30 protein-coding genes are annotated in these 40,817 nt (G+C 60.6%); 14 read left to right on the top strand and 16 right to left on the bottom strand.

The genetic code is table 11. The features are described 5' to 3' along the window. The coding region (locus tag A6A03_RS20635) for a hypothetical protein (protein WP_066789218.1) at positions 1-591 on the top strand (591 nt) is incomplete at its 5' end. Here the strand turns inward: A6A03_RS20635 and A6A03_RS13290 are convergent. Beyond that, entirely contained in the window at positions 557-1,495 is a 939-nt protein-coding gene (locus A6A03_RS13290) for a metallophosphoesterase (protein ID WP_066789223.1), read from the bottom strand. The two genes, A6A03_RS20635 and A6A03_RS13290, sit on opposite strands and share 35 nt — an antisense overlap. A 920-nt stretch (positions 1,496-2,415) precedes the next feature. On the opposite strand from A6A03_RS13290, the gene uvrC reads away from it, so the two are divergent. From uvrC to A6A03_RS20015, 4 genes are read left to right on the top strand one after another with little or no spacing between them, the layout of a single operon-like run. Continuing rightward, entirely contained in the window at positions 2,416-4,380 is a 1,965-nt protein-coding gene (gene uvrC, locus A6A03_RS13285; protein WP_066789216.1) for an excinuclease ABC subunit UvrC, read from the top strand. A gap of 15 nt (positions 4,381-4,395) precedes the next feature. Next, positions 4,396-6,003, top strand: coding sequence for a carboxyl transferase domain-containing protein (locus A6A03_RS13280; protein WP_066789213.1), 1,608 nt, complete (start codon positions 4,396-4,398; stop codon positions 6,001-6,003). A gap of 7 nt (positions 6,004-6,010) precedes the next feature. After that, the gene (locus A6A03_RS13275) at positions 6,011-7,117 is read left to right on the top strand and encodes a DUF58 domain-containing protein (protein WP_082908970.1); all 1,107 of its coding nucleotides are present in this window, start codon (positions 6,011-6,013) and stop codon (positions 7,115-7,117) included. Beyond that, a complete protein-coding gene (locus A6A03_RS20015) occupies positions 7,065-7,658 on the top strand; it encodes a DUF4276 family protein (RefSeq protein WP_076798257.1) in 594 nt (197 codons plus the stop codon). Before A6A03_RS13275 ends, A6A03_RS20015 begins: the two co-directional genes overlap by 53 nt. An 8-nt stretch (positions 7,659-7,666) precedes the next feature. Here A6A03_RS20015 and A6A03_RS13270 read toward each other — a convergent pair whose 3' ends face one another. The 4 genes from A6A03_RS13270 to A6A03_RS20630 form a co-directional block, all read right to left on the bottom strand. Continuing rightward, the gene (locus tag A6A03_RS13270; RefSeq protein ID WP_245668982.1) at positions 7,667-8,893 is read right to left on the bottom strand and encodes a S41 family peptidase; all 1,227 of its coding nucleotides are present in this window, start codon (positions 8,891-8,893) and stop codon (positions 7,667-7,669) included. Between the two features lie 394 nt (positions 8,894-9,287). Beyond that, a complete protein-coding gene (locus A6A03_RS13265; protein WP_066789211.1) occupies positions 9,288-11,009 on the bottom strand; it encodes a peptidoglycan D,D-transpeptidase FtsI family protein in 1,722 nt (573 codons plus the stop codon). A gap of 70 nt (positions 11,010-11,079) precedes the next feature. Further along, positions 11,080-12,147, bottom strand: coding sequence for a sensor histidine kinase (locus tag A6A03_RS13260; RefSeq protein WP_245668983.1), 1,068 nt, complete (start codon positions 12,145-12,147; stop codon positions 11,080-11,082). A gap of 269 nt (positions 12,148-12,416) precedes the next feature. After that, on the bottom strand, positions 12,417-13,259 hold the full coding sequence (locus A6A03_RS20630) for a DUF5656 family protein (RefSeq protein ID WP_066789205.1): 843 nt from the start codon (positions 13,257-13,259) through the stop codon (positions 12,417-12,419). A 194-nt stretch (positions 13,260-13,453) separates the two neighbouring features. Between A6A03_RS20630 and A6A03_RS13250 the strand changes: the two genes are divergently transcribed. Then, positions 13,454-13,957 (top strand): MarR family winged helix-turn-helix transcriptional regulator, encoded by a 504-nt coding sequence (locus A6A03_RS13250; RefSeq protein WP_066789202.1) that lies wholly within the window; start codon positions 13,454-13,456, stop codon positions 13,955-13,957. Between the two features lie 9 nt (positions 13,958-13,966). On the opposite strand, the gene A6A03_RS13245 is transcribed toward A6A03_RS13250, so the two are convergent. The 3 genes from A6A03_RS13245 to A6A03_RS13235 all read right to left on the bottom strand — a co-directional run bounded on the left by A6A03_RS13245 (position 13,967) and on the right by A6A03_RS13235 (position 18,583). Next, positions 13,967-14,980, bottom strand: coding sequence for a glycosyltransferase family 2 protein (locus A6A03_RS13245; protein WP_066789199.1), 1,014 nt, complete (start codon positions 14,978-14,980; stop codon positions 13,967-13,969). 288 nt (positions 14,981-15,268) lie between these two features. Continuing rightward, positions 15,269-17,419, bottom strand: a complete 2,151-nt coding sequence (locus A6A03_RS13240) for a heterodisulfide reductase-related iron-sulfur binding cluster (RefSeq protein WP_066789196.1) — start codon at positions 17,417-17,419, stop codon at positions 15,269-15,271. A gap of 129 nt (positions 17,420-17,548) precedes the next feature. Further along, complete coding sequence (locus A6A03_RS13235; RefSeq protein ID WP_066789194.1) at positions 17,549-18,583, bottom strand: ABC transporter ATP-binding protein; 1,035 nt, start codon at positions 18,581-18,583, stop codon at positions 17,549-17,551. A 216-nt stretch (positions 18,584-18,799) separates the two neighbouring features. On the opposite strand from A6A03_RS13235, the gene A6A03_RS13230 reads away from it, so the two are divergent. Next, the gene (locus A6A03_RS13230) at positions 18,800-19,447 is read left to right on the top strand and encodes a CBS domain-containing protein (protein WP_066789193.1); all 648 of its coding nucleotides are present in this window, start codon (positions 18,800-18,802) and stop codon (positions 19,445-19,447) included. 99 nt (positions 19,448-19,546) lie between these two features. On the opposite strand, the gene A6A03_RS13225 is transcribed toward A6A03_RS13230, so the two are convergent. Beyond that, the gene (locus tag A6A03_RS13225; protein ID WP_066789190.1) at positions 19,547-22,399 is read right to left on the bottom strand and encodes an N-acetylmuramoyl-L-alanine amidase; all 2,853 of its coding nucleotides are present in this window, start codon (positions 22,397-22,399) and stop codon (positions 19,547-19,549) included. 223 nt (positions 22,400-22,622) lie between these two features. Here A6A03_RS13225 and A6A03_RS13220 point away from each other — a divergent pair, with 223 nt between their 5' ends. Beyond that, positions 22,623-25,250: an ATP-binding protein gene (locus tag A6A03_RS13220; RefSeq protein ID WP_066789187.1), complete on the top strand. Its 2,628-nt coding sequence runs from the start codon at positions 22,623-22,625 to the stop codon at positions 25,248-25,250. Beyond that, entirely contained in the window at positions 25,247-26,434 is a 1,188-nt protein-coding gene (locus A6A03_RS13215; RefSeq protein ID WP_066789183.1) for a hybrid sensor histidine kinase/response regulator, read from the top strand. Before A6A03_RS13220 ends, A6A03_RS13215 begins: the two co-directional genes overlap by 4 nt. A gap of 81 nt (positions 26,435-26,515) precedes the next feature. Here A6A03_RS13215 and A6A03_RS13210 read toward each other — a convergent pair whose 3' ends face one another. Both A6A03_RS13210 and A6A03_RS13205 read right to left on the bottom strand, forming a co-directional pair. Beyond that, entirely contained in the window at positions 26,516-28,300 is a 1,785-nt protein-coding gene (locus tag A6A03_RS13210) for an ABC transporter ATP-binding protein (protein ID WP_066789179.1), read from the bottom strand. A gap of 62 nt (positions 28,301-28,362) precedes the next feature. Further along, the gene (locus tag A6A03_RS13205) at positions 28,363-30,111 is read right to left on the bottom strand and encodes an ABC transporter ATP-binding protein (RefSeq protein WP_066789176.1); all 1,749 of its coding nucleotides are present in this window, start codon (positions 30,109-30,111) and stop codon (positions 28,363-28,365) included. 304 nt (positions 30,112-30,415) lie between these two features. Here A6A03_RS13205 and pufB point away from each other — a divergent pair, with 304 nt between their 5' ends. The 5 genes from pufB (at position 30,416) to A6A03_RS13180 (ending at position 34,674) form a co-directional block, all read left to right on the top strand. After that, positions 30,416-30,577 (top strand): light-harvesting antenna LH1, beta subunit, encoded by a 162-nt coding sequence (gene pufB, locus A6A03_RS13200; RefSeq protein ID WP_066789172.1) that lies wholly within the window; start codon positions 30,416-30,418, stop codon positions 30,575-30,577. A 33-nt stretch (positions 30,578-30,610) separates the two neighbouring features. Further along, entirely contained in the window at positions 30,611-30,781 is a 171-nt protein-coding gene (gene pufA, locus A6A03_RS13195) for a light-harvesting protein (protein WP_015941356.1), read from the top strand. A 249-nt stretch (positions 30,782-31,030) separates the two neighbouring features. Continuing rightward, entirely contained in the window at positions 31,031-32,275 is a 1,245-nt protein-coding gene (puf2C, locus tag A6A03_RS13190; protein ID WP_066789170.1) for a cytochrome c-554 Puf2C, read from the top strand. Between the two features lie 185 nt (positions 32,276-32,460). Continuing rightward, positions 32,461-33,384, top strand: a complete 924-nt coding sequence (chlG, locus tag A6A03_RS13185; protein WP_245668981.1) for a chlorophyll synthase ChlG — start codon at positions 32,461-32,463, stop codon at positions 33,382-33,384. Positions 33,385-33,414: 30 nt separating this feature from the next. Beyond that, positions 33,415-34,674, top strand: a complete 1,260-nt coding sequence (locus tag A6A03_RS13180; protein WP_066789163.1) for a geranylgeranyl diphosphate reductase — start codon at positions 33,415-33,417, stop codon at positions 34,672-34,674. Here the strand turns inward: A6A03_RS13180 and A6A03_RS13175 are convergent. The 5 genes from A6A03_RS13175 to A6A03_RS13155 all read right to left on the bottom strand — a co-directional run bounded on the left by A6A03_RS13175 (position 34,671) and on the right by A6A03_RS13155 (position 40,025). After that, positions 34,671-36,056 (bottom strand): dipeptidase, encoded by a 1,386-nt coding sequence (locus tag A6A03_RS13175; protein ID WP_245668980.1) that lies wholly within the window; start codon positions 36,054-36,056, stop codon positions 34,671-34,673. The genes A6A03_RS13180 and A6A03_RS13175 overlap by 4 nt on opposite strands. A 53-nt stretch (positions 36,057-36,109) precedes the next feature. Further along, positions 36,110-37,534, bottom strand: coding sequence for a pyridoxal phosphate-dependent decarboxylase family protein (locus A6A03_RS13170; protein ID WP_066789157.1), 1,425 nt, complete (start codon positions 37,532-37,534; stop codon positions 36,110-36,112). Further along, on the bottom strand, positions 37,531-38,868 hold the full coding sequence (locus tag A6A03_RS13165; RefSeq protein WP_066789154.1) for an MFS transporter: 1,338 nt from the start codon (positions 38,866-38,868) through the stop codon (positions 37,531-37,533). Before A6A03_RS13165 ends, A6A03_RS13170 begins: the two co-directional genes overlap by 4 nt. Beyond that, positions 38,865-39,320: a TetR family transcriptional regulator gene (locus tag A6A03_RS13160; RefSeq protein ID WP_245668979.1), complete on the bottom strand. Its 456-nt coding sequence runs from the start codon at positions 39,318-39,320 to the stop codon at positions 38,865-38,867. The genes A6A03_RS13165 and A6A03_RS13160 overlap by 4 nt, the downstream gene beginning before the upstream one ends. Before the next feature lie 297 nt (positions 39,321-39,617). Next, positions 39,618-40,025: a cupredoxin domain-containing protein gene (locus A6A03_RS13155; RefSeq protein ID WP_066789152.1), complete on the bottom strand. Its 408-nt coding sequence runs from the start codon at positions 40,023-40,025 to the stop codon at positions 39,618-39,620. Between the last annotated feature and the right edge of the window lie 792 nt (positions 40,026-40,817).

Here is a 40,817-nt window from a genome sequence, read left to right as displayed (position 1 = left end):
GATCGGTCGGCGATCCATCTCCCCGCCGCGCCGACCGATCTGGCCGAACTGCCGCCGCCACTAGCCGGCCTACCCACATTAGCAGCGTTGGCCGCCCAAGCGGCCCAAACCGGCCTCACCCTCGCGTGGCAGGCCCAACGCTACGACTTTGCCCCACCCCCCAACTTGCTTGAACTGACTCCACCGCCGCCAGCGCCGTATCGCAACGAACTCGTCTTCGAGCAACCCACCGGCTTACGCCGCTGGATCGCCATTGTGCTAGCGGTATCCGGCGTGATGATATTGATCGTGCCGCTGATCTTCGGCCACATTCCCGAACACCCAGCTAGTTGGCCGCTGGCCTTGCTCACATTGGCCTTGATGATCGGCATTAAGGCCGGCCCGCTCGGCTACCTTGGCGCATTCTGCATCTGGCTGGTCGCCAATTTACCCTCATTGCGCTTTGGTACACTCCCAATCAGCCTCTGGCCAGACATCCCGCTCGTCGCGCTGGGGTTGCTGCTCTTGTGGCGTGATCGCCGGGTGCGCGCGATGTGGCAGTTCGTCCGCCGCCAATTCAATCGCCGGCACGACGTAAGCGGTGCAAACTAACTTCGGGCGGGCAGCCAAAGCGCAGCGGTAGCCCGCCTACCCCGCGCGTAACAAACAGGTGCATCGCACCGACACGGAAGTGGCCCATGTCGTAACGCCAGCCGTGGCGCGGCAGGCAAAGCGGGCCGAGACCGGGGATACGCACATGCCCGCCATGGGTGTGCCCAGAAAGTTGCAGGTGGAAACCGGCTGCCGCCGCTTCATCGGCAATATCAGGGCAGTGCGCTAGCAAGAGGCGAAAGTCGTGATCTGGCGCGCCACCCAACGCTAACTCCAAACTAGGCTGCCCATCCCAGTGATCATCAACCCCGGCCAGCAACAGCCGCGCACCGTTGCGTTCGATCAGCCGGTGGCGATTGATCAACAGATGCACCCCATGCTCGCGCAACAGCTCAGCAATGTGCGGCATCCCCTCCCAATAATCGTGATTGCCGGGCACGGCATACACCCCAAGCGGCGCGCGCAGCCGGCCCAATACCTCCGGCAGCCGCACAATCGCCGCCCGCGTCTGCACCAGATCGCCGGTCAACACGATCAGCTCCGGCTGCGCCGCCAGCAAATGATCGATCGCGCGTTGGGCATTGGCAAAGCTGTAGCGATGGCCAAGGTGCAAATCGCTCAACTGGCCGATCGTCAACCCATCCAGACCGGCAGGCAAATCGGCAAACGGTAGTTCGTGCTCAACCAACTGCAACCGCTGCGGCTCGATCGCCAACGCATACCCGGCCCCCACTGCACTTGCCCCGGCCAGCGCCGCCGCTACCACCGGCCCGCCGTAGACAGTGGCCACCCCGGCCAGCATCCCACCCGCCAGCCCGGCCCCGATCCAGCGTGGTGAATAGCGTAACCGCGGTTGCGGTTTTGATTTCGTCGTGGGTTGTGATGATGAAACAATCGATGCCATATCAACACCTACCATCCGGTGACCGCCTTTTACCCTGCACCACCGCGCCCCCGCCACAAACGGCGCGCAGGATAGGCCCGCCTCATCGTGCAGCCCATCCTGCGCCATCACGCCCCCTCGCCATTGACAATATACCATGAAGATGAATAATACCTGAATATGAGGGGGAAAACGTGACATCGTGACTGGATCATCATCGCTGGCTGTATCGTTCCTCTCTGAACTTGAGGGGCGAACAGAACGTCTAATCTAGAACAAACATTGACTGCGATGCAGGGAATCCGACTTTAAAGGGGCGAACTACGCTGATGACACCCGGCCCTTGAGGGCCGGGCGCTGCTGAAGAGCATGCAATCGCCACAAAACCCACAAAACATCCAAAAATATGTTGTTTTTGTGTGTTTTTGCGGCTATCCAACACACATCCCTCTCCCGCCGTCAGGTGGGCAAGGGGGCCGGGGGGTGCGGGCCAACAGCCCGCGTAGCGGGCTTCGTAACCCTAGCCCGGCCCTTCAGGGCCGGGCGCTGCCGGCGAGCGCGTAAGCGCCACACAAAGCTACAAAACCAAAAATATGTTGTTTTTATGGGTTTTTGCGGCTATTCCACACATCCCCCTCTCCCGCGCCAGTAGGAGAGGGGGCCGGGGGGTGAGGGCCAACTCTAAAGCCGCCAAGCGAGCAAAGCCGCAGAGGTTTCACACGCAAAGGCGCAGCGAGCGCAAAGATGCTTGGGGATGGTTCATCTGCTGCGACCTCAGCGCCCTCTGCGGTAAAAAACATCCCCCCTCTCCTCGTTCACGGGGAGAGGGGCCGGGGGTGAGGGGTCAACACTGCTATTCACGAGAAGCAAGATAGATAGCAGGACAAATCCCTCGCTACATTCGCCGAACACCCACTCGTTTTGGATTATACTTACCGCGTATGGATCTCTCTCACACTGCTGTGCGCGATCACGCCGCGTTTCTTGAGCGGCTCCGCTTAGTGCCCGACCAGCCCGGCGTCTACCTCTGGAAAGACGCCACCGGTCGCTTGCTCTACGTTGGAAAGAGCAAGCGGCTGCGCGACCGTATGCGCTCGTATTTCGGCTCGCCGCGCAGTCTCAACGGCAAAACGCGCCGGCTGGTCAGCCATATCGCCGATTTTGAGATTATCGTCACCCAGAGCGAGTTAGAGGCGCTGCTGCTTGAGATGAATTTGATTAAACAGCATCGCCCGCCGTATAACATTTTACTTAAGGACGATAAAACCTACCCGTATATCAAAGTGACCGTCAACGAAGAATGGCCACGTGTCTTCGCCACCCGGCAGGTGCTCAACGACGGCGCGCGCTATTTTGGCCCCTACGCCAGCGCCGGCTCGGTCTACCATGCCCTCGATATTCTGAATCGCCTGTTCGCCTTCCGCCCGCCCTACGAATGCAAAGATGATAAGTTCAACCGCCACCGCAAGCTCGGCAAGCCATGCCTCTACCACCAGATGCGCCGTTGTTTAGGGCCGTGCGTGCCGGGGTTGGTGACAAAAGAAGCCTACCGGCAGGCGATCGACTCGGTGTGCCGCTTCCTTGAGGGCAAGAGTGACCAAATCGTGCGCGAGTTGCGCGCGCAAATGGAAGAGGCCGCCGAGCGGCTTGAGTTCGAGCGCGCCGCCTACCTGCGCGATCGCATTCAAGCCATCGCGAAGATTTCCGAGCGCCAGCAGGTGCTGCGCACGGTTGATACCGACCAAGATGTGATTGCGTTTGCCCGCGAAGATGGCAGCGCCGTGGTGCAGGTGCTCTTTATTCGCGGCGGCAAGCTGATTAACGCCGAGCCGTTCACCTTGCAGGGGGCCGAAGACGAGAGCGACGAGGCGTTGCTGACGTCGTTCCTCACCCAGTTTTACCAGAACGCTCCCACCATCCCGCCGAGCCTGTTGCTGGCCGATCATGTCGAAGAGCCGCTGATTATCGCGTCGTGGCTGCAACAGAAGAGCGGCCATCGGGTCGAGATTACCGTGCCGCGCCGTGGCGAGAAGAAACAATTGGTTGAGATGGCTGCCGCCAATGCCCGCCAGAAGTTGCGCGAGATCCGCGAGCAGTGGCTCAATTCCGAGCAACGGGCAGTGGCGGCTTTGAGCGAGTTGCGCGATCTGCTGGAATTGCCCGCCCTGCCGCGCCGGATCGAGTGCTACGATGTCTCGAATACCCAAGGCCAGCAGTCGGTGGCGAGTATGGTCGTCTTCGAGCACGGCGAGCCGCGCCCTGCCCACTACCGCCGCTTCAAGATCAAGACGGTCAGCGGCGCCAATGATGTCGCTTCGCTGCGCGAGGTGATCAGCCGCCGCTTTCGCCGCGCTGCCGAGGCTCTCGGCGAAGCGCAGCAGGCCGCTGCCGCCGTCGAGATCGAAGGCGACAGCGAGCCATCGACTACTGAGACGAGCGACACCGATCGGCAGGCGCTCGAACGCTGGGCCGATCTGCCCGATCTGCTGCTGGTTGACGGCGGGCCAGCGCAGGTGGCGGCGGCGCAGGCCGCCTTGCACGAATTAGGTTTCACCCAGATTCCAGTGGTTGGTGTGGCCAAAGGCCCCGATCGCAACCGGTTTGATCTGGTGCGCGCCGGCAGCGAGCCGCTCGTGCTGGCCCGCGATAGCAAGGCGCTGGCCCTTGTGCAGCGGATCGACGAAGAGGCCCACCGCTTCGCTATCGCCTACCATCGCAAACTGCGCAACAAGGCCGCCCTCCGCTCGCCGCTCGAAGAGATTCCGGGGATTGGCCCCAAACGCAAACGCGCCTTGCTCAAGGCATTCGGTTCCCTTGACGGTATTCGCCGGGCGAGCGTTGACGAGATCGCCGCTGTGCCCGGCATGACCCGCAAAGCCGCTGAAGAGTTGAAGAGTTTGCTCTAGCCGCCGGAGGCAGCGATGTCGATCATTCATTCGCACGTGCAAACCAACAGTCCCGATTTTCAAGCCAATTTCGCCCACCACCAAGCCTTGGCTGCCGACCTGCGCGAACGGTTGGCCAACATCCGGCAGGGGGGCGGCCCTGAGCAGCGCCGCCGCCACGAAGAGCGCGGCAAGCTCTTTGTCCGTGACCGGATCGATACCTTGATCGATCCCGATAGCGCCTTTCTCGAAATTGGCGCGCTGGCCGCCTACAATGTCTACGATGAAGAGGTGCCCGCCGCCGGGATTGTCTGCGGCATTGGCCGTGTCGCCGGTCGTCCGGTGATGATCGTCGCCAATGATGCCACCGTCAAGGGTGGCACCTACTTCCCGCTCACCGTCAAGAAGCACTTGCGCGCCCAAGAAATTGCGCGCGAAAATCGCTTGCCCTGCATCTATTTAGTCGATAGCGGCGGCGCTTATCTGCCCTTGCAAAGCGAAGTCTTCCCCGACCGCGACCACTTTGGCCGCATCTTCTACAATCAGGCCCAAATGTCCGCCGAAGGCATTCCCCAGATCGCCTGCGTGATGGGCAGTTGCACCGCCGGCGGAGCCTATGTGCCGGCCATGAGCGATGAAGTGGTGATTGTCAAGGGTAACGGCACCATCTTCCTCGGCGGGCCGCCGCTGGTCAAGGCCGCCACTGGCGAAGAGGTCACCGCCGAAGAGCTTGGCGGAGCCGATGTCCATACCCGCATCTCCGGCGTCGCCGACTACTTCGCCAACGACGACCGCGAGGCGCTGGCGATTGTGCGCGATATTGTCGCCAATCTGGGGCCGCGCCAGCGCGCCCAGTGGGAGATGCGCGATCCCGAACCGCCGCGTTACGATCCGCGCGAAATCTACGGCATCCTGCCGCGCGATTTCCGCCAGAGCTACGACGTGCGCGAGGTGATTGCCCGCATCGTCGATGGCAGCCGTTTCCACGAGTTCAAAGCGCGCTACGGCACCACGCTGGTCTGCGGCTTCGCCCACATCGAAGGCTTCCCGGTCGGCATTCTCGCCAACAACGGCATTCTGTTCAGCGAAAGCTCGCTCAAGGGCGCCCACTTCATCGAGCTGTGCAGCGCGCGCAATATTCCGCTCGTCTTTTTGCAGAACATTACCGGCTTTATGGTCGGCAAGCAGTACGAAAACGGCGGCATCGCCAAAGACGGCGCCAAGCTGGTGACGGCGGTAAGCTGCGCCAATGTGCCGAAGTTTACCGTCATCATCGGCGGCAGCTTCGGCGCCGGCAACTACGGTATGTGCGGCAGAGCCTACCAGCCGCGCCAGCTCTGGATGTGGCCCAACGCCCGCATTAGCGTGATGGGTGGAGCGCAGGCCGCAAACGTGCTCCTCACGGTGCGCCGCGATAACCTGCGCGCCCGCGGCCAAGACATGACCCCCGAAGAGCAAGAGCGGTTTATGGCGCCGATTCTAGCCAAATACGAACAGGAGGGCCACCCCTACTACGCTAGCGCCCGTTTGTGGGACGACGGCGTAATCGATCCGGTCGAGACGCGCCGGGTCTTGGCGCTCGGTCTTGCCGCTGCCGCCGAAGCGCCGGTGCAACCGACTCGCTTCGGCGTCTTCCGCATGTAGGCGCACGATGACCTTCCTTCGCGCCATCACCATTGTTCTGCTGATCTGGCTGATCTTCGATCCTAACCCGCTGATCAGCCTGACCGTGTACGTCTTAATCGGCGTACAGTTGATCGCATGGCTCTGGCCGCGGATCGCGGGCCAGCAGATCGAATGGCGGCGGCAAGCGCCCCTCGTGTTATCACCCAACGAGCCGGGTGACATCACGATCACAATCACCTATCGGGGCCGCTTGCCGTTGCCATACCTCGTCATCACTGAAGACATCCCGCCCGCCCTCAGCGCTGCCGCGCGCAAGCGGTGGGTGATCAGCCTTGCCCCCGGCCAACAACGGGTGCTGCGTTATACCGTCCAAAGCCGCCAGCGCGGCCTCTACTGGCTGGGGCCGTTGCGGATGTCGATCGGCGCCGTGCTCGACCTGAACGAAGCGCGACTGGCCGAAGAGCAACAAACCCCGTTGACGGTCATCCCGACGGTGATGCCCTTACCGCTGCTCGCACTGCCGGCTGGTTTGCCCTTCAGCCAAGAACGGCAGCGGCTCAGCCTATTTGATGATCCGGCGCAAAAGATTGGCGTACGCCCCTACCGCCCCGGTGACTCGCCGCGCCGGATCGATTGGAAAACCAGCGCCCGGCTCGGCGAGTTGCAGGTGCGTGAATTGGCGCCGGTGATTGCCCGCGAGACTCTGATCGCGCTTGAGTTTAGCGAAACCGCCTACCGTGGCCGTTTCGCCCGTGACGATCGCGAGCGAGCGGTGATCGCCGCCGCATCGCTGGCGACCGCGCTGATCAACCGCCGCCAAGCGGTGGGGTTGTGCAGCAACGGCTACGATCCGCTGACCGATGCGCCCATCGCCCCGTTGCCGCCAGCGGCTGACCTCGCACATCTCCGCGAGATCTTAGCCCGGCTCGGCCGGATTGAGCCGGCTACCAACAGCACGTTTCTCGATCAGATCATTGCCGCCGACCGGCGCTTGAGTTGGGGTGGTACACTAATAATCATCACCGCTGCGATCGATGAACGCTGTGGTGGCAAGGCCTTTTTACTGAAGTCGAACGGGTATGAAACAGTTAGTGTTTTTGCTAGAAGAGCTTTCCGCCAAAGAACTGCTTGAGCATTTGTTGCCACGGCTATTCCCCGGCTTACAATTTCGTTGTATTGCCCACGAAGGGAAAAATGATTTAAGGCGAAGCATTCCTCGTAAACTACGTGCATGGCCCCATCCCGAACATCGTTTTGTTGTATTAATCGACCAAGATCGAGCAGATTGCCGTGCACTCAAAGAAGAATTACGCAACCTCTGCCGGCAAGCAGGACGTCCTGATACCATTATCCGGATTGCTTGCACCGAACTTGAAGCGTGGTATTTTGGTGATACGGCTGCATTGGCGTGCGCATTTCATGATGAACGATTGCAACAGCTTGGCCAAAGGAGAAAATACCGCGACACTGATCGCATTGATAAACCGGGTAATAAGTTAGAGAAGCTGATTCCCGAGTTTCGCAAAATCGATGCTGCGCGACGGATGGGCCAACAATTAACGCAAGAAACCAATCGCTCACATAGTTTTAGGGTGTTTATTCATGCCATCAGCCAAATCGCGGCAGAATTTGGCGCGATAAGTGACCATGCAGATGATTGTAGTGCCCATTGACTCCGTCTTCACCGCATCCGCTCTAACGCTAACCCAATCCACGGATCAGCCTCCAGCCGGAAGCGCGTCCAGTCGCTGGTTGGCTGCACGTCGGGTTGCACCCCGCGACCCTCTAAATCAGAACCGTCATTGAGCTGGAAACCCTCTTGCGCGACCCACAACCGCGCCCCGCCGGTGATTTCGTAAGCGTAGATCGTCTCGGTGTTGCCGGCTGAGGGCATCCCAATCACGATCGCCCCCGCTTCGCGCTGCAAAATTGCCGCCAGCAGCTCGGCATACGATGCCGTGCCGCGATCGATTAATACTGCGACCGGCAAGCTGCTGAGATCGGGATCGCGCGCTGCCACCACCAACGGGATCTCCCCCTTCCGGCTGACAAATGCGCCAACCTCGCCGGTGACAAAATGGCCGAGCAACCCGCTCAAGACATCGCGCCAGCCCCCCGGATTGCTGCGCAGATCGAGGATGACGCCGCGCAACGGGCGTTCGGCGACGAGTTGTTGTAATGCCGCCGCCACCTGCTCGTGCATGTCGCGCACCCACAGCGTGCTGATGGCAATATATGCAATATCGTTGCTCAACCGCAGCACCAGTGGCTCGATCCGGCCTTCGACCCGCTCGCGTACCAGCTCAAACTCGCGTGAGCCACCCTCGGGTTGGGCAACCAGCAGGCGCACACGGCTCCCCAATGGCCCTTCAATCGAACCAAGATTGAAGGTAAGCCCGTCAATCGCTACGATCCGGTCACGCGGACGCAAGCCGGCCTGCGCTGCCGGACTCTCTGGAAAGACGTGCTGGATCAGCAAGCCGTCACTGAGCCGCAGGGTCGTGACCCCAATTCCAACCTGCTCTTCCCTCCCGCTCGTCAGCCGATCCTCGGCCACCACCGCCTGCGGCGGCACAAAGCGCGAGTGGTCATCGCGCAGCAGCGCAACCATGGCGCTGATCACGGTGAAGAAGGTGGCGTCATCTTCGGCTGCCAACGCTCGCGGGCCATATTCGGCCCGCACTGCCGCCCAATCCACGCCGTTGAAGGTCGGATCGAGGTAGTGCTCGTTGATGGTTGTCCACACTTCGGTAAAAATTTGCTGGCGCAGGGTGGCATCGAGCGGCGGACGCGGCGTCGGCGTGACGGCACTGGCCACCGTGGCGGTTGGCGCCGGCAGTGCGGTCGCTGTCGGTTCCGGTTGGGCCGGGGTTTGCGGCCCGCAGGCGATCAGGCCTCCGGCTACCAACCAGAGGATCGCCCAGTGGAGAAAGCTAACTGTGACGGATCGGATGCCGCGCCCACCATCTGAACCCTCCCCCCGGCGGGTTGAGGAGCGTACAGAACCTTTGGTTGCGCACAACCATTGACCGCTGTGCAATGCCTCAACATGCGGGTCTGCGCTCACCGCTTTCGGGTTACGGGAGCAGAGCAGGGGGTGAGGCCGCACAGCCCGCGCAGCGGGCTTCGTAACCCTAGCCGGGCCCTTGAGGGCCGGGTTCCGGACCGATGTTCTGTCCGCCTTTGAAGCCCGGCGGGGGGAGGCACGGGGTAAGGTATGCCAACGGTGAGTTTGGCTACGAACCCGGCCTCGCACCCTACGAACCTTGCCAGTATGTATCATGCCCATCACCGGCGCGCCATCATTCCACCGCAAAGGCCGCCGCCAACACCTCGCCGGCCAAGCGGGCAGCCGCGCCGCTCCCTTCACCGCCCTGCTCGATAATCACCGCCACAGCATAGCGCGGCGTATCAATCGGGCCAATCGCGATAAACCACGCATGGGGCGGCGCGCCGGGCACGTGCTCGGCAGTGCCCGATTTACCACCCACCGGTTGCGGTACAAACTGCGAGATGATGCTGCCGAAGCCATATTGCGCTACTGCCGCCATATAGTCACGCATCCGGCGCGCATTCCCGCTCGACATCACCCGGCGAATCCCATTCGGCGATGCCCGCCAGACTTCACTGCCATCAGGGCGAGTGACCCGCTGCACCAAATAGGGCTGCATCATCACGCCATCATTGGCGATCGCCGCCGCCACCAACGCCATCTGCAACGGCGTCACTAGTAATTGCCCTTGCCCGTAGCCGGTATCGGCCAATGCCCGCGGCTGATCGAGAAAATCAGGCCGCACCGCCAGTAAGCTCGGCTCAGAGGGCACATCTCGCAGCGGGCGAAAGCCGGCGGGCACCCGATCGGGGAGAAAGATATTGAAGCGCTGCGCCACCTCGGCAAACCGGTCAGCCCCTAGCCGCACGGCGTATTGGGCAAAGGCGGTATTGCACGAGAAGGCATACACCCGCTCGAGCGTGGCCGGTTCACCGATCCGCGCGCCGAGGTTATCAACCGCATTGACGATCGGCGGCGCATCAGGCTGCGGGAAATATTCATTCGGGCAAGTGATCTGGTTCGGTTGCCCTTGCAGCGGGTGTTCCAACACCGCCACTGCCGTCACCGTCTTGAAGGTTGAACCCGGTGGATAGCGCCCCTGCGTGGCCCGGTTGAGCAATGGCTGGCCCGAGTCATCACGGTTCAACTGGGCCCAATAGTCGCTCACCCGGCGTCGCTCGGCGGCCAGATCAGGCGCTGCCGGATCAACCACCAACTGGCCCGGATCGAAGCCGGGCCGGCTGACGAGGGCCAAAATCGCGCCACTACGCGGATCAAGCACGACCACCGCGCCGCGCCGATCGCCGAGCAACGCTGCGACCCGCGCTTGCAACTCGGCATCGAGCGTTAGGGTCAGCGAGTTGCCCCGCTGCCCTTCCCCCGTCCATTCGCTGAGCAACATCTGCCATTCGTTGCCGCGCTCACCCGATAGATAGGCATTGTACGTGGCTTCAAGACCGCTTTGCCCGTAGCGAGGGCTAAAAAACCCTAGCACCTGCCCAAAGGCGGTCATGTCGTATTGGGAAGCGAGCGGATAGGTGCGGCGGGCAATGCCGTTAACCATCACGCTCTCGGCGAGCGTGCGTCCGCGCCGGTCGAGAATCGCGCCCCGCAACACGCGCTGCGTCGCTAAGACGGGGCGAACATTGCTGGTGGTGCTGCCATCGGCGCTCGTGACGACATAGTTACTGATCACGCCGGCCTGCACAAACTGTTGGCGGAGCAGTTGCAGGCTGAGCATCAGAAAACCGACAATCACCACTGCCCCCACCCGCGCAACCGTGCGGGCAAGATCACTTTCTGGCGGGGTGTCACTCAACCGGCTGATCAACACGAAGCCGGCCAACGGCCCGCCAATCCAGAGCAAAAGCAACCAACGGGATTCTTGCTCAACCGGCAGTGAGATGCCGTACCCTAATAACGCCAGCGCCAAGACGAGCACCGGCGCATGCCAAAAACGGCGCGGTCTCATGCGTTTAGAACTCCTCGCCAATTCCTCCACTGCCGGCGCAGCGAGTGCCTATCGGCATGATACCGCAACTTCATGGTTCGAGGGGAAGCGTGACACGCACGGTCAGACCACCTTGTTCGCCTTCAAAGACCGCAAGCTGGCCGTCGAATTCAGCGACGCGGTAGCGCAGCGCGCGCAGCGCATGCACATGCGGACGCTCGTAGGTGCCATCGAGCAAACCAACGCCATCATCTTCGACTTGCAACGTCGCCGCCTGATCGTCAATGTGGAGCCAAACTTTACACGATGAGGCATGAGCATGGCGGCGGACATTCGCCAATGCTTCTTGAGCGGCACGCAACAAGACCCCTTGTTGGGCCGCCGTCAGCTTCTGCACCGCGCCGTCAATTTGGCACGCCACTTGCAAGCCGCCGCGCTGCCGTTCACCATCAACCAACTGGGTGATGGCAAGGCGGAGGTCTGGCCGTAACGAAACTGCGGGAGCCAATTCGGCCCCGCGCCGGCTGCCAGATCCGGACATTGCTGACGGATACCATTCAGGCGCTGACCCAATCTGCTCGCTGCCCGGCAACGTTGGGCGACGCAACGCCGCTGACGGCACTGAAGCATCGAGGTGCGGCAACGTCCGCCCTTGCGATCGATCCGGCGGCATGCGCCGCCACGCCGCAAACGCAGCCCAACCCAACGCGAAGAGCAGCGGCACGCCGGCCTGCATCCCTGCCGGATCGGCGACACCGAGGATGGAGCCGCTGATCAAGTGCAACAGACCAGCCCCGATCCCGCTGATCAGCGCGCCTTGCCAACTAAACAGCAACGCCGGCGCAATCAGGCTGCCCAAGGCATACGGCCCGAACGGCAGAAAGCCGCCGCCACTCAAGACGACCACCAGCCAGCCTAACAGCACATCAAGGATGAGCAGCACTGGCCGGCGTTGCATCAGGCGCAGATAACTCCCTGCTTGGCGAGTGACCACCAGCGTGACCAGCAATACCACCAGCAAGAGACTAGCGTGTTGGGGGAGACTCTCAACGGCGTAGCCGGGTAAGGTCAACGCAAGCCCGGCAATAAGCCATGCCAGCCAGCGATAACCGGCAAAGAGAAAGACGGGGTTGAGGCGCTGTCGCCACCTGTCAATCATGTGTCGCACGCGCTTTCTCCCGGCGGCGGCCGGAAGGATGAGGTCGCCGCGATGAAGCTGGGGTACGATCAATAAAGCATGAGTAAGTGTAGCAGAAAGCCTGCAACGCGGCAAGACCGATCTTCACGACGTTTGTTGGGAAGATTGATGACGCCGAGAGCTAGTCCAAACAGACGGCGCTTCAGCAATCACAACCAAGAACCCAACATCGCGCTGGGAGTCTTGGTTGCAGCCATCATCAATCTCAGCCATAGCCCGGCGTAGCCGTCCTACCGTAACGACATATACGCTACCCCGCCTACCAATGCTATCCCCACAAGGCTGTACTCAAGCAGTAGCCGCCGATTCAATTGGCCGATGCAGGCATAGCCCAACAATCCGACGACCACATACAATACCGTCACCAACACCACCCCCGCCAACAGAAAGGTGGTCTGCCAGTAGTTGAGCGCCCACATCAGCTCGGCGATCCCGATGCCGGCAATCAGCGCCACCCCAACTGAAATCGGCCTGCGTTGCATATTGAGCAGCGCATAGATGAGGAACGCGGATACCAACGCTACCATTGTCGCTGAATAGAGCGTGCGATAGCGCGTGTAGTAAATCGCGCTAAAGCTGCCAAACGCGATCAGGTAGCCGATGATGTGCAACACGATCTGCGCCGGTGTATGGATCTCGGCCTGCCGGTCGAGACTGAAATATTGCGCCGCGAGTGTCACGATTAACATCCCGGCAGTGACAATCAACGCTAGCAAGAAGGCCGTCCCGCCTAACACTGGATTGAAGAGTTGCCAGAAGGCGTAGGCCGCCACCACGCTCAGCCCCGGCAAGAACCAGAATGCTGGGGTTACACTGCGTAACGGCCCGAACGAACGGAGAATCCAGTTCATCGGGTGCGGATGCGAGCGTGCAATCCAGTCAGCTCCCATCGCCGCCAACAATGCGAGTGAGCCGATTAATAGCCACGATAAGCTGACTTCTGGCAGATCACCGCCGAAGGCAAACCGTGGATTGACCGTACTACTGTCGATGAGAAAGACGATCGCCAGCCCGATTGTGACGATAAACGCAATCGTGACAATCTGCTCGTAACGTGGTTGTGGTGATTGCACGCCCGGATCTCCTTAAATAAGTTGAAACTGTTTCATTTGAAACAATATTGACATGCCGGTCATAGTCATGCTATAGTTGCATGTAGCAGGAATTATACGGCAGACAACCATACACTCCTGTTTGCCTAGCAGCACTATTTTATTTGATTTGACTCCTACCCCTGCGCCTCCAGCGCACTAGTGAGGAGACAGCGATGAGCCTCTCCACCGAGCCTACCGGACGGCAGCAGAGTAGTGAGACGACGCCTGAGCTTGAGGCTTACACCTTGCTGCGTCAGGTTCACTCGATGCTCGAGACGTACAATCGCTACGATCTGCGCGGTGAGGATTTGACCGTTCCACAATTTATGATCCTGAATTATGCGTCGCGTAACGGGGTGCCGCTCAGCGAGATTAGCGCGCGCATGATGTGCGATAATTCCAACCTGACCGGTATTGTCGATCGCCTGATTGCGAAAGGTTATGTCGAGCGCCGTCCCGATCCGAACGATCGCCGGGTAAGCCTCATTTGTCTCACCGAAGCCGGTGCTGAGAAGTTGCGCAATCTGCGCCCGCGCCATCACGAACGCTTGCGCAAGCGGATGCGTTCGCTCTCTGAGCACGAGGTGCAGCAATTGCGCGAATTGCTCCGCTCATTGTACAGCGGATTGCTGGCGCCGGTCGAAGATGATCGTAAGGGGCAAGAGACGGACGGCTAAGTCCTACCTTCATCCCACACCGAGATAGTCCCGGCCCGGTTGATACCCCATTGCCGCCAGCCAGCCATCGATCAGGTCACGCGCGCCGTGGTTGGTGACGTACACCAGCACGAATGGCCGTGGCCAGCGATCGAGCCATTGCGGTGCATACACCGGCGCTCCCCAAATGGTTTGGCCGATCTTGGCTGGATCAATGTCGATCCACGCTGCCGGCGGAAAGCCACGTTCGATCAGCCGCCGCGCCCGCTGGCGGGTGACCCGGCCTGCTCCCCAGTAGACCAGCGGCCTCCCGCTCTGCAAGCGCGGGTCGGCGGCCAAGAAGCGAGCTCGCAATTCGTCGAATGCTGTGCGCTCATAGCGCGGATCGGTGCGCGTCGCCCGATCGGGTCGCTCGCGCCATGCTAACAGGTTGCGCGGCAGTTTGGCCATCAGCAACCCTGCGGCATGCATCCGCAGCCATAATTCGTAGTCTTCTGGCCACGGTTCGCTGGTGTAGCCGCCCAATCCCTGTACGATGTCACGCCGGAACATGACCGTGGGGTGGGCAAACGGCGCCTCGACGTAGATCTCGGCGGCCACCTGTTCCGGTGTGAGCACCCGATTCTGCCAGCGCATGTATTCGCGCAAACCGGCCCGCACGTCCCGCGCCGGAAAGGCCACTGCCCGGCTGGCAATCAGGGCAAGCTGAGGCTGCGCCCTCAACGCTTGATATTGCAGCGCCAGCCGATCGGGGTGCATCACGTCGTCGGCGTCCATCCGGGCAATGATCGGCGCGCGCGCTAACGCGAGCCCGAGATTGAGCGCCGCCGGCAACCCGATCCGCCCCGCCTCGACCGGCACGATCCGCGCGTCACGCGCCGCTGCCGCGGCGATGATGGCCGGCGATTCGTCGTCAGAACCATCGTCAATCGCCAGCACTTCGTAATCGGGGAAGGTTTGCCGGGCCAACGAGCGCAAACAGGCCGGCAAGGTTGCCGCGGCGTTGCGGATGGGTAAGATGATTGAAACCAGTGGTGCGGTCATGAATTAGGTAACGCCAGTGCGTGTGCCCCCACCCCCGGCCCCTCCCCCGCTGGGGGAGGGGTGTTCATCGTACCAACGCTGTGCGTCCTTAGCGTTTCACCCTCTGCGTCGTGGGGAGACGGACAGCCGTCCGTCTCTACTGGCTCCCTCTGCGTCGTGGGGAGACGGACAGCCGTCCGTCTCTACTGGCTCCCTCTGCGTCGTGGGGAGACGGACAGCCGTCCGTCTCTACTGGCTCCCTCTGCGTCGTGGGGAGACGGACAGCCGTCCGTCTCTACTGGCTGAACGTTAATCGCCGGACGCGGCGCCGTTGACGCTCTCTAACAAAATTTCGGCCACATCGCGCCGCTGCAACGTCTCGGCCCGACCGGTGTTCTTGGCCGCATCTTCAAACATCACCATGCAGAACGGGCAGGCGACCGCCAGCGTCTGCGGTTGCGGCGCCACGAGCTGCTCAAGCCGGATCACGTTCACATTGCGCTCACCCCAGCGTTCCAGCCAGACGTTGCCGCCGCCGCCGCCGCAACACATCGCCCGCTCGCGGTTGCGTTCCGGCGCTTCGACCAGCTCAAGGCCGGGGATGCTGCTCAGCAAGCTGCGCGGATCGTCGTAGATGTCGTTGTAGCGCCCGATGTAGCAGGGGTCGTGGTAGACTACGCGCTCGCTCACCGCGTTGGCCGGCTTGAGTTTGCCCTCGCGCACCAAGCGGGCCAAAAACTCGGTGTGGTGGACAACCTCGTAATCGATGCCGGCCCGCCCGCCAAACTGCGGGTATTCGTTCTTGATGCTGTTGAAGCAGTGGGCGCAAGTGGTGACGACTGTGCGGAACTTGTACTGGTGCATGGTCTCAATCGCCTGTTGGGCTTGGGCTTGGAAGAGCATCTCTTCGCCCATGCGGCGGGCCGGGTCGCCGGTGCAGCACTCCTCTTCGCCGAGGATAGCGAAGTCAACCCCGGCTTTTTGCAGCAGTTGCACCATCGCCCGCGCCACCTTGCGCGATCGTTCGTCGTAGCTCGGTGCGCAGCCAACCCAATAGAGCACCTCAACCTGCTCTTTCTCGGCCAGCACCGGCACGTCGAGCCCTTCCGTCCACGCGGTGCGCTCGCGGGCCGGCAACCGCCACGGGTTGCTCTGCCGCTCGATCCCTTCGAGCACCCGCTTGACGCCTTGCGGCACCTCGCTGGCGATCATGGTCAAGTGGCGGCGCATATCAACGATATCATCAACGTGCTCGATCATCGCCGGGCATTCATGGACGCAGGCGTTGCAGGTGGTGCAAGCCCATAGCTCTTCGGACTCGATCACCGTGCCGATCAGCGGCAGCGTCTCGGCAGTTGCGCCGTTGCCGTTTAATTCGGCCAGCGTGCGCACTGTGCCATCTTTGAAATGGATCGGATCGCCGCGCTGCAAGTCGGCCAGCTTGGTAATAATGTACTTCGGCGAGAGCAACGCGCCGCTGGCGTGGGCCGGGCAAACGCTCTGGCAGCGCCCGCAGCGCATACAGGCGTCGAGATCCATCCGCCGCTTCCACGTCAGATCGGCCAGCGCCGTCACGCCAAGACGCGGTTCGTCTTTCTCGATCTCAGCCTCAAGGTTGGGGATCGGATCAAGCGCGCCTTTCGGTTGCAAATCGCGGAAGAGGGTATTCAGCGGCGTGTAGACAATATGGCGGAACTTACTGAACGGCAGCGAGGCCATAAACAGGCCGGTCGCGGCAGCGTGGGTATACCAGAGCACCGGATGGATGGCGAGCGCGACCGGACTGCCGTCGCCGAGGCCAATCGCGCGGAAGATGGTGGCCAGCGCAAAGCCAACATAGGCCAGCTTGGCCCACTCTTGCTCGTAGACCGGCACGCCGCCGATGGTCTGATTCGCGATCCGCAATCCCTCGATGAGAAAGCCGCCAATCCCCAAAAACAGCAGCACCCCTAACACCCAGCCATCGGTGCGCCGGTTATCGAGCCGGTCAGGCTTGGTGCGGTAGCGCCGCCACGTCGCCCACAGCAAGCCGGCGACAAAGGCCAAGCCCAGCGTATCGAGAATGAACTCGTAGCTCTTGTAAAAATCGCCGACCAAAATCTTGCCGGCCTGCTCACCCATCAGCGGAATGGTGAAATCTTCTTCGACCGCGATAATATCGGTGCCGATAAACAGGGTGAGAAAGCCAAAGAAGATCAGGGCATGCATCACGCCGGCCCGGCGGTCGCGCAGCACCTTCTTTTGGCCGAGACTCTGGCGGGTAAACTCAAGCAAGCGGGTGATCGGATTGCCGATCCGGTTGGCGGGCCGCCCGCGCCGCCAGCGGGCAATGTCGCGCAGAATGCCCCATGCCATCACCGCAGTGGTAATCAGAACCGTCAAGTAGAGGAACGTTGCGCCAATCTTAGGATCGATGTTCCAGTAGATCTCGCGGATCGCGATAATCTGCTCTTGCTCCATTGCCTTTCTCCGCACAAATGCCGGCGCCCGGAACTGGGCCGATCATAGCATTCGGGCCGCAAAGCGTCAATGCGACAAGGATGGCATACAAAATGATGCTGGAACGACACCGGTACCGGCACTTATGCATTACTCGGCAAAGGCTACCAATGCTCCCCGTACCACAATATTGACGCGCGCGCCAACCGGCACATCGTGCCACGGGGCAAGGCGTGCAGTAAGCATCGTACCGTCGCTCAGGCGCACTTCGTACCGCACATCGGCGCCGAAATAGTTCCGCTCGACGATCTGGTGCGGCGATTCATCATCGGCCTCCAATTCGACCGCTTCGGGCCGGATCATCACGCTGACCGGCCCGTGGTGCGGGGCCAGCAACGGCAAGCGCCCGATCACACTCTGCGCAACCAGACCGTGCGCTTCCGCCGGAACGAAATTGGCAGTGCCGACAAAGGCGGCCACAGCGCGGGTGGCCGGACGTTCGTACAATTCGCGCGGCGGCGCGACCTGCACAATCCGCCCGTTGATCATCACCCCGACCAGATCGGCAATGCTCAGCGCCTCTTCCTGATCGTGGGTGACGAAGAGGGCCGTCGCGCCTTCGCGGCGCAAAATCTGGCGTACTTCGTTGCGCACCGCCATGCGCAAGCCGGCATCAAGGTTCGAGAAGGGTTCATCGAGCAAAATCAGAGCTGGACGGGGAGCCAAGGCGCGGGCCAGCGCGACCCGTTGCTGCTGCCCGCCCGACAATTCGTGCGGCATGCGCCGGCCAGCATCGGCCAACCCCACCAATGACAACAGCTCTTGCACCCGCGGCTCGCGTTCGGAACTGCGCGGCAAGCCGTAAGCGACGTTTTGCGCTACACTGAGGTGGGGGAAGAGAGCGTAATCTTGAAACACCATCCCGACCCGGCGCTGTTCAGGCGGGATGCCAGCGCCGCATGGCCCCACCACCGTGCGCCCGCCGATCATAATCACCCCGCTATCGGGCTGCTCGAAACCGGCAATCAGGCGCAGCAGCGTGGTTTTGCCGCAGCCCGACGGGCCAAGCAAGGCCATAAATTTGCCGGCAGCCAGATCGAGGCTGACTTCATTGACCGCCGTGAGCGATCCGTACCGGCGGCTCAGGTGTTGGATAGAGAGCGCGGTTGTTTCGATAGAGATCATGGTATTCGTCAAGGGCAGAGCGGCGTGCTGCCCGTACAATACGGAATAGCGTCGAAGGCAGAGCAACGCTCTGCCCGTACCGATCTTTGATTCGGATTGTAACATACCCGTGAAAGTTGTTACCCATTTACTTCGCAAAATGCAGGCGCATGGTATAGTTGAAGATAGAGAGCAGCGAAGGCGCTGCTCGTGACGAGGCGTCAGGGAGGTAGCTTTATGTTTGTTGGCGAGCGGATGTCGCATCCCCCGATTACGGTAACTCCGGAAACATCGATCCACGATGCAATGCACCTGATGCGCACCGAACATATCCGGCGCGCACCGGTGGTTTCCCACGGTCATCTGGTCGGTATTGTCTCGCTCAAAGACCTGATCAACGCCTCGCCCTCGCCGGCAACGACGCTGAGCGTATGGGAATTGAATTACCTGTTGAGCAAGCTGACGGTTGACCGCGTGATGACCCGCGATGTCTATACGGTTTCGGTTGACACCCCAATCGAAGAAGCGGCGCGGATCATGGCCGACCGGCGGGTCGGCGGGTTGCCGGTGATGCGCGGGAATGAGTTGGTCGGGATCATTACCGAGACCGATCTGTTCAAGATCTTCCTTGAGCTGATGGGTGCGCGCAACCCCGGCATCCGGGTGACGGTGAGCATGGCCGATGAGCCGGGATCGCTCGCCAAACTCACGGCGGCGATTGCCAATAGCGGCGGCAATATCATTGCGCTCGGCACCTTCGCCGGTGAAACGGCGGCTATGTCGGAAGTGACGTTCAAGGTGAGCGGGATGACGATGGATCAGGTGCGCGAAGTGATTACGCCGGTGGTGGCGAAGGTCATTGATGTGCGCGAGAGCCATCCGTAGCAGCAGCACAGCGCTGCGAGGGGCACAGCAGCGCTGTGCCCGTACTTATCTTGCTAGAAGTTGCTATGCTGCGAGGGGCACAGCAGCGCTGTGCCCATACTATCTTGTGATAAGCGGCAACATTGTGTGATAAATCATCATCGCGCTATCGACCTGCAATGGCAACGAGAGGATTTCGCTCTCGTTGCCGTTGCTGTCAATGGCCTGATAGCGCAAGCGGTATTCGCCATCGGCCAACGCACCGATCTCGATCACATTATCGGTCGTGGTGATCCACGTCTCGCCATCCCACGAGTAGCGCAGCCGCGCGCTGCCGCCGCCCAAATCCGATGCGCTCAGCCGCAAACCGGTCAGCGTGCGGAAATGCGATCCAACCCCATCGCCCTGCACCAAGCCATCGCGCACCAGCTCGAAATCGTCAGTCCCCGGTGCTTTGACCCGGTAGCCAACCGCTGCGCCGCCTTCCAGCTCAAAATATTTGATCGCAAGCGTATGCAAGCCGGCAGTGAGCGAGATCGTGCCGGTCACGGTTGTAAAGGGGTGGATACCGGCGTTCGCAACCACTAGTTGCTCGTTCACCCACAGCCATGCCCCGTCGTCGCTGCTTAGCTCGAAGGTGTATTCGCCACTGACTGGCGCGATAAAGGTGCGGGTCTGTTCGATCAGGAAATGGTTGCTCAGGCCGGGCAACGGCCCGCCGCCACCCCAATCGCGCAGTTCGCCGTGCCAGACAAAGCTGCCGAGCAGGGCGCCGCGCCGGATGCTGAGCGGGTTTTGGGTGCGGGCAAGCAGCCGTTCAGGGGTATTGGCGAGTTCGTAAACCATGGCCAGCGGTTGCAAGCCCTCGTTGTAGCGGGCCGGTTGCGGCGGTTGCCGTTCCGGCGTGATCGTGATCTGCTGTTCGGCCTGCGCAGTGGCCACATAGGCCACATACTCGTGGATCGCGCCGGCCCGCAGCGTCACCGTTCCCGGCGTCCGGAACCGCACATAGCCGACGATCGTCTGGGTTTGGCCGGGGTCGAGCCTTCCGCTGATTCCCCACCGCCACGGGTAGCCGCCGGTAGCGCCGGCGCAGCTTACTTCGCGATCCGCCGGCCCCAACATCACCCGGAAGCGTCCCGCTTCTTTAGGAAAGGTCGGGTAACTCTGATTAACGGCGCCAAGGAAACACTCGCCTTCATCGTAGACGTACCCTTCGCGCTCGAACGGGCCGGCGCTAAGATCAAAGACGCTGCCTCCCGGCGGGTCTTGGCCGTAGATCGGCGCAGTGCCGGCATTGCGCACCGTGAAGCGCACCGGCAATACCTCACCGGCGGCAATGGTGGTCGCGCCATACTCCACCGATACCAGTTCGAGACGTTGGTTAGCCGTATCAACCGGTTGCCATTGCACGGCGTCAAACAGCACGGCCCGCCATGTATTCAACGGTTCGCCGGTCAGATCGGCAAGAGATACGCTCGCAGTGCTAGCGGCAAAGTTGTATGATCCAAGATCAACCCAACCTTGTTGGGTCGTCTGATCAACCACCCGTTCGACCACCCCGCTGGCGGTGGTAATCCGGTAGCGCGCTTGCCGGCTGGGGTTGAGATTGGTGCAATTGGCCGGGATATGCACCAGCACCCGATAGACGCCGTCGGCCGGCAGATTGGGCCGCCATGTCGCCCAGTTGGTGCTTTCGACCTGTCGATCGGTGGCGTAGGTATAGAGCGCGCTGCCACCGTAGCCGCAGGCGCTCGGATACCACGTAGCATTGCTGCGGGTAAAGCCGCTCTCTTGCTCTTCGATCACCAGATCGCCGTTGTCGGGTTGGCTTTCGCCGGCAAGACGGGCCTGCACTCGCTGGCGAACCAGCGGCAACAGGTTAAATAACCGGTCGCCGGGGCAGGTGGTGTAGCCGTTGGGAGTGACCTGCCGGTGGCCGCTGATGTGATCAATCACGGCGCCGGGATTGAAAGGAGCGCAGTAGCGCGAAATCGAGCAACCGTAGTAGAAGCTGCGCCCCATCGGATCGATCCGCTTCTGGTCGGCTTTCCACGCCAACAGCGCCACGAGCGAGTCAAGCGCAGCCGCGGTCGGCTCCACCGTGCTATAGGTACCGATCAGTGAAACTCCCATCGAACCGTAATTGGCCGTATCGTGAAAGCCGACCACATCGTCGCCGCCGGCCCGCCCTTCGTAGATCACGCCGTTGGGGTCGATCAGATAGTTATAGCCGATGTCGCCCCAGCCGCGGGTGTAGGTGTGAAACGACCAGATCGAACGCACCACATCGGCCCATGTCTGGCCTTCGGCCAAGGTATTTGAGCCGGCGGTATGGTGAACCACCAAATGGCGCACCGGGTAATAGGCCGGCGGCGCTTGCGGGCTGGTCTGGCCTTGCGGATTCCCCCACGCCGTGCGGCTCACCACCGGCGGACGCGCAATGGCAGCGACTCCCGCGGCTGGCGTTGCCACCGGAACAGCCGGGCCAAACCGGCTATCAACGGTGTTGACCGTAACCGAGCGGAACGCGGCCGGATCACTGGTTTCAATCCGCACCTGATACCAGTTCCGGTCTTCACCAGCGTAGACAATCTCGCTCCAATGCCGATCAGCGCCATCACCGGCCTGCCAGAGTTCCTCGTCCTCGGTCACGATGGCCCAATCGCTCCACGTCACACCATCGCCGCTCACCCGCACCGCCACGACCGGCGCCGTAGCCGGATCAGCCGTCCATTGCAGCAACACATGGGTAAAGGGGCGCGGCGCGCGAGTTGGAGCGGTTTGATAACCGGCAGCGGCAGCCAACAGCGGCAGCGCGTCTGCCGGTGCGGTGGTCATATCAACGGCAAAGAGCTGGGTATCGGGCCGGCCATCGGCAGTGGCAGCCGGAGCTGCCGGCGCCGGTGTCAACGGCAGAAGCAGCGCCCAGAGGAGGCCGATGGAGAGGAGAAGACGAATGCGCGTAATCATCGCACACCTCGGCGACTATGATCGGTACCTGCCCTGATTCTAACGATAGGGCGTCGTACAGTCGATAGGCGGGGGTGACGAATCGATGACAGCCACCCTGTAAGCCATCCGTCATCTGCGCCCAATTGCTGATTGGGGCAACTTCTGTTACCATACATAAAGGTTTAATTAACCAGTCAACCAAACCGTGCTCTGAGCTTCGTCGCCATACTTGCCAGCGTTTATGAACGCCATTCGCTCAAGCATCCAACTCAAAATCCTGCTGTTGCTGCTCGGTCTTGCCCTACCCCCGCTGATTATCGTCGGCTGGCTCGGACTGAGCAGTTTGAATATTGCCCGCGAAACGGCAGTGGTCGAAGGCACGAACGGTCTCCGCCAACAAGCCACCGCCAACTTGCGCCAGCGCGCCGCTGACAAAGCACAGTTGTACGATACGGCATTGATGAGCGTGCAGCAGCAAGTCGAAACAGTGGCGGGATACGCGCTCGATCGCTACAACATGCCGGTTACGGTCTTCAGCAGCGACCGGGTGTGGGTCGCGCCGCGCCCTACCGATGACCTGCTGCGCCAATACGCCAATCAAGCGGCCTACGTGCGCCAGATGATCCCTATCTTGCGCGAAATGGTCGCGAAGAATCCGCTCGTCAACATTGGATACATCGCGCTGGAAGAGGGCGGCATTCTCGCGTTTGACAACGAAGCAGTCATTGACCAACTACTGACGCTCGAAGCGTTCGATCCACGAGTGCGCCCGTGGTATCTCAAAGCGCGCGACGCCGGCGCAACAGTGTGGACGGAACCATACGTTGATGCCAATACCGGGTTGCTCGCCACGACCTGCGCCAGCCCGCTCTACGACCGGCAGGGCCGGTTTATCGGGGTCGTCGCGTTTGATCTCTTGCTCAAGACCATCCAGCAAGACCTGCTCACCGTTGATGTTGGTTCGAGCGGGTATGCACTGCTGATCAACACCAATGGCGATGTGATTGTGCGCCCGGATATGCAAGCTGATGTGCGGTGGGATCAACCGTACCGCACCGAGAACTTGCTCGATTCGACCAATGCCGATCTGCGCGCTGTGGCGGAAATGATGGTTGGCCGCCAATCAGGGGTGCAGTTGATCCAAGAGCAGGATCAGGCGAGCTACGTTGCCTTTGCGCCGATTACCACTGCCGGCTGGAGTGTGGCTCTGATCGTTCCGGCAAATGAAATCGACGCCCCTGCGCTTGCCACCGGCCAGCGCCTCAGCGAGAGCCAGAGCCGGCTGTGGAACCAATTGGTGGCGGTGCTGCTAATGATTATCGTTACCATCAGTATGCTTGGCCTCTTGCTCTCGCTCTCGTTCACCAACCGGATCAGCGTCTTGCGCGAGGGTGTGCAAGCGGTCGCTGGCGGCGATCTGTCTCAACGCCTGCCTGCTGCCGGCAGCGACGAGATTGGGCAGTTGGTTGATGCCTTTAACCGCATGACCGACACCTTGCAGAGCAAGATTGCCGAACTCGAAGAAAACGCGCGCCAATTGGCCACCCTCAATGCCGTCTCGAACGAACTGAAAGGCATTCTCTCGTGGCCAGTCTTGCTCGAAACGATTCCCAAGGCCGTATGCGAACGATTTGGCTTCGATCGAGCCGTGCTCTATCTGGTTGATGGCGATGTCTTGCGCGCGGTCAGCGCTTCATTCGGCCCCGGCAACGAGTCGCAAGCGCAGCAGTTTCTCGCGGTGGCAAACACGAAACCGCTACGGCTTGATGGCAGCAGCGTCGAAGCGGATGTGGTGCGCAGCCGGAAGGCGATCATCATCGATAACCCGTGGAATAATCCACGGGTTGATAAGACCAAGCAGGCCGCTTCGGCCAGCCGGTCGTATGTGCAAGCCCCTATCTTTGGGCGCAACGATGCGGTGATCGGGATTATTTCCGCCGATTACAAACTGAGCCAGCGCCCGGTGCAGGCTCGTGACGCCGCCCAATTGCTGACCTTTGCCAGCATGGTTGGTCTGACAATTGAGAACGTGCAACTGTACAACGACCTCGAACAACAAGTAGCGCAACGCACCGAAGAGCTGCGCGCTGCGCTCGAACGGGCGCAACTCGCCGACCGGCGCAAGAGCGATTTCCTCGCCAGCATCAGCCATGAATTGCGCACGCCGCTGAACGCGATCATCGGCTTTTCGACCGTCTTGCTCGACGATACCGACCAGCCGTTGACGCCGACCCAGCGCGAAGATGTGCAGAGCATCAATCGCAACGGGCGCTTCTTGCTCCACTTGATCAATGAATTGCTCGATCTGGCCCGGATTGAGGCCGGTCACCTGAATCTTGAGATTAGTACGGTTGATCTGCAACAGGTGGCTGGCGAAGTGTGCGACACGGTGCAGACGCTGTTGCGCAACCGTCCGGTTATACTGCGCAACGCCTTGCCGGCGACGCTGCCCATGGTAGCGGCTGACAGCGACCGATTGCGCCAGATTCTGTTTAATTTGCTCTCGAATGCGATCAAATTTACCGAACGTGGTACTATTACAGTAAGCGCGCAACTGTACGATGAAGTCAACGGCGATGGTAAAATTGAGCGGTACGTGGCGGTGAGCGTCTCTGACACCGGGATCGGCATTCCGCTCGAACGGCAACAAGATATCTTTGGCGAGTTCGTGCAGATCCATGGCCGGCGTTCACGCCTCGGCGGCACAGGGCTTGGGTTGGCAATCACCCGCAAGCTGGTGCTGGCGCAAGGCGGCCGGATCTGGGTTGACAGCACACCGGGCATTGGGTCAACATTCACCTTCACCTTACCCGTCGCCCAATCAGCGTTGCTTGCTGCGCCGGTTGGGGCCAATGTCGTAATGCCATGAGCCAGCCAGCACAGATTCTGTACATCGAAGACAACCCGGATAACCAGCGGCTAGTGCAGCGCGTGCTCAGCGCCCGCGGCTATCAGGTGGTGATTGCCGAAGACGGGCCAAACGGGTTGGCGCTGGCCCGCACGAGCCATCCGGCGCTCGTGTTGGTCGATCTTGGTATTCCCGGCCTCGATGGCTACGAAACGACGACGCGCCTACGCTCGCTGCCGCATATGCACGGCGTGCCAATTATTGCCTTAACCGCCGACGCATCGCCGGGTTCGCGTGAGCGGGCCTTGGTGGCAGGGTGTGACGGGTATTTGAGCAAACCGATCGACGCCCGCGCGCTGCCGGCCCAAATCGCCGAATTTATCGATGGCAGGCGTGAGCGGTTGCCGGAAACGATGGAGACCGAGCTGCTGCGGTCGTATAACCAAAAACTAGTTGAGCGGCTAGAAGCGCGGGTACGGGAATTGACGCTCGCCAATGCCCAACTGCAAGACCTCGACCGGCTCAAAGATCAGTTCCTCGCCACCCTCTCGCACGAATTGCGCACCCCGCTCACCTCGCTGCTTGGCTATCTCGAACTCTTTGATCGCGGCATGCTCGGCCCGCTCAATCCGCAACAAGAAGAAGCAGTGCGCGTGATGCGGCGCAGCGGCGAGATTTTGGCGCGCCAGCTCAACAATTTGCTCTACTTTCAAGAGATCCGCAGCCGCTCGCTCAACTTTGTGGCCTTGCAGCCGCTTGACGTGTTGCGGCCACTGATTGCAATGTTCCGCGAGCGTGCCGCGCAAGCGCAGTTGCAGTTCGATGTAGTGCTGCCGGACATCCAACCGATTGAGGTTGATCGATCAGCATTTGAGCATTTAGTGCGCAACTTGCTCGATAATGCCTTCCAGTACACCAAGCCGGGCGGGAAGGTGCGCTTCATTGTGCGCGATGAGCCAACTCGCTTAATTATCCGGGTGGAGGATACCGGTATCGGGATCGCGCCCGCCGAACACGAAAAGATCTTTCTCCCCTTCTATCAGGTTGACCATTCGCTGGCCCGCGGCCATCCCGGCAGCGGGCTTGGGTTAGCGATCGTGCGCCATATCGTCGAGGCGCACGGCGGCCAAATCGCGTTGCGCAGCGCGCCGGGCGAGGGCAGCGCGTTTACCGTCGCCATCCCGCGCCGGTCGGTCGGGGCATAGCAGCCGTACCCAAACTTCATACGGACGGAGATGGCCATACCGGGTCGCCATCCCGCGCCGGTCGGTCGAGGCATAGCAGTGTTATGCCCCGACGTCGGCAAATTGCAGTTGGTAGAGCCGGTAGTAGTAGCCGCGCCGGGCCAATAGCTCGTCGTGAGTGCCGTCTTCGACCACCCGGCCTTTGTGCAGCACGATGATCCGATCGACGTGGCGGATGGTGCTGAGGCGATGGGCAATGATGATGCTGGTGCGGTTGCGCATCAAGCGGGCCAAGGCCTCTTGGATCAACGCCTCGGTTTCGGTATCGACACTGCTCGTCGCTTCATCGAGAATCAGCAACACCTCAGGGTTAAAAGCAATTGCTCGCGCAAAGGCCAGCAATTGGCGCTGGCCGATCGAGAGATTCGCGCCGCGTTCGCGCACTTCGTGCTCGTACCCGCCGGGCAGCCGCTCGATGAAACGGTGTGCGCCGACCAGTTCGGCAGCAGCACGCACCTGCTCGTCGCTAATCGCGCTGTTGTGCAGGCGAATATTGCTGGCAATCGTCCCGCTGAAACAGATGGGGTCTTGCGGCACAGCGGCAATATGGCGGCGCAACTCGGCTTGCGCGAGCTCGCGGATGTCGATGCCGTCGAGCGTAATGCTCCCTGATTGCACATCGTAGAAACGCGCCAACAGGCCGACCAACGAACTCTTGCCGGCGCCGGTCGCACCGACGATGGCGACCGATTGGCCGGCAGGAATATGTAAGGAAATCCCGCGCAGCACCGGTTCCGCCGGATCGTAGCCGAACACCACATTGCGCAGCTCGATTTCGCCGCGCACCGGCGTAGGCAGTGCGCGGGGATGGGCTGGATCACGCACCTCGGCTTGGGTGTCGAGCACGGCAAAGATTCGCTCGGCGGAAGCCATCGCCGATTGCAGCACGGTATACCGCTCGGCGAGGTTGCGAATCGGCTGAAACGCGCGCTCAAGGTACTGGATAAAGGCCGCCAGCATCCCAAGCGAAGCCCAACCGGCCAGCACCCCGTTGCCGCCGCCCCACAGCAACGCTGCGGTACCGATTGCCGCCAAGAGGTTGACCGACGGGATAAAGATGGCAAAGATCAAGACCGAGCGAATGTTGGCCTGCATATAATCGTCGCTCAGGCGGGCAAAGGCGGCGCGGCTGCGGCCTTCGCCGTTAAAGAGCTGCGTCACCAAAATGCCGCTGATCTGCTCGCTCAGGAAGGCGTTGATGCGGGCCAGCCGCTGCCGCACCAGCCGGTACGCCGAGCGCATGAACCGCTGGTAGATTGTAACGATCACCGCTAGCACCGGCAAGGTGGCGATGCTGATCAAGGCCAACCGCCAGTTGAGCGCAAACATCACCACGATAATCCCGATCAGGGTGAGCAGATCGGCCACGATCATCACCACGCCTTGGGTGAGAAACTCGTTGAGCGCATCGACATCGTTGGTGATGCGGGTAATCAAGCGACCCACCGGGTTGCGGTTAAAGAACGACAGGCTCATGTGCTGAATGTGGCGAAAGATCGCCACTCGCAAGTCTTTCATCACCTGCTGGCCAACGCTGTTGATGAAATAGGAATGGCTGTACCGAAAAGCGAAGTTAGCCACCAGCGCGCCGAGAAACGCGACGAAATAGGGCCAGACGCCATCAACCGCACCGGTGCTGATCGGGCCGTCGATCGCCTGCTGGATGAGCAACGGCGGCAGCAGATCGGTCAAAATGGCACCGATCAACAACACGATGGCAACGCTCAACCGGCCCCAGTACGGGATCACGTAGCCAGCCAACCGGCGCACCAGCCGGCCATCGTAGGCTTTGCCAAGAATGGTATCGTCATCAAACCCGTGTGACATCAGCAACTCCGATATATTTCGTATTCGTAGGGATACAGCGGCGCTGTATCCCTACTGTATCCCTACTCCTCGCGTTCGAGTTCGGCGGCGAGCAACTCACGGCGATACATCGCGGCGTAGCGACCATTCAGCGCCAACAGCGCCTGATGCGACCCTTGTTCGACGATCCGGCCCTCATCGAGCACGATTATCTGATCAGTGTCGCGCACGGTGGCGATCCGTTGGGCAATGATAATTGTGGTGCGTCCGGCCATTTCGGCGCGCAACCCGGCCAGAATCTGGGCCGCGGTATGGGTGTCAACACTGCTCAGCGCATCGTCGAGAATGAGAATGCGCGGATCGCGCATCAGCGCGCGGGCAATCGCCACCCGCTGCTTCTGGCCGCCCGACAGGGTCACGCCGCGCTCGCCCACCATCGTCGCCAACCCGCCGGGAAACTGGTCAAGATCGTTCACAAGGCGCGACACGGCAATCACGTGTTCCAGCCGGGCAGGATCGATCGTCTCGACGCCGAAGCTAACATTATCGCGCAGCGGGATGCTAAACAGAAAACTCTCTTGCGGCACATAGCCAATCATGCGGCGCAACGCGGCCAGATCCAACTCCCGCACATCAACCCCGTCAACCACCACCTGCCCCACATCAGGGTCACGCACCCGGCCCAGCAGATGCACCAGCGTCGTCTTACCGGCGCCGGTAGCGCCGACAATCGCCAGTGTTTTGCCGGCAGGCAAAGTAAACGACAGATCGCGCAGCAACCAGTGATCGGCGGAATGATCAGCGCGGATGCCTACATTGCGAAACTCGATCGCGCCGTGGCCAGCGGGCTGGCGCGGCACGGGAGGCGACGCAATCGCCGGCTGGCGGCGCAACACCTCACCAAGCCGTTCGAGCGAAGCGATTGCCTGCTGCGACAGATTGACCATCCACCCCAGCATGATCATCGGGAAGGCTAGCAGCGCCAAGTAGGCATTAAACTGCACCAACTCACCGACCGTCAGCGTCCCGGCAGCCACCATCCGCCCACCCACCAGCAAGATCAGCGCGGCAATCAGACCGAGACAGAGGGTCATAGCCGGCCACAACAGGCCAGAGAGCAGCACATAGCGCAGATTCAGATCACGGTAGCGTTCGTTATCGGCGGTAAAGACAGCCACTTCGGCCTCTTCTTGAGCAAAGGCTTTAATCGTGCGAATACCGGCAAAATTTTCTTGGGCACGGGTTGACAGCACCCCAAACTGATCTTGCACGCGGTGAAAAATCTGGCGCATCCGGCTGCCAATCACGACGAAGAGAACCGTTGCGAGCGGCAACAACAAGATCACAATCAGCGCCAGCAACGGTTGGACGAGCAGCATCAGCACTGCCGCGGCCAGAAAGGTCAGCAAGGCGGTCGCCGCGCCATTGAGACCGGGGCCGAGAAACTGGCGCACCGCGCTGAGATCGTTGGTCATGCGGGCCATCAAATCGCCGGTGTAGTGCTGATGGTAAAACGCCTGATCAAGACTGAGCAAGCGGTCAAACAGATCGGCGCGCAAATCGTTCTCGATATAGTACGAAGTGACGGCAATCAACATCCGTTGGGCAAATTTCATCACGCCGTCGATAACAGCCAAGCCAATCAAGGCGCCGCCAAACCAGAGCAACTGCGGCGGGGAGATATGGCCGTTGGCAACGCTATCCACCGCCATGCGCAAGACGAGCGGGGCAAGGGCGCTGACCGCTGCGCCAAGCGCGGCGACCAGCACGCCGAGCAGTAGCCGGCGGCGGTAACGGCGCAGATAAGGAACCAGCAGGCGCAGGTGAGGCATAGCAACTCCTGACAAAGCAAATATCGTCTTTTCAGTATAAAAGATTGCCAACCGGGTGTCGTCAGTCGCAAGGTGGAAGCGAGTTGCGCTACGCCACGCAAATCGCAACCTACAATTGTCTTTTTTCTTAAAAGCAACGGATTGACATTTTTCGTTGACTTCTATATAATTTAGGCAACACACCACTGATGCATGGTCTTCACCAAACGCCGCTGAAGGGCGCAGAGGAGAGCGGAAGCTTTGTGGAAGACTAGCCGGGTGTCAAAGGAAGTCGTGTTGGTAGCAGAAGAGTGGAGGTTCGCCCATGCGCGACGATGACGATCTGGTTCCACCGAAATGGCGTTCTCTGTTCAACAATCAGGACTGGCTGCTGCATGACATCGTGGTGAAGTCGTTCTACGGCTTCGGCGCCATCGCGGTGATCGCGCACTTGCTGGTCTATCTGTGGAAGCCGTGGCTCCCCTAAGCAATGGCCGTATAGTGTGAGGAGGGACAATTCATGCAGCCTCGCAGCCCGGTGCGGACGAATATCGTCATTTTTACCATTCTCGGTTTCGTGGTGGCGTTGCTCATTCACTTCATCGTACTGAGCAGCCCCGAGTACAACTGGCTGTCGGATTCGGGCGGCGCTCTGTTGCTGAGCACAGCGCGCGCGCTGTTCGGGATCTGATCGATGGCGGGCCGGCCACGGCTCGCGTGAGACGGCAACCGCCAGCAGCGTCTCTGCTGGCGGTTGTTGTTCGCAAGCGGCAGGGAATCTACGCTTTTTGCACATAGATAAAAAATTGACCTTCTAAACCAATTCGTGTATACTAAAGGTCAGGATTGAAGTGACGGGCGGCGTAGCCCTTCCGCCGCGATCTCACGTTTGCATCGGCGCCGGCCTCGTCGGGCAGCCGATCTGGAGCAGGAGAGACCCATGCAATCGTCACGACCAAGTGATCGGCAATTGGCGATCGTTGTCTCGGTGGCGGTGGGAATTATTGTCGCAGTCATTACCACGGCCACCTTCTGGTGGGTCTACGATCTGACATTGGGCCGCGCACAGCGGGCGGCAGCGCAGACGGCTGGCGCGCGCTGGAGCCCCAGCGATGGCATCAAGGTTATCACCGAATCGCAACCGGTTACCCCCACCGATGGCCGGCAGAATTGGTTGGGCCTGCAAGCATGGAACGAAGGCGTGCAAGCCGGCCAAGCGTGGATCCAACAGTTCCCCAACACCGTGAATGTGCAGGTACTGGTCGGCATGAATTCGGCGCAAGTTTGGACGTACATGCAGCAGTATGTATCGGGCGCGCTGGGTGTTGGCTGCCAGTACTGCCACAACATCAACAACTTCGCCAGCGATGAGTATCCGCAGAAGATTGCCGCCCGCAACATGCTGCGACTCGTCCGTGACGTGAATGCGCAGTTCATCGTCAACTTGCCCAACTGGAAGGGCAATTACGTTCAGTGCGCCACCTGCCACAATAACGCTCCCGTCAATATGGAGTCGTTCGGCGCCCAGTTTATCAATTCGATTCCACCGATTAAGGTGACCGTTGATCCGCTTGATGCCAATGGCCAAGCCATCCTTGATCCAGCCCTCAAGCCGGAAGCGATCCGTGATCAGGTGCTGCTGAAGGACGCGGTGCTCTATTACGTCTACAATTATCAGGTCTGGAAGCCATTTGATCCGGCCGATCCGGAAAGCGGGCGCGGTTCGCTGGCGTTAACCTATGATGGCGGGCGCACTCAGGATCAAGTGACCATTAACCAGAATGTGATGAACTACAATGCATGGTCACTGGGGGTTGGTTGCACCTTCTGCCACAACTCGCGCAATTTTGTCGCTTATGAGCTGAATCCGGCTGGCGACAATGTGCTCAATCCGGAGTATGCCTACAATAAGCTGAAGGCGCAGCGCATGCTGTTGCTGACTACGTGGCTGGCCGAGAATTGGACGAAGTACGGCGCGATCGGCAAGCCAGAAGTGCCGACTGGGCGCGATGCCGCGAGCCGCTATTCGTACCAGCGGCTCGGTGACGGGCAGGTCTACAATGTGCCCGGCTGTTATACCTGCCACCGCGGCAACAGTATTCCGCTGGCCTCGATTAATCAAGCCAACATCCCCAACAACGATGCTGGCGTGGTGATTTTGCCGCCACAGATCCGCGGACGTTGACAGTAGTGGCCGGGGGCGCACTGACGCCCCCGGCTGTCCCTACCTTCGCAATGGGTTGGCGCGAAGACGCAATGGCGCATACGTTTCGCATACTGATTGGCTGCCAACGGTATGCAGGCTGCGGTGTTGGTGATGAACATCGTTCGCCGCCGCTTCTGAACTAGAGAGCACTCGTTATGAGCGACATGAGCGACCACACCGGATTGACTCCTCCACCGTCGCTGCCACTAACTGACCAGCCCCAACCGCGCTATGCGTGGTTCACCCGTTCTATCCAATTGATGAAGCCGGTCACGTGGTTTGCGCCGACATGGGCATTTATGTGCGGCGCGATCGCGAGCGGCGCGCTCGGATGGAATGAGTCGATCGGACGCTTGCTGCTCGGTATGTTTATGGCTGGGCCGGTGTTGTGCGGCTTGTCGCAGGTCGTGAATGATTACGCCGACCGCGAGGTTGATGCGATTAACGAGCCGCACCGGCTGATTCCTTCGGGCAAAGTCTCGCTGCGCCACGTCTATATTCTGACCGCCATCTTGACGTGGATCGGGGCGAGCATCGCGCTCTTCCTTGGCCGGAACGTCGCGTTCTTTGTCGCTCTCGGCTTGGTCTTCGCGCTGGCCTATAGCCTGCGTCCGGTACGCGGCAAACGCAATGGCTGGATCGGGAATGCGCTGGTGGCGATTTCGTACGAAGGATTGGCGTGGATGGCCGGGCATGCCGCGTTTGCCCCGCTGACCGGCGAGAGCGTGACGATTGCGCTGCTCTATTCGCTCGGCGCGCACGGGATTATGACGGTCAATGATTTCAAGAGCATCAAGGGCGATACCCTGATGGGCATCCGCTCGATCCCGGTGCAGTACGGCAAGGTGATGGCGGCGCGCATGGTGGTGACGACCATGGGAGTAGCTCAAATCGCAGTGATTGGGTTGCTCTACTATTGGGGGCACCCGGTTGCAGCCACCGTGGTCTTGATCTTGCTGGCGGCGCAGAGCATTCCCAATGCGCGCTTCATCCGCGACCCAGAAAACAACGAGGTCTTCTTCAACGCGACCGCCATTATGCTCTACGTCTGGGGCATGCTAGCGGCGGCGATCGGTCTGGCGGCGTGATGGGCATAAGCCCCTAGAAGTGTGATGTGAATGGCACCACGAGTTCTCGTCGTTGGCGCATCGGTGGGCGGGGCGACCGCGGCAATTACGCTGCGGTCGTTTGGCATTGAGACCATCATGATCGAGAAAGAGCTGGTGAAGGCCAAACCATGCGGTGGTGCGGTGCCGCCGGCGGCCTTCCGCGAATTTGATTTGCCAACCAGCTTGATCGACCGCAAGGTGCGCCAGTGTCTGATCGTATCCCCCTCCGGCCAAGAGACCCACGTCCCGGTGGCGGGGACGGTTCCGAGCGATGATGATTATGTGGCGATGGTGCGGCGCGAGGTGTTCGATAGCTTTTTGCGCCAGCGCGCTCAAGAACGCGGCGCTGAGCTGATCCACGCCCAATTGACCGGCCTGCGGGTTGACCGGCGCGGGGTGGTGGCGACGTACCGAACCCCGACCGGCCACGAGGGTTCGGTGTGGGCCGATGTGGTGATCGGGGCCGACGGCGCCTATTCGCCAACGGCCAAATTCCTCGGCCTGCCCAACTTGCCGCGGGCAGTGGCGCTGCAAGAGCGAATCAAGTTGCCGCCCGCCAAGATGGCGCGCTGGGAAGAGACGGCTGACCTGTACCTTGGCCGTGAAGTCAGCCCCGACCTGTACGCATGGGCCTTCCCCAAACGCGACCATATCGCGGTCGGGATTGGCGCTGGCCCCGGCCATGGCTCGGCAGCCAAGCAGTTGCTAGCCAATCTCAAACGGCGGCTTGGCCCGGCCCTCGATGGCGGGCAGGTGATTCTGCGCGAAGCTCACGCCCTGCCGATGGAACCGCGCCCGCACATGGCGTTTGACCGGGCCATGCTGATCGGCGATGCGGCTGGACTGGTGGTGCATACGTCGGGTGAAGGCATCTATTGGGCGATGAAGAGCGGCCAGATGGCGGCGCAAACGCTGGCCGAGTACCTCGACGCGCCGAGCGCAGCCAATTTGCGCCACTACGAACGGCGCTGGTGGAAGCAGTACGGCACTATGTACCGCTTCCTGCGCTTCTTGCAGATCTGGGGCTATGGCAACGAGCGGCAGATGGAGGTCTTTACCGAAATGTGCCGCAACTACGATGTGCAGCGGCTGACCTTCGACAGCTACATGCACAAAAAGATGGCCCCGGCGCCGTGGCTGGCCCAGTTGCGCATGACCGCCGAGATTATTGCCAGCGAGGTGCGCAATTACGCCCGCCCGCGCACGCCGGTGCGCGAACAGCTCGGTTTGACGGTGGTTGAAAAGGAACGGGTCATGGCGGCTGATTAGGTGCTAGCAGCTAATTCAGCCAGATAGTGCGCGACCATCTCGCTACCGCCGAACAGGCACGGTAGCGAGATTTTTTCATTGGGGGCGTGCAGGTTGTCATCGGGTAGGCCAAACCCAGTGATAATCAATGGCGCGTGTAAGCAAGTCTGAAACGTCGCCGCAATCGGCAACGTGCCGCCGCCGATCGAGAAGGCTGCTGGGTTGCCAAAGGCAGCGGCGAAGGCTGCCGAAGCGGCTTGTACGGCTGGTTGGCGATAATCAACCAGCACCGGATGCGAGGCGCTTAGCACCGCAACCGTGAGCGTGACACTCGGCGGCGCGAGCCGCTGCAAAAACGTCTGCACGAGTTCAGCAATCTCATGCGGGTCTTGATTGGGCACCAATCGCATCGAGAGCTTGGCGGTCGCTTGCGCTGGGATCACCGTTTTCTTCCCCGGCCCGGTAAAGCCGCCGCCGATGCCGTGAATGTCGAAGGTCGGGCGGATGCTGGCCCGTTCGAGTGCGGTAAACCCGCTCTCGCCGGCCAACGCCGGCGCGCCGGTCAACGCCAGCCACGCCTGCTCGCTCACCGGCAGTTGGTTAATCAATGCGCGCTCAGCATCATCAACCTCGCGCACCTTGTGGTAGAAGCCGGGCACTAACACGCGCCGGCTGTCGCCGTCTTGCAAGGCAGCCAGCAGGCGCACCAGCACATTGAAAGGATTGTCTACCACCCCGCCAAAGGTGCCCGAATGGAGGTCGGTCGCCGGGCCGCGCACCGTCACTTCGAGGTAGCAGTTGCCGCGCGTGCCGTAGAGGATGAGCGGCTGTTGCGGACTGAGCATCATCGAGTCGACTAACAGCACGGCATCGCAGCGCAGCCGCTCGGCAGCCGTGGCGACAAAGCGGTGGAGCGCAGTGCTAGAGACCTCCTCTTCGCCTTCGATCAGCAATTTGACGTTGACCGGCAGCCGGCCACTCGTTTGCAACCACGCGGCGAGGGCGGCAATCACGGCCATCACCTGCCCTTTATCGTCAGAAGCGCCGCGCGCGTAGAGGTTGTCACCGATAATCGTTGGGGTAAAGGGCGGTGTGCGCCATTCGGCGAGCGGATCGGCCGGCTGAACGTCGTAATGGCCGTAGATAAGCAGGGTAGGCGCTGCCGCAGCGCCGAGCCATTCGCTGTAGACAATGGGTAGACCGCCCTCGGTGATGATTTCGATGTGGCGCATGCCGATCTGGCGGAGATAGGCGGCTAGCCATTCAGCGGCGTGATTCATATCAGCGCGATGAGCCGGATCCATGCTCACGCTGGGAATGCTAAGGAATTCGCACAGGTCATCAAGATGGCGAGCACGGTGCTCGGCAAGATAGGCAAGAGCGGTCTTGGCTGAGGTCATCATGCTGCTCCTCTCAGGTGCTCGACAATAGGCGACGCTTTGCGGTTGGTTGCACCCTAAAACAAGGTATTGAACACATCGATCACGAGCTCGTTGGCGACAGCATCGGGCAGCGCATCGAGCACCTCGTTGATCAGGGCCATCTCGGCGGGCAGCTCGCCGGCGCGCAATCCAATCGCTTGCCAAAGCTGCTGCAACGCCGCCGGTGAACGGTCGCGTAAGAGGATGGCAACCGCCATCTCGACCAACTCGCGATTGACAGGCGGCCACTGGGGCGCTTCGGCAACGCAGGCGGCCAGATCGGCCAGCAGCGCCTCAACCTGCCCGGCCACGCCATACGAAACTGAAAGATGAATATTGCGCGGCGAATGCGGCGTAGACAGTTGCGGCTGCACATACCACCCCCGCCGGCGTAGCGCATCGGCCAGTTGGAAGACATTGATCGTAGGCGAAGCCACCGCGAGCATACTCATCACCGGCTGGCCAAGCACTTCCAAGCCGGGAATAGCAGCAATACCGGCGATCAGACGTTCAGTTGCGGCCTGCACCGTCGCCACCATCTGGCGATAACCGGCTGCGCCAAGATAATGCACCAAGGCCCACGCCGCCGCCAGCGGACCGGCCGAACGCGAACTGAGCGCAGTGGGATTAATCAGGGTATAAGCGGTGGTGTCGGTCGAAGCGAACAACTGGCAGCGGCGCAGCGCGCGATTGCGGTAGAGAATGACCGACGCGCCTTTGGCAGCGTAACCGTATTTGTGGAGATCAACCGAAAGCGACGTTACCCCCGGCACACTCAGATCGAACGGCGTGATCGGACGACCAAGCTGGCGCAAAAAGGGCAGATACATCCCGCCGACACAAGCGTCAACGTGGCAGAGCAAGCCGTATTCTTGGGCCAGCGCCGCAATAGCGGGCACCGGATCGAGCGCGCCTTGGGCATACGACGGAGCCGACGCTACCAACAAGATGGTGCGATCGGTTATTGCCGATCGCATCGCCTGCACATCAGCCGTGAAGGTCGCGGGGTCGAAATCCACGATCACCGGCTTCACCCCCAAATAATGGGCCGCTTTGTGGAATGCGGCATGAGCCGTGCGCGACAACACCATCTCGGGCTGATCGAGTGTAGGCCGGTGCAACCGCGCCCAATCGCGGGCCGTCTTCACCGCCAGCAGAATGCTCTCGGTACCGCCTGATGTCACATTGCCGCACACCTGCTCATCGCCACCAAGCAGATCGGCCACCATCCGCACCACCTCTTGCTCAAGGCGAGCCGTGCTAGGGAAGGTGGTCGGATCGAGACAATTCTCGCTCAAATAGAGCAGATAGGCTTGTTCGATCAACGTAGTGGCCGCTTCATCAGGCTGATAGATATATGCCCACACCCGGCCCCGCTGCCAATCGAGATCGGTGGTCTTGAAGCTGCGCAACGCAGCCAGAATCTCGGCAGGAGGCAACCCTTCGGCAGGAAAACTCACGGCACAATCCTTTCCGGCGCCAATTCAACCTTCGCTGCACGTTGCAACGGATACTTCCACATACAAACGACGATCACCAACGCAGCAATGATCGTCGTGCCGCCGATCAGAAACCGGATCCCCCAAATGGCGCTCTCGGTTTGGAAGTCACTGCCGGCGACATAGCCGGCCAGCGAGAGCACAGTGGCGAAGAGCACGCCTTGGGCCGAAAACGCCAACTTAGTGATACCGCCATTCATACCGAAAAAGATCCCTTCGCGGCGAGCGCCGTGACGGGCAGCATCGTCATCGATCACCTCGGCGATCAGCGGGAACGGCATCAACATCGAGCCAGCCAATCCCGGCACGGCCAGCAGCGTACCGATCAAGCCGGTGAGAAAATCGGTCGCCAGCATCATGGTGATAAAACCGGGAATAAAGCAGAGGCTGGTAATGATCCATGACCGGCGCGGGCCGATGCGGGCCACCATTGGCCGCCACACCAACAGCATCGGAATGGTCAACACAATCGGAATGCCAAGCAAGAGCGCCTCGGCATCGCCACCGCTGAGCCGAATGCCAGCCACCTCGACCGGCCCTTGAATGCCGAGGGCATATTTGCGCCAAAAAGGCAACATCGCCGCCAGCGCCAGCCAGATATACTCTTTAGCGATATTAGCGCCGATAAACCAGCGAAAGGGCCGGCTGGCAAGCGTGATGCGCAGCGCCGCCAACAAATTGACCTGATCATTCCCGATCTTGCTTGGATCCTCGCGCACGCCGATCATCGCAATCAGATAACCGGCGCCAACCAATCCGCCCATGATCGCACCCATCCAAACGTAACCCACCTGTTCGGCGAGGATGGGGGCCAGAATAAACGACAGCAGCAACGCAATCGTCGCCAAAATTTCGCGGGTCGCCGACAGATCGATCCGCGCGCGCAAATTGGGCGCGACTTCGGGAAAGAGCGCATTGTAGGCAATAATGGTCAAACTATAGAGCGTATCGAAAATAAAGAGAATGACCAGAAAATAGGCAGCCAGCAGCCACGGCGACTGGCCCGGCGGCGTCCAGAGAAAGAAAAACGCCAGACCCAGCGGCACAGCGCCAAACACCACATACGGCACCCGGCGCCCCATCGGCGTGCGAGTGCGGTCAGACAACTGGCCCATCAACGGATCGTTGATCGCATTCCACAGGCCATAGATCGTCCAGATAATCCCGGCCACCGCTGCATTCAAGCCAAGAATATCGACATAGTAAAACTGGATGCGATTGCCAAAGACCTGATAGGCAATGGTGTTCGCGAAATTGCCCATCGAATAGGTGATATAGCGCAGCAGCCGGTTCATGCCTCCGTCCTCTCTCGATCAGGCGCGATCGCTCTCATCAGCAGCCGGCGGATCGGGCAGACCGAGCAGCCGGGCAGGTGCAAAAACTGCTTCAAGGCAGCCACGCGGGCCGGATCAGCGGGATCGCGCCGGGTTCCGGCTGGATCGAGCGGGCCACCGGCAACGTAGCCGTAGCGGATCCACGGAAAGCTGGGGAGGATGAGGCGCAGATCGGGCACAGCCGGCGCGATGGCACCGGCAGTCTGCGCTCGTTGCAACAGATCGAGCGCCAGCGTCTCGCGGTAGCGATCGAGCGTATTGCCAAAATGGTAATGGATCGTAGCAACATTGAGACCAGTGACAGCAGCCAACACCCGCATCGACAGACCGTGATAGCCATAGCCGGCAAACAGCGCCGTTGCCGCAGCCAACATGCGTCCGGCGCTCGGCATCGTGTCAGCGGGTTGTTCCATAACGCTAGATTTCCAACATAGAATGGCGTTTACACACGCAGCGCCAAGTGGAGGAATGTAGATCCCCAAGCACAACACCATGCTGTCACAGGCTCCTTGCCTATGGCACAGCATCGGGTGCGCTCAAGTTGGCTGCTGACCGGAATGTAGCGCATCATTGCGTCATCGCATGTCATCAATCGTTTCATGGAATATGGCTAGTATAGGAGGATAGGCAACGCATGTCAAGAGCTATGGCGCCAGTAGCAGCGCTGCGCCGCTGTACCCTAGTGACACAGCGGCGCGGTACCCCTCTGACTACGGCTGCACGACTTGCAATTTACCCGCCATGCCGGCGGTGTAGTGACCTAAGATGCCACACACAAATTGGTACTGGCCGGGTTGCTCAGGGGCAGTAAAGGTGACGCTCACCGTCTCGCCCGATTTCACTTCGATCTCCCAATAAATATTATCTTCATCTTCACTACCAAAACTTTCACCGATCGTCGTACCATATTTCATGATCACAAATTCATGTTCGACAGCGCCTTTATTGGTAATATTGAGCGTTATTTCTTGACCCGGCGGGATCAGGATTTCTTTTGGTTCGTATTGATAATCGGTCATCACCACATCGATCACGGTCGCCAGCGTTTGGCGACGGCTACAGGCAGTGAGCGGAAACAACGCGAGCGACAGCACGATCAGCAGCAACCAATACTTCATACCTCCCCCTTCAGCGGTAAATGCCAGATATCGACGCGAACGGCCTCATAACGCAAGACGACGAACCGTTTGAGCGCATGCAACCGCGAGCAAGGGCCGGCCAACCCTCACGATATAGTGCCTTGATCCTCCTTGCGATAGAGGCAGCGGTGTATCGAATACCAAATCAGGCGAAGATCAATTGTCTTCACCGATCGGAATGAGCTGCCCCTCTTCTATCGCAAAATGTATCTATTTTTGTTTATCGGGAACCGATGCGATGAATATACCCGAATCTCTCACTATTGTCAAGCGTCATCTGAATATATAAATATCCGAATATATCAAAATAGTTTCGTATCGTAATAACCGGTGCGCAACAGGGCGCGCGTCCAACTGTCATTGCGAGGGCGCGCAGCGCCCGCAGCAATCTCCCGCGTCAGCGAGAACGATACCTGAGAGGAGGGCGCCCGGCCCTGAAGGGCCGGGCTAGACTTACGAAGCCCGCTGTGCGGGCTGGCCCTCACCCCCCGACCCCCTCTCCCACCTGACGGTGGGAGTTCAAGGACGGGCAGCACATCTCCGGCGCCCGGCCCTGAAGGGCCGGGCTAGGCTTACGAAGCCCGCTGCGCGGGCTGATGCCCCCACCCCTTGCCCCTCCCCCGCTGGGGGAGGGGTGATGGGGAGCGCAGCACGGGACTTTACGGCATCGCACGGGGGATAGGGGTCTGTCATTGCGAGGGCGCGCAGCGCCCGCAGCAATCTCCTGCGTCAGCGAGAACGATACCTGAGAGGAGGGCGCCCGGCCCTGAA

Source organism: Chloroflexus islandicus (assembly GCF_001650695.1).
GTDB lineage: Bacteria > Chloroflexota > Chloroflexia > Chloroflexales > Chloroflexaceae > Chloroflexus > Chloroflexus islandicus.
The sequence above is the reverse complement of the archived record's forward strand: the minus strand, read 5'-3'. Positions and strand labels throughout refer to the sequence as shown.

What these genes read in the sequence shown, in the direction of transcription:
- pufA (WP_015941356.1), top strand. Translation starts at nt 30,611, where the DNA reads ATGCAGCCTCGCAGCCCGGTGCGGACGAATATCGTCATTTTTACCATT.
- A6A03_RS13215 (WP_066789183.1), top strand. Translation starts at nt 25,247, where the DNA reads ATGAGCCAGCCAGCACAGATTCTGTACATCGAAGACAACCCGGATAAC.
- A6A03_RS13205 (WP_066789176.1), bottom strand. Translation starts at nt 30,111, where the DNA reads ATGCCTCACCTGCGCCTGCTGGTTCCTTATCTGCGCCGTTACCGCCGC.
- A6A03_RS13245 (WP_066789199.1), bottom strand. Translation starts at nt 14,980, where the DNA reads ATGACCGCACCACTGGTTTCAATCATCTTACCCATCCGCAACGCCGCG.
- A6A03_RS13240 (WP_066789196.1), bottom strand. Translation starts at nt 17,419, where the DNA reads ATGGAGCAAGAGCAGATTATCGCGATCCGCGAGATCTACTGGAACATC.
- A6A03_RS13225 (WP_066789190.1), bottom strand. Translation starts at nt 22,399, where the DNA reads ATGATTACGCGCATTCGTCTTCTCCTCTCCATCGGCCTCCTCTGGGCG.
- A6A03_RS20015 (WP_076798257.1), top strand. Translation starts at nt 7,065, where the DNA reads ATGAAACAGTTAGTGTTTTTGCTAGAAGAGCTTTCCGCCAAAGAACTG.
- A6A03_RS13265 (WP_066789211.1), bottom strand. Translation starts at nt 11,009, where the DNA reads ATGAGACCGCGCCGTTTTTGGCATGCGCCGGTGCTCGTCTTGGCGCTG.
- chlG (WP_245668981.1), top strand. Translation starts at nt 32,461, where the DNA reads ATGAGCGACCACACCGGATTGACTCCTCCACCGTCGCTGCCACTAACT.
- A6A03_RS13235 (WP_066789194.1), bottom strand. Translation starts at nt 18,583, where the DNA reads ATGATCTCTATCGAAACAACCGCGCTCTCTATCCAACACCTGAGCCGC.
- A6A03_RS13275 (WP_082908970.1), top strand. Translation starts at nt 6,011, where the DNA reads ATGACCTTCCTTCGCGCCATCACCATTGTTCTGCTGATCTGGCTGATC.
- A6A03_RS13220 (WP_066789187.1), top strand. Translation starts at nt 22,623, where the DNA reads ATGAACGCCATTCGCTCAAGCATCCAACTCAAAATCCTGCTGTTGCTG.
- A6A03_RS13180 (WP_066789163.1), top strand. Translation starts at nt 33,415, where the DNA reads ATGGCACCACGAGTTCTCGTCGTTGGCGCATCGGTGGGCGGGGCGACC.
- A6A03_RS13165 (WP_066789154.1), bottom strand. Translation starts at nt 38,868, where the DNA reads ATGAACCGGCTGCTGCGCTATATCACCTATTCGATGGGCAATTTCGCG.
- uvrC (WP_066789216.1), top strand. Translation starts at nt 2,416, where the DNA reads ATGGATCTCTCTCACACTGCTGTGCGCGATCACGCCGCGTTTCTTGAG.
- puf2C (WP_066789170.1), top strand. Translation starts at nt 31,031, where the DNA reads ATGCAATCGTCACGACCAAGTGATCGGCAATTGGCGATCGTTGTCTCG.
- A6A03_RS13175 (WP_245668980.1), bottom strand. Translation starts at nt 36,056, where the DNA reads ATGATGACCTCAGCCAAGACCGCTCTTGCCTATCTTGCCGAGCACCGT.
- A6A03_RS13155 (WP_066789152.1), bottom strand. Translation starts at nt 40,025, where the DNA reads ATGAAGTATTGGTTGCTGCTGATCGTGCTGTCGCTCGCGTTGTTTCCG.
- A6A03_RS13290 (WP_066789223.1), bottom strand. Translation starts at nt 1,495, where the DNA reads ATGGCATCGATTGTTTCATCATCACAACCCACGACGAAATCAAAACCG.
- A6A03_RS13210 (WP_066789179.1), bottom strand. Translation starts at nt 28,300, where the DNA reads ATGTCACACGGGTTTGATGACGATACCATTCTTGGCAAAGCCTACGAT.
- A6A03_RS13230 (WP_066789193.1), top strand. Translation starts at nt 18,800, where the DNA reads ATGTTTGTTGGCGAGCGGATGTCGCATCCCCCGATTACGGTAACTCCG.
- pufB (WP_066789172.1), top strand. Translation starts at nt 30,416, where the DNA reads ATGCGCGACGATGACGATCTGGTTCCACCGAAATGGCGTTCTCTGTTC.
- A6A03_RS13160 (WP_245668979.1), bottom strand. Translation starts at nt 39,320, where the DNA reads ATGGAACAACCCGCTGACACGATGCCGAGCGCCGGACGCATGTTGGCT.
- A6A03_RS13250 (WP_066789202.1), top strand. Translation starts at nt 13,454, where the DNA reads ATGAGCCTCTCCACCGAGCCTACCGGACGGCAGCAGAGTAGTGAGACG.
- A6A03_RS13260 (WP_245668983.1), bottom strand. Translation starts at nt 12,147, where the DNA reads ATGATTGACAGGTGGCGACAGCGCCTCAACCCCGTCTTTCTCTTTGCC.
- A6A03_RS13280 (WP_066789213.1), top strand. Translation starts at nt 4,396, where the DNA reads ATGTCGATCATTCATTCGCACGTGCAAACCAACAGTCCCGATTTTCAA.